Source organism: Bacteroides sp. 1_1_14 (genome assembly GCF_000162515.1).
Lineage (GTDB): Bacteria > Bacteroidota > Bacteroidia > Bacteroidales > Bacteroidaceae > Bacteroides > Bacteroides thetaiotaomicron.
The window spans coordinates 88,851-138,162 of record NZ_GG774712.1; the positions used below are offsets into that span (position 1 = coordinate 88,851).

Genomic DNA, 49,312 nt, shown 5'->3' on the forward strand with positions numbered 1-49,312 from the left:
GAGATATACTTTATAATCATGAGTGTCGGTATGTGTACGATAGTAATTTGCCATGCCGGCTATAACTCTGTCGAAACCATGCCATGGGTGCATTGTCGCTACGGCAATCAGTTGTAGAGAATGTGCGGTATCATTCTTTGGACCTCTTAAAGGGATTTCGCTGAAATCAATTCCATTTGAGATGCGGATGGTGGGGCGATTCCAAATAATGTCATAGTCCGAAAAAGTGACGATCTTGTCAACATAGCGTGCCAGATGCTGTCGGAAACATTTGTCTATAAATAGGATTCGTTGGTATACGAATGGGAGTCCCTTATATTCTTGGTCGTATGGATATGTCGGGATTTCCATCACTATACGTGCTCCGGTCTTTTTTAGTAGTTTCATCAGCCGTATGCTGAAAGGGCTGGCATTATGGACATAGCGTACATAGATAAAGTCTATGTTTTCTTTCTGTACATAATGTACGATACTGTCAAATTCGATTCTTTTTAGGATTTTTCCTTTGATCCCGAAACCATAGTCGGCAATTATCGATTCATCTACCATACGGCGTTTATGGTTGTCCGTATCGTCTAGCCAACACGTATGCATTTCTAGTCCGCATTCTTTGAGGGCTTTTACTTGATAACGTATCTTTTTACTGATTCCGTTGAATGCTTCGAAACCATGGAATATGAGGAATAATCCTTTCATTGTTTGTTCTTTTGTACTAACTTTCTATTTCTTGCAAGAGTCTTCACTTTGCCTGTGATATCATAGGTGTGTGTTACTTGCATATATGTCCCAAAGATAATAAAACTTACGAAACTTTTTGCAATAAGTGTTACGAAAATATTCATATTTTCCATCATATAATATATAGGCGTGAGGAATGCTGTTATTAGTAGGCTGACAAGGAGTGGAGAAAGAAGTTGTCTGATAAATATCCATGCGTTTCTTTGGAATGTAACTCGATACATCATCCAATAGCATTGTACGAAATTGATAGTAAAAGTTATCACAATACATATTGCTACAGCTGTCAGTGTGCCGAAATAGAATATCCCTGCCAGCATTCCGGTCACATTAAGTATGGACGAAAAGAGTCCGCAGACAAAAAGGCTCCTTGTATCACCTGCTGCCTGAAAAATAGAGCCTGAAGAGGAGAGTATGATCTGAATACCGACCGAAAGTGACAGTATCCGGAATACAGGAACCGAAGGCAGCCATTGATCACCAAAAATAATCAATGTCACTTCTTCTGCCGTAAAGAAAAGCAGTACGCTGAGTGGCAGACCGATGAATGACAGAAAACGGACAATGCGTTCGTAGGATGTTGCCAGCTTTTCCTTGTCATTCTGGAAATCGCTGAAGATGGGGTGCATGACCGGTGTGATGACTTGCGTAATATTTTGCAGAGGGAGCATCATCAAGCGGTAGGACTTTTCATAGTATCCTAAATCAGACATACTCATATATTTACCAATCAGCAGTTTATCCAGATTGCGGCTGAAGTAGTTAATCACGTTAAACAAGAATTGATAGGCCGAATAGGAGAATATCTTTCGGAGTACTTTCAGTCCTAGCGTGAAACGCAGCCGTTGCGGATAGCGTTGATAGGAAATAACGAATATCAGTATGCTGGAAAGTATAGGATTGATGATCAGCGCATATAAGCCGGCTCCGCAAAGCGCGGCAGTTATTGCTCCGGCACCTCCGGCTATCTGGATGATAAAGCTTCGGACAGCAATAAACTTGAACTCTTTGTTGCGGTAGAACAAGGCTCCCGGCACGATGTTGGCAGAGGCGAAGAACAGGTTGACGGACAGGAGCTGGCACAACGTCCGTAAGATCCCACTTTCGTAGTAATCGGCGATCAGCCAGGAAGCGGCAAAAAAGAGTATACTGATTCCGATGCCTGTCCATACGGTGAATGAGAAGATGTCCGATAGTTCTTCTTTAGTCAATGATTTATGTTGTACGATAGCAGGCGATATTCCCATATCCGTAAAGAGATTGAAAAATGCAATAATGACCGTAGCGATTGCCACTACTCCGAAGTCATCCGGAGAGAGCAACCGCGCAAGAATCCCTGCCACGACGAGTGATATAATGATTCCGCTGTATTTGGCTAGTGCCGTGTAGAAAACTCCGGAAAATAACTGATGTTTAATATTGTTTGCCATTGCCTGAATGATTCTTTTCTGGTCTACTTATGAATGATGGATTTTGAATAACAAGACTCCGATGCTTCTTATAGATATGAGTTTTTTGTATCTAAACAGACACCGCCACGCCAGCCGAAGCCGGTACGGGTAAGAGAGCACATGAGCTTGCCAAATGACAGCATTCAGCATTTGCGACAGATATAAATCAATAGTATTCCTGATTTTGTATTCAGAGGTTTGATGCTTGAATTTGACTATCTCTTGAGCAACAGTGAGATATCCTTTTAAATTTTTGAGTGAAAAATCGCATGTCATAATTGAATTTTTACGTATGCGCCGGTGAAAGAACGATCGTTGGATACAGCTTGTTCTTCGGGTTTGCAGATAAAGTAAGGTCGTGAATAGCTGATCTTCGTGTACAATATCCGGATAAAAGAGGAGCTGCCGTTCTTCCAGAAAAGCTGTGCGGATAACGTTCAGGCAGGCGGATGGGGTGTACGTTTTGTGCTGCAATTGTATGTTGATAGCTTCGGGACCTGTATAAACCTTGTCTTCTAACTTATCGGTACGTTGATAATTTAGTACGGGAGCATTGCGAATATTCTCTTCAAAAAAGCTCTGAGCATCAAAGAAAACGAAATCCAGTTCTTTTTCTTCGCATTTGTTATAGCATAACTCCATTGCATCCTTTTCCAACAGATCATCACTATCCATGAAATAGATGTATCTTCCGTGGGCATGCGTGATGCCTGCATTGCGTGCCATTGACAATCCTTGGTTGGTTTGCGAATACACCTGTATCCGACTGTCTGCCGCAGCCAGTTCTTCTACAACTTGCAGACTGTTATCCGTGGAGCCGTCATTGATGATGATGATTTCCAATTCCCGCAGTGTCTGATTCATAATGCTTTCTACTGCCTCCCGAACATATTTTTCGGTGTTATAGACAGGTATGACAACACTGACTTTTATTTTTTTATTTTCCATAAATTCTGTGTATGGCTACTCTATTGTTGTTTGTTTTTGAGATCGTTTAAAGAGAGAGATTGGCTAGGTTTCTGTAAAGCTCCGCATATTCTTTTCCTATTTTTCCGCTGTTCATGTTTTCGATGGCATATGCATAGTTGTCTTCCCCCTTCCTTCGGACGGACAGTTGGCGGGCTGTCTCCAGTGCTCGTATGATATCAAATTTGTTGTCGGGGTGGAAGACGGGGTTGCCCGTATCTTGGAGGATTTCTCCTATATTCCCGATATTGGGGCCTATGACCACTTTGTGAAAAAGGAAGGCGAGAGGTATACTGGCAGAGTTCAGAATATCTTTTCGTTGGATGAATATTACATCCGAAGCGGCCATGTAGTAAGGCAGGTCGCAGTTGTCTATAGGTTCGTCGCTGGCTCCGGCGTGCATTCTGCGCAGGCGGTTGAGCAAGGGTATAAGCAGGTAATATCCTGCCCGGGATGCCCAGCGCTTGAAGAAGTTGCTGCCATACCTGTTGAATCTCGAAAACGGGTACAGCCGTGGAGCAAGCAGGAACTTCTTTGCTTCATCCCATTTTCGGAACGCTCCGGTCACCATCCGCCTCTCTTCACGATTCCGGAACTTTCCGAACGACGTGACGATAAACGCCTCCTGCGGCAGATTAAGATACTGGCGTGCGCGTTCCACACTGATGTTCTCCTTGTACGTGTATTGATAAATATGATGCGGAATGATGACATTCCGGCTGTCCGCGTGTTTGGCTGCAAATTCGTCGAGACTGTAACGTCCCATGTGCACCACCACGTCGCTTTGTCCTTCGATAATGTCATAAGCACGGCCGATCACCTCGTTCGCATCATACGGACGGACATTGTGGCGCGTATACACGAACCGGGCCCCACGGGACCGGAAAAAAGCGATACACTCCTTCAGGCGGCAAATCCTGTCCGGATCGTCACAATTCCCTTCCATCACCTCTTCGGGCCATTGGAAGTGGATGATGTCGTAAGGTGTATCCGAGTTCCAGAACTCATTCGTGGAACATCGTACGTCAATCCCCGTCGTCCTGATAGCATCGCATAAAATGGGGACAAAAAGATTGTCCGTATCTCCATTCTCTCTGAAAACGATTAATGCTTTTATCGGTGGATTTCCTATTTCATTGTCGTTCATGCTTGATTCTTTGTTTTTGGTGGGCTTTTGCCACATACAAAGGTAATAAAAGATATGATACTTTTCATCTTTTTTGCTTTTTTTCGGTGTTGTGCCTTTATTCTTTGTGCGTCCGTTTTATCTCTCTGTTACTCTATTAGTTGTCAAGCGTGTTCATATCTATGAGAAACAGGCTCCTGTCGAAGGGGATATGCCGCTTATGGAGGTACTTCTGATAGTGGTAGCATATCGTTATGAAACTTTGTACGCTGCATTTGGTCACTTCGTTTTCGTACCGGCTCAGGGTGGAAATACTGAGATTGGTCACATCTGCCGCCTCTTCAAGGTTCAGATTACATAGGTGGCGCAAATGGATGATTCGTTCTATTTGTGCATGACAGTTCGCTTCAATACGCAGCCGGTCGTAAATTTCTTCCTTGGTCGCTCTTTCGTATCCTTTCATAATTTTTTCTTTTTACTAATTATGCCGCAAAGTTCATAGAAAAATGTCAAACATCGTTTGCAGTTCTGCAAGTAGTTTTTCAAAAAAGTATTCGGACCTTTGCAGAACGAATTCGGGACATCCTGAATCACAGTCAATTAATTGTAAGATATGAAGAAAGATCAGTATTTTAATTTAGAGGTAAATTTTTTGAGTAATGACAATATTGTCAGAATGATGATGGAACTTGACGCTGCGCAATCGCTCGGAATCTATATGATGCTTCTTACGCATTTGCGTAAAGCGGACAATTATGAAGCATCTTGTTGTCCGCTTTGTATGGGGGCTTTCGCGCGGATGTATGACTTGGATGCCGATGTGTTGCAAAGGGTTCTCCGTGAGTTCGACCTTTTTGTGCTTGATGAAGAACGGCAAATGTTCCGTTCGCCTTATCTGGACAGGGTGATGGCAAAGCTCGAAGAAAGGCGGATGATTAATGTGGCAAACGGCAAAAAAGGAGGTCGTCCGAAACGCATGGGAAGCACACCGGAAACACCGATGGATAAAGGCGAAAAACCGAATCAAAACCAGAAGAGTAGAGAAGAGGAGAGAAGAGTTACTACTGTTGTCAAAGACAACAACAGTAGTAACGAAGAAAAGACAGAGAAAGAGCACTCTGCCGCCGCTGCTTCTGACGGACTTCAGATTGTTCCTCCACCGGAGGATAGGGGACAGTTGCCCCTACAGCCGGTTCTTCCGTGGGAGATGCTGGTGGATCAGATGGCCGAATCGGAAAGTTACATGGAGTCGATGGCTATGCACTCCTGTATGGGCAAACTTTTCGTGGAACGGCAGGAGGAGGTGATCGCTGCTTTTAAAGAGCATATCCGACGCTTTGGCAGGGAAGATGGCTTGCTGTTTTTGAGGGATGTGAAACTGTATTTCGGCAATTACCTCTCTCCGGGCGGACGTCCGGCTCAGGAGCTGAAGAAAGGCTGCTCGGCAGTTGCCGGCAAGCAGCTGAGGAAGAACTGTATCGCTTTGAACAACTCATTGGCGGGCAACGGACGTATCTTGGGCATCCGATTCCGAAGGATGCGCCTCCAAGACCGGACAGGTCTGCCGTGTGGGATGAAGTGCATTGGAAGTGGGGAAATTAGCTCCGGATTTCTCCGACATCCGGCTACGTGAGCGTTGCCTTTCAGCTCGGTGCTCGTTCATGCTTGGCTCGGTGCTCGTTTATGCTCGGCTCGGTGCTCGTTCATGCTTAGCTCGCTGCTCATTCATGCTCAGCTCGCTGCTTATCGGTGTTCAGCTCGCTGCCCATCGGTGTTTAGCTCGGTACCCATTGATGCTTAGCTTTCCGCCTGCATTGGGAACTGATAGAAAAATTATTAACTGAAGTTTCGCAAGTTCTTTATAATATTGACAAACAATAGTATCTCAATTGGGGTTGACTAAAAAGTCGGTTCTACCTTTATTCTCCTCCTTCCTGAAGGAGGGGAATTAAGATAGTTTTGATAACGCAAAGGTAACCTGCGAAACTTGAATTATTAATACAACTTAAAATCTCCTTTTCGAAAGGGAGGAATAGAAACAAGAAATATGAGAAATTTTGCTAATTATCATGTCGATGTCCGCAGACATACCAGCGGTGTCGTTAAAACCATTTGCGAGCAATGCCTCCCGACGAGGCACAACAAGCGTGACCGTTCGCTGCGGGTCAATATCGACACGGGGCATTGCCATTGCTACCATTGCGGAGCCGACTTCTACGTCCCCGACGATGCCGAAGAGCGTGAGAAAGCTGAGCGACAGGCTGCCCGTAAACGTCGTGCGGCATCTGCCGTTCCCCAGCATTTCCACCGTCCGGTGTTCGACGCTTCGAAGACGACGCTTTCCGAAGCTACGGAGCGTTGGCTGGTAGAGACGCGTTGCATTCCGCAGTCCGTCATCGCCGGTCTGCGCATCACGGAGCAGGAAGAGTTCATGTCGCAATCCGGCACGAAAGAGCGGTGCGTCTGTTTCAACTATTTTGAGGACGGGAAACTCGTCAACACCAAGTTCCGCAGCGGTGCCAAAAATTTCAAAATGGTGCAGGGAGCCGAACTGATTCCCTACAATATCGATTCCGTGCTGGGACAGGACACCTGCATCATCCACGAAGGCGAACTGGATGCCGCGTCCTCCCTTGCCACCGGATTCAAAAGCGTGATCTCCGTACCTGCCGGAGCTAACGCGAACCTTTCGTGGCTCGACCGCTTCATGGAGTCGCACTTCGAGAATCTGAAAGACATCATCATAGCCGTTGACACCGACTCTGCCGGGCTTAAACTGCGTGACGAACTGGTCAACCGTCTGGGTGCCGAACGTTGCCGTGTGGCCGTCTACGGACCGGGCTGCAAGGATGCCAATGAACATCTTGTCAAATATGGGATCGACAGCCTTCGTATCGCCATCGAGCAGGCGGAAGAAATCCCTCTTGAAGGCATCTTCACCGCCGCCGATCTGCACGAAGATCTGCGGGCATTGTTCGACAACGGCTTCGGTCCCGGAGCGGAGACGGGCTGGGAGGAGATGGATAAGATTTGTACGTACGAACGTAGGCGGCTGGTCATCGTTACGGGCATACCGGGGGCCGGAAAATCGGAATGGCTGGACGAACTGGTGTTGCGCCTCTGTATGCGCCATCAGTGGAAGATAGCGTTTTTCAGTCCGGAGAATAATCCTATCGTCTACCATCTCCGCAAGTTGATCGAGAAACTGACCGGACGCCGTTTTCAAAACGGTTGCGGCATGACGGAAGGACTTCTGCTCCGTTCGGAAGAGTTTCTTGCCGAAAACGTCTGTCACATCGCCCTCAAAGGCAGCGCCACTCCGGAACGGGTGCTTGCCAAAGCCCGTGAACTTGTCCTGCGTCGGGGATGCCGCATCTTCGTCTTCGACCCGGTCAACCGTTTCGAGCATACCCCCGCGCCGGGGCAATCGGAAACGCAGTATCTTTCCAATTTTCTGAATCTGTTTACGGAGTTTGCCACGCAATATAACTGTCTGGTGATTCTTGTGGCGCACCCCCGAAAGATGAACCGCAATCCGGTGACAAACCATACTCCGCGTCCGGATATGTACGACGTAAACGGGTCTGCCGATTTCTTCAACAAGGCGGATTACGGCTTGGTAGTGGAGCGTGACAAGGAGGTCGGAGTGACACGTGTCTATGTCGAAAAAGTGAAGTTCAAACATCTCGGAACGGGTGGTGTGGCTACTTTTGTCTACGATCCCGTCAGCGGACGTTACCTCCCCTGCGAAGAGTCCCAAGACCCGTCCGTCCCACCGGAACAACGGGTCAGAAACACTGTCAATGATAGCTCGTGCTGGTTGCCGGAGAAGGAGCTGTTTGAATAGGTAATAGGTAATAAGTAATAAGTAATAATCGTAGCTGGTGAGGAGGGTGGTGGGTAACAGGTCACGGGGGATGAGTAACGGTGCGGATCACTGGTTGAATGGTGATTCATTTTGATACCAGTTTACTTTATTTTCGCACAGTTTTGAGGTAAATACGGATTCATGAAACGTCATCCGATAGAATGATTATATTTGCATTTCGATTCTAAGAAACAAATAATAAACCATTAATCTGTAAACAATGAGATTTAGTAACGTAAGATTATTAGTAAAGGACTTCGCCGGATGCTTCAAATTCTACACCGAACAACTCGGATTAGAGCCGGCCTGGGGAGATGAGAATAGCGGATACGCCAGTTTTAAAGTAGCCGACGGAATAGAAGGTCTCGCCCTTTTTGTATCCGACTGGATGGCGCCTTCGGCAGGTAATGCAGATAAGCAGCAGCCTGTTGGGATGCGTGAAAAATTAATGATCTCATTCAGTGTGGATAACGTGGACGAAACCTTTGTCGCACTGAAAGCAAAAGGCGTGACATTTATCAGTGAGCCTACGGATATGCCCGATTGGGGGATGCGTACCCTGTACCTGCGCGATCCCGAAGAAAATCTTATAGAACTCTTTACCCCTTTGGCACCGGAGAAATTTAGCCAGGAACTTATCGAAGAAGATCAGAAATTTCATTAAGAGACACGGCTGAAAAGCAACGTGTTCATCCGAGTGAACCGGAAAATGATATTGAATGGAGTTGTCCGAAAAGAGAACGTCTGCTATCGTTTTGCTCTGTCATCCTAAGTCTGCCGAAGAATCAGCTCTTTATATTAGTCAAAGAAGAGATTCTTCTCCGTGTGCTGAATGATAGATTGATAGTATTTATCTTCTTTTCGGACAGCTTTATACATTAATCGGGTATCTTGTCCGGAACTATTCTTATTTTGTTTTAACTGCTGATTGGCAGCAATACTTGTTGCCTGTTTTCAAGGCTCCTGCAGCACTTCTACGATCAGTCGTACTTGTGCGGGTGTGTAGTGTCTGCTTCGGGGATTCATGCCGGTGGATAGCAGGCGTTCTTTTAGTCCGGGTGCGGCTTCGATCCATTCGTTGAAGCGGTCTACTGCGCTTTGTTGCTGGATGTTGGGGATATATAGCATGGCGAGTTCTCCTTTTCCGTAGCTGCGGTATTGGAAGGCTTTTTCTTCTTCCTGTTTTTGCAGGGTATCTGTATTTGCTTTCATTCTTGATTTAATTATAGGGTGTTGTAATGGGTATAAAGTTACTGTTTTTTACTGTATTTAGCAAATTTGTTGCTCATGAAAGTGTTGCTTTTATGCTTGTATTATTTAGTTGTTATTCACGTTGTCTGCTTATCTTTTGGGGGGATGTTTATTCGGGGTTGGTTAGGATCTTTTTCAGTTTTATCTGCTTTATGGTTACTTTGTATTTGCTTTTAGTATGCTTTCAATCTGTTTCTGATTCACTTTATTTTTTTTATTCTGCTTTATGCTGTTTTAATCCGTCTTAATCCGTTTTATCCCGTCATAGTCCGGCGCAGTCCGTCGTAATCCGGGAAGTCGCCGGTGCACTGCCGTATCTTTGTTTCACCAACAGAAAGGGAGAATGTCCTTCTTTTCTTTAATACAAATTCAGTATGGCAACAGTGTCTGTGGTGCGCTATCAGCGCAAAAAAAAGATTGGTGATGACAAATCGCCGATGGTGTATGTGCTCAAACCCAAGCCGGGGGAATCGAAACTTTATTCTATCGAGTCGCTGGCGCGTGAGATCGAGTCGATCGGTTCGCTTTCGGTGGAGGATGTGGAGCACGTGATGCAATCCTTTGTCCGTTCGATGAAGAAGGTGCTCGTAGCGGGGAATAAGGTAAAAGTTGATGGCTTGGGGATTTTCTATACCACGCTTACTTGTCCCGGTGTGGAACTGGAAAAGGACTGTACGGTGAGGAATATCACTCGTGTCAACCTTCGTTTCAAGGTCGATAATGCTCTGCGGCTTGCCAACGACAGTACGGCAACCACACGTGGCGGGGACAATAACATGGTCTTCGAACTTGTCTCCAAGAATGCGCCGGCTTCGGGAGGCAACGGTGATGGCGGAGGCTCCGGTAGTGGCGGTGGCAGCGGTTCCGGTTCCGGTGGCGATGGAGGGGAGGAGGAAGCTCCCGATCCTACCGTTTAGTCCGGTAAGTACATCAGCATCATTAATGTGTGATACCTGTAAATGAATAACCTGTAAAAATGAAAAGTTATGATTGACAAGATTTTGGAGATTGCATTGGAAATCCTGTTTTTCTTCCGTAGGAAGAGAAAAGGAAAACGAACGAAAGGGCAGGTCGATGAGGAAGATTGACCTGATTGTGATCCACTGTTCCGCCTCTAGGGCGGACAGGGATTTCACGGAAACAGACCTTGAAGTGTGCCACCGCCGGCGGGGATTTAACGGGATTGGTTACCACTTTTATATCCGGAAAAATGGCGACATCAAGACTACCCGCCCCATTGAACGGATAGGAGCTCATGCGAAAGGATTCAACCGGACAAGTATCGGCATTTGCTATGAGGGCGGACTTGACTGTCACGGGCGGCCTGCCGATACCCGTACCGAATGGCAGGTACACTCGATGCATGTGCTTGTGCTTACGTTGCTGCGTGATTATCCCGGTTGCCGGGTGTGCGGGCATCGTGATCTGAGCCCTGATCTGAACGGGAACGGGGAGATCGAGCCGGAGGAATGGGTGAAGGCTTGTCCGTGCTTTGATGCGGAGGAGGAGTGGGCTTGACGAAGGCCTTATTCTTCTCCGTGCTCAGTATGAATAAACTTTTTGTTTGCTCCTTTCAGTCGGAACATATTGGCTATCATTGCCAGTGCCAGTGCCGGAATTTGCAGGATTGCTTTTCCTAATTTCCGGTTCAGCAACTTTCCCGGCACAGGTATGATCATGGCGGCAACTTGGGCGGCTGATAGTATCCACCATTTGATGGCCGTATACCACTCGTTTTCTCCGCTTTGCAGACTCATTAGTAAGCCGATTGCGGTAAAGAGTAAAGTGAAACCGAAAACTCCCACCAGTTGTATCAGACGGGGAGGCAGCATCCATTGAAGAATCTTGTCGCAGTAGTCGATATTTCCCTGAATCAGTGCTTTCGGGAAATCGGGCAAGGAAGCCCGCAATGCACCGTATTGTGCTGCAATCCATCGTTTACGCTGATTTTTGATACCTTCTTTTTTCTGTGTCTTTTCATCGTATACGGACAGTTGTTCCAGATACTCGATATGAATGCGTTGTTTTAGCAACAGGGCTTCCAGCTCCTTGTCTTCGCCCGATGTTTGCAGATGTCCTACATTTCGGCGGAACCAATGAACGTCGAATGCCATTCCGGAACCGGCTAATCCGGCTGACAATCCTATCGCGTTGTGCCCGCTGCGGAAGAATCCGTTGTTTATTTCTTCGCTGATCGCATCCAGAACAGCGATGTCTGTATTCATGTTTTTTCCTGTGCGGTGGGCTTGTACAGCATGCAGGCCGGAGTCAAAAGCACGGTTGATTTCTGCGAGGAAATTGGGTGTCGTTACATTGTCGGCATCCATGATCACTACTACGTCATAAGATTCGTTGGCAGTGACGTTCATTGCCAGCGTAAGGGCTTTGGCTTTGGAACTATTGGTATAGTCGGCTACTTGCAAACAGATGGGGAGTGTTTGTAGGGCAGCATTCGTGTCCGGCTGCATCTGATCGGAGATGACAAGAACGTCGTACATTTCTTTGGGGTATTCCTGTTCGAGGAAACTACGGATAGTGGAGACGATCACCCTGTCTTCCTTGTATGCAGGGAAGAGTACAAGAAAACGACGCTGGATATGTGCTTCGGAAAGTTTTTGCGGACGATAGAATTTGGAAGCAATGGCGTAGAACAGCAGATAACCGACACAAAGTGCCAGGAGAATAAAGAGAATCCAATCAATAAAGGTATACATGGTCTTTCATTTTTAAGGGTTATCGGATAGGAGAGGTGATAGAAAAGCTTCTGACAACACCTTTCCATACTGTGGCAAATAAATCGAAACGACCTTTCAGGGCAAACTGAAGGCTGTTTTTTCCGGCAGCTATGGTAGATTGATAAAGAATGGAGAGCAGCCGCTGAGCACCTTTCCGGTTGCGGCGGGTGTAGAGCAAACGGTTGCGCGTCATGTAGAAAGTACGTAGCTTGCTGAACTGTCCGGTGCTCTGGCTTTCTTTGTGGAAGATGGTGCAACGAGGCTCATACCATAGTTCGTAACCGGCATTTGTCATCTGTGTACACCAGTCCATTTCTTCATAATACAGGAAGAATATTTCCGGCATTTCTCCTACTTTCTCAATGACTTCACGTTTTACCATGAGTGCCGCCCCATGCAGGTAGGGGGTCGTGTGCGGGGTGTCGAACGTGCCGTCGTCCGGACAGCCGAAACCTGTCATTTCGTTGCGTATAGTGATTGCCGACAGGGAGGTGAATCCGGCAAACTGTATGTTTTGCGGAGGAAAGGCAAAGCGTATCTTCGGAGAGACGGCTCCGATGTTTTTCTGACTTTCCAGTCGCTCTGTCAGGTAGTGGAATCCGTCTGATTCAACATAAGTGTCATTGTTTATCAGAAAGATATAGGCTCCTTTGGCTACTCTGATCCCCAGATTATTTCCACCGGAGAAGCCTAGGTTAGACTCGCTCCGCAGGGTGACTATATCGGAATATAGCTCCTTGATTTTAGTCGCTTCGTCTTCGCGCGAAGCATTGTCTACGACGATGATTTCATAGCTCACGGAATGTACATGTGTTTGCAGCGATTCTATTAATTCGCAAGTGTCTTTAAAGCCGTTGTAGCAAACTGTGATAAAGGAGACTTGAGGTTCGTTCATCATAATCTATTGTTCGTTTTTCAGTTCTGTTTCTTTACTTTGCTGCATCCGCTTGTCAATGTACGGTCCTGCGAAGCAGAGGGCAAAGGCTGTGTATATGGGGATGGAGTTGGGATATTGCATCACGTCGTTGGCATAGGCTGCCAGATAGAATCCGGCAGCGGTACAGAGCCAGGCAGTAAGTAAGCCTCGCAGGCGTTTGTTCATGATCTTGAACATCAGTATCCATCCGCACCATGCAAAAAGGACTCCGTGAACAGCCAGGTAGAGAACTAGACCGATGATTCCGGTTTCTACCCATACTGAGACTAACCAGGAATCCGGTGGATAGGGCATACGTTCTTTGGGATAGAAACGGTCGCCTTTGGATAACCCTATCCCATATCCAAAAGGCTTGTGAATCATCAATTCTCTCATTCTCTTTCGATTGTCTACACGTAATTGATAGGAAGCGTCTTGGCTAGGACGAAATGCAGAACGCATCTTGCGGATATATTGATTGTCATCTCCTATATTGGTACATACAAAAAACAAGAATAACAAGGCAAGAACTGAAATACCTGTAATACATGCTTTGCGATTGCGTGAAAGAATAATGAAACTCCCTAAAGCACCGATAGGCAGAGCTATCGCAGCCCGTGTTCCAGAAATTCCCATTCCGTAAATGGCGGCAATAATGACAATTATAAAATAGATTTTCAGCCATACACCTTTTATATAAAAAAGTGAAATTCCAAAAAGTGAAACACCCATAGCCATGTGTACGCCGAAGTTCGCTGCATCACTGAAGAATGAGAAATAACGAATACCGGACCAAATAATATGAGTTCTTGCTCCTCCCAAAACGTATAAAAAATACTGCTCACGTTCATTAAAACCACAGTTTTTTTGCCAATATCCTTTGGCTGCTGCCAAGAGGATGAAAAGAGACCATATAATTAGAAGCCACTGAATCCCCTTGATGTTACGGATTGCTAACGGTACGATGACAGCACATACAATAGGATATATGAGATAATGGGTGATGGAGATATTCCATGCTGCCTGAACATTGTTCGGATTAGCTATCTCTAATATGCAATAAACTCCCCATATCAGAAAAAGCATAAGCATACCATTACGACTTTCCGACCAGTCAATTTTTTCATGCATTCCGTACGCAAAGAGCAAAACAACGGCAAACAATGTACACATTAATGTTGCTACTCCCAATGGTATGTCTGTCACTGCATAAGCTGCTGCCAGCAGGAATTGGAGAATGAAAAGTGTATAGAAACTTTGCTTTGAATATTTGATAATTAATAAGAAAATAACTGTCATTAAAGGTAATGAACTAATCGTCAGAAAGAAAGGAAGGGAAGTACGAAAGAACATTTTGTATAATATATACAATCCTCCTGCCAATAGTAAATGTACCCATCCTTTATTGGCAAAATAGTTACCGGCTACTGTTAAGTATTGACTGTATTTTCCTTTATCATTCGTCATCTTCATCTCCTGATGTTGCCGGCTGCTTCTTTCTTTTTGTGAACGTAAATATACTTTCTGTCAATGCTAATTGTGACAGTCGGTATACTATTTTCCTCCAAAGTGTATATGGTGGAAGCATACCAGTGTAGTCTTCAACCACATTGCGGGATGCGTGTGTCAAGTAAACATAAAGTGGAGTTTTACCTACTTGTTGACTTAGCTTTTCTGACAAGAGCTTATCGGTCTCTTTCCAACCACGGTCAGCACGGGCTACGAGTATATTTAGATTAGCTTCTTGTAGTAATTCCAGCGATATGCTAGCTTCCCGCAGATTGGGATATTCAACGATGAGAATATCTTCTTCCTCTGATGTGTATAGATCGGTAATGCTTTTGGCCAGGTTGTATTCTCGTGAATCAATTCTGAAGTCTGACTTCCATGTTATTACTTTTGTTTTAAGTCCGATACTGTTCCAGTATTTTTTAGGGCTTCGATCACATAACTTTTGCCTTCCCCGCCTTCTGTACTAATAAAATTGATAATGTAGGGCAATCCTTCTTTCTTTTGCTGACAGAAACGAAGGATACTATTGCTTAACTGTTTTGTAGCTATACTTTTTGATTCTTCAACATGATTGTGATACTCTAAAATAGAGTCTTTGGGAAAGGCGCCTAACATCGGAAGTCCAATCAAACGACGTGTACGAATAGAATCGCGTAGAGTACGGTCTAATAATTCAAGAATTAAGAAGAATCCCAAAATAAATAAGAAGGTACCGGCACACGCTGCCATTACCATTTTTTTCAAAGGAGTGGGCATGGCACTGATCGGATATGCCGGAGCATTCAACACTTTTAATGCAGCGGAGGTCATTTCCAAATTTTTTCTACGCATGAGGGCATCATTGTAGCTTTTCAATACAGACAAGTAATTTTGCTCTATAAAAGTTATGTTACGCTCTTGACGTTTGATAGTGGAACCTACTGGTGCAAACTGTCTGTATTTCTCGTTGAGGTCTATACGGCTTTGCTGTATAATTTGTAAGTCTGATTTGGCTTTTTCGTATTGCATGGTTACTTCAAGCCACTGTTCTATGATGTTCTCTTTAGCTATTCCTTCTTTGGTATATTTGTTCTCTACATATTTGTTTGAAAGCTCGGAAAGCTCCTTGCGCGTTTGATTTAAGCGATTCTTATATTCCTGTAATGAGGCTTCTTGATTCTGATGATCACTTGAAATCGTTTCCATTTCTGAGATTTTTCCTGTAAGCGAAGCGGCTTCATTTAGTTTATCCAAGAACTGAAGATTGTTGATTACATGTTTGGCATTGCTGCCCATTTGCTTTTCCAGTTCGTTTAACATTGCTTTGGCGCTGTTGTATGCAATCAGTACGTTTTGTTCACGTAACTCAAACTCTTTGTTGATGGCAGCGATTTCTTTGGTCTCATCGTAATAATTAATAACACGTTTTTCTACGTTATATTGCGTTAGTGAGTCTTCTTTAAGCCGAAGTTCCTTTCCGATGCGTTGAAGTTCGCTTTTAAAATATTCGATAACTTTATCTGTTTCACCATAACGGATTGCACTGTATTCGTTTACAAATTCTTTGGTCAGAATGTCAATGGTATTATAGGCGATACCCGGATCACTTGCCGTATAACTTATTTCAATCAGATCGCTGGCACCTTTACGCGCTACTCTGATTGCTCTGAGATCATTATAAGAGTAATAGGGCAAATTATAATAGAATACTCCATAGAGATAGTTTGCTTGAGTCGGTCTCAAGTAATTGAAAAAGTTGGCTACCGTTTTATCTTCGCTGTTTTTATCTATTAATGACAGTATTTCTTTCCCGTTCGGACTATTCTTTAGGTGTTCATATATTCTGTTGTAATTGCTGGCTTTGATGAATTCATTGTCTTCTTTTGGATTACCTTTGATCAGACTTCGGGCATATAATCGCATAGATACCCGTTTGAGTGTACTTTCAGCCTTGATAATGTTCATTAGGTTATCCATAGCGTTCTGAGTTGTCGCCCAATCCACTTTGTTATTTCCACCTTCTAGATTGTAGCCGGAAGCAGCACCAGTGTAGAGGGTTGCCTCTACATTATATGTTTTGCCTATCATGCGTTTTCCAAAATAGTAAACAGCAAATGTTATAATGGCTGTTCCAATTACTAACCACCAACGGATACGATATAGGAATCTGCTGATATAAAGGATGTATTCCATAAATGTATGTTTATTTGTTTCTTAAAATGGGAGTGTGGGTGATTAACTCAAGTATCATTAAACTCTTGCTTAGTTCGAATTTGCTGTTTTCGAATTTCTCTTGTGCGTCAGATTGGCGAGACTTTTCAGATGATAAAGTCCCCGAGTCAATAGCTCCATTCGAGAAATCCTTTTCAGCTATACTATATTGTACATTAGCAAGCATGAGGGCTTCGGCATTAAGTTTAAGAATGTTTAATTGGGAGGTCGCAGTTGCGTATAAGAGGATAATTTCCTTTTTCATTTCCTCAAACTTAACTTCTTTTTCAAGCTGGGCAGTGCGCACATTCAGTTTTTGACGTTTTACCCGTGCTGTCAGGTCAAAGAGCCCGTCTAAAGGAATATTGACTCCTGCACCTACCGTATATCCGTTCTGTGCCTGTGTTGCATAGGTCAGGTAAGGTGCAATCGCTACATCGGTATAAGTAGACTCGTTACCGAACATACCATACTGGTAGCTGCCCCGTAAACTGAAAAAGCCTAAGAAGGCACGCTTCTCTTTTGCCAGAAGTTTCCGTTCAATTTGTTCTTTTACTGAAGCTAATTCGTAAGTTGGAGCGCTTTTTGCGTTCTCGAAAAGAAGATCCAGCGGTGGAAGTGTAATGCTGGAATAATCACTTGGCTGTAGTTTTGAGTAATCGCTTACCTCTTGCGCAGTTACGCTTCCCATGGAGGCAAACAAAAATAATAATCCTCCGAAGAGGTATTTGATTTGTTTCATAAATTAACCCTATTATCTGCTTTTGCTGTGTTATAGCAACGCAAATATAAGGATTAATTTTATTTAATGATGTTCTTATGGAAGCATTTTATCATCTTTCTTGTTAATTATGAGCAAATACTTGTTTAGAATGCCTCCGTCATGTTGAAATAGAATAAATTCTGCTTGTTCACCATGTCTCTGCCGAAGTCAAGACGGACGTTCATACGGGGCTGAACTTCAATGCGTAAACCGAGTCCCAGATTAGGAAGTACACCTTCGATTTTGCCCGGAGTAGGGCCCATGAAGCCGCATCCTCCCCATGCTACGTAGCCTACATGATTCAGCATCTTCTTCACCCAATTGCTTTTGTCCGTATTTATCATCTGACGGTATTCTGCCATCATCACGTGGGATGACTTGTCGCGAAACTGTCCCATATAATAACCACGAAGGTCGAAAGGAGTGCCGCTGAGTGCGTATTTAGTCAATGGAACATTGCCGAATACATTCTTTGTTTGCACTGTCCAAGCCAATACTTTACGTTTGCCTAGGGTCTTGTATTGGCGGTAGTCTATTTCCAAACGGTAGAAATTATTATCGCTTCCGAAGGCTTTGTTGTACATCATCCCACGAAAGTCCAGATACGTTCCCCGATAAGCATTGGCGGGAACGTCACGGGTGTCGTACGTCAGCAGGAAACCGACTCCGGAACTGAGGTTAGAGTAGCCGTGATCCGTACCGCCGGCAGCAATATACGATGGTTGCTCTATCATTCCTGCGGCAGGTTTAGTGATCTTGTCATAATTGAAGTCGATCTGCGGGCCGGCAAAGAAGTTGCTTTTCCCCAGACGGAATAAAAACCACGGATTCACCTGCACACCGCTATAACGGTATTCGCTGGTGTCTTCGCCACGCGGATAGTCCTTGTTGGTGCTGTATCCGATGCCGTAGAAATTTTCCAGTGTATTCTTATATGCAAAGACTCCGAAGATGCGGAATCGGTCGCCTTTGAAGAAAAGCTGCGGTTTGGTGAACAGGTTCAGTCCTCCTTCGAACATCAGGGCGATGGCCATCGGCACCACCGAACGTTGTTGGGTAGTATCACTCGGATTCATCCGAAACGTCATCAATGCACTACCGCCGATCAGTAATCCGAAGTCAGGAGTATAGCTGGGGCCACCTAATATATTATAATGTAGATTACGTTTGGCTACACGCTGGCGTCGCAATTCTTTTTTGGAAAGGGTGGGGGTGGAATCTGCCGGGGCTACCCCGACTTCGTCAACAGAAGTTGTAGTCGTTTGCAGTTCATCGCTTTTTACTGCCGTGTCAGCCGTTTGAGCTAACGAAATATTGATGAATAGAAACATCATCAATATACCTATTGTATATCTTTTCATATTCTTTCTTGAAATCCGCTGCAAAGGAAACTATTTTATTTCGATTAGTTTTCATTCTCATAGATAATAAATCTAAAAAAGAATCGTATTTTTGCCAATTAATAATATGTAAAACGAAATTGCCAACGGATTACTATTAGCATACAGGCAAAGTTAATTTATAAACGATCTATAATGAATAAACGAATTTTATCAGTTTTTGTTTGCTGTGCCCTTTACTATTCTGCACAGGCACAGGACGCGAAAGGCGGCATCAGCGTTGACATGATGCAGCAAATCAAACAGAGTTATCAAGGCACTTCTACCGACAAGGCTATCCGGAACGCCATCAGCAACAACGACATCCGCAAGCTTGCCCTGAACCAGGACAATATGAAGGGGATGGATACGCATTTTTCTGTCAAAGTGAACTCCAAGGGGATCACCGACCAGAAATCGTCCGGACGCTGCTGGCTCTTCACCGGTCTGAACGTAATGCGTGCCAAAGCCATCGACAAATACAATCTGGGTTCTTTCGAATTCTCGCAAACCTATCCTTTCTTTTTCGACCAACTGGAAAAGGCCAACCTTTTCCTTCAAGGCGTCATCGACACCAGCGACAAGCCTATGAACGATAAAATGGTGGAATGGCTGTTCCGCAATCCGTTGAGCGACGGCGGTACATTCACCGGAGTAGCGGACATCGTAAGCAAATACGGTCTCGTCCCCAAAGACGTGATGCCCGAAACGAACAGCAGCGAAAACACCGCCCGCATGGCGAATCTGATCGCTCTGAAACTTCGCGAACAGGGGTTACAACTCCGTGACATGGCTTCGAAAAAAGCTAAACCTGCCGCTATAGAGGACGCTAAAGTGGAAATGTTGAGCACCATTTACCGTATGCTTGTCCTGAACTTGGGCGTACCTCCTACAGAATTTACCTGGACGCAATATAATGTCAAAGGCGAGCCTGTAGAAACCGCCACCTACACCCCGCTTTCTTTTCTGAAGAAATACGGTGACGAAAAGCTGATTGACAACTACGTCATGCTCATGAACGACCCCAGTCGCGAATACTACAAATGTTATGAAATAGACTACGACCGCCACCGCTACGACGGCAAGAACTGGACATACGTCAACCTCCCGATCGAGGACATCAAGGAGATGGCCATCGCCTCTCTGAAAGACAGCACCATGATGTATTACTCCTGCGACGTCGGCAAGTTCCTGAACTCTGACCGTGGTCTGCTCGACGTCAAAAACTATGATTACGACTCATTGATGGGCACCACCTTCGGCATGGACAAGAAGCAGCGTATCCAAAGCTTTGCCAGCAGCTCCAGTCACGCCATGACCCTCATGGCAGTCGATCTGGACAAAAACGGAAAACCGACCAAATGGATGGTTGAAAATAGTTGGGGTGCCGGAGCCGGTTATCAAGGCCACCTCATCATGACAGATGAATGGTTCAACGAATATACCTTCCGTCTCGTTGTGGAAACGAAATACGTGACCCCGAAAGCACTCGAAGTCTTGAAACAAAAACCGATCCGCCTGCCGGCGTGGGATCCAATGTTTGCCGGCGAAGAATAACCAACCGACAATCACGCTGCATAGACTTGTGTGCCGCAAGGTCTTCCAGCCTACTTTATTAAAGAACGTGTGCGAACACAAAAGGAATTACGGATATTTTTCCGTAATTCCTTTCTTTTTTCCTCCCGAATCACATTATTATTTATTACTTTTGCGGCAAATTTTATGAAACCATTATTTTATATAGCATGGCAAATGTAATAAAGTTACGTAAAGGCCTTGACATAAACCTGAAAGGTAAAGCTGCTGAGACGTACACAACAGTGAAAGAGCCGGGATTTTACGCACTCGTACCCGATGATTTTCCTGGAGTGACACCGAAAGTGGTTGTGAAAGAGCAGGAATATGTGATGGCCGGTGGACCCTTGTTTATCGACAAGTATCATCCTGAAGTGAAATTTGTTTCGCCCGTGAGTGGCGTAGTGACGAGCGTTGAACGTGGTGCTCGCCGTAAGGTATTGAACATCGTAGTGGAAGCTGCCGCAGAGCAGGACTACGAAGAATTTGGTAAGAAGAACGTATCCTCTATGGATGCAGATGCTGTGAAGTCCGCGCTTCTTGAAGCAGGTCTGTTTGCGTTTATCAAGCAACGTCCGTATGACATCATTGCAGACCCGACGGTAACACCGAAGGGCATCTTCGTTTCCGCATTCGATACCAATCCGCTGGCTCCCGACTTCGAATTTGCTCTGAAAGGCGAAGAAGCAAACTTCCAGACTGGTCTTGATGCCCTCGCCAAAATGGCAAAAACTTACCTGAGCATCAGCGTGAAACAGAAAGCCGCTGCACTGACACAGGCTAAGAACGTTACAATCACCGCTTTCGACGGACCGAACCCTGCCGGTAACGTAGGTGTTCAGATCAACCACCTCGACCCCGTTTCAAAGGGCGAAACTGTGTGGACAATTGATCCGCAAGCCGTTATCTTCATCGGTCGTCTCTTCAATACAGGCCGTGTGAATTTCACCCGCACAGTAGCCGTAACAGGTTCCGAAGTGTTGAAACCTGCTTACTGCAAACTTCAGGTAGGTGCATTGCTGACTAACGTATTTGCCGGAAACGTAACAACTGACAAAGATTTGCGCTACATCAGTGGTAACGTGCTGAGTGGCAAACAAGTTTCTTCTAACGGATTCCTGGGTGCTTTCCACAGCCAACTGACTGTAATCCCCGAAGGTGATGACGTTCACGAAATGTTCGGATGGATCATGCCGCGCTTCAACCAGTTCAGTGCCAACCACTCATATTTCAGCTGGTTGATGGGCAAAAAGGAATATACGCTGGATGCACGTATCAAAGGCGGCGAACGCCACATGATCATGTCCGGTGAATATGATAAGGTATTCCCCATGGATATCATGCCCGAATATCTGATTAAAGCGATCATCGCCGGTGATATCGACCGTATGGAAGCGCTGGGTATCTACGAAGTGGCTCCCGAAGACTTCGCACTCTGCGAATTCGTCTGCTCTTCGAAGATGGAACTCCAACGCATCGTCCGTGTTGGACTCGACATGCTCCGTGCTGAAATGGCATAATCCGCATGGCAAATTGTAAATTGTAAATCGTAAAATAGTAATATATTAATGAAAGCGTTAAGAAATTATCTCGATAAGATAAAGCCGAACTTTGAAGAGGGCGGTAAATTCCACGCATTCCAGTCGGTGTTCGACGGCTTCGAAACATTCCTGTTCGTGCCCAGCAAGACTGCGAAAACGGGAACGCACATACACGACGCGATCGACAGCAAGCGTATTATGTCGATTGTGGTTATTTCGTTAGTACCGGCGCTGCTGTTCGGTATGTACAACGTAGGTTACCAGCATTTCACCCACACGGGTGCTACTGGCAGCTTCATCGAAATGTTTATCTACGGATTTCTGGCTGTATTGCCTAAAATTATCGTATCATACGTTGTCGGTCTGGGTATTGAGTTCGTCGTAGCTCAATGGAAGAAGGAGGAAATTCAGGAAGGATTCCTTGTTTCCGGTATTCTGATCCCGATGATCGTTCCGGTAGACTGTCCGCTTTGGATTCTTGCCGTAGCAACTGCATTCTCTGTTATCTTTGCAAAAGAAGTATTCGGTGGTACGGGTATGAATGTGTTCAACGTAGCGTTGATCACCCGTGCATTCCTGTTCTTCGCTTATCCGACCAAGATGTCCGGTGACGCCGTTTGGGTATCCGGCGATACCATTTTTGGTATGGGACAGGCTGTAGACGGTCTGACTGTGGCTACCCCGCTGGGACAAGCTGCTACATCGGGCACGGTTCCTGCATTCAACATGGATATGATAACAGGTCTTATTCCCGGTTCTATCGGTGAAACAAGTGTGATCGCCATTCTGATCGGTGCCGTTATCCTGCTGTGGACAGGCGTTGCAAGCTGGAAGACGATGCTTTCCGTATTCGTTGGTGGTGCATTCATGGCCTGGGTATTCAATGCTATCGGCATGGAAAACAACACAATGGCTCAGATGCCTTGGTACGAACACCTTGTATTGGGTGGTTTCTGCTTCGGTGCCGTATTCATGGCTACCGACCCTGTGACATCCGCACGTACGGAAAGAGGTAAATACATCTTCGGATTCCTGATCGGTGTGATGGCTATCGTTATCCGCGTACTGAATCCGGGTTATCCCGAAGGTATGATGCTCGCTATCCTGCTGATGAACATCTTCGCTCCGCTGATCGACTACTGTGTAGTACAGAGTAATATCAGCCGTCGCGAGAAACGCGCTGTTAAGTCTAACCAATAATACCGAATGAAAATGAATACAAATAGTAATAGTTATACTATCATTTATGCTTCGGTAATGGTTGTTATCGTTGCATTCCTGCTGGCATTCGTTAGTTCTTCACTGAAAGCTACACAAGACAAGAATGTGCAGTTGGACACTAAAAAGCAGATTCTTGCTGCATTGAACATTAAAAATGTAGAAGATGCTGATGCCGAATATCAGAAATATGTAAAAGGTGATATGCTGATGAACGTAGACGGCACGCTGACTGAAAACACAGGTGAGTTTGCCACTAACTACGAGAAAGAAGTGAAAGAACACCAACGTCTGCACGTATTTGTATGTGATGTAGATGGTCAGACTAAATATGTGGTTCCTGTATACGGTGCCGGTCTTTGGGGCGGTATCTGGGGATACGTTGCTCTGAACGAGGACAAAGACACAGTTTACGGTGTATACTTCTCACACGCAAGTGAAACTCCGGGTCTGGGTGCTGAAATCGCTACTGACTGGTTCCAACACGAATTCGCAGGCAAGAAGACACTGGAAAACGGTGCCGTTGCTCTGGGTGTTGTTAAGAATGGCAAGGTAGAAAAAGCTGATTACCAAGTGGACGGTATCTCTGGTGGTACGATCACTTCGGTAGGTGTGGATGCTATGCTGAAGGCTTGTCTGAATAATTACATAAGTTTTTTAACTAAATAATAAGGAGGAGGATAAAGAATATGGGACAACTGTTTTCAAAGAAGAATAAAGAAGTATTCTCTGCTCCGTTGGGAATCGATAATCCGGTAACCGTACAGGTGCTTGGTATCTGTTCTGCACTTGCTGTTACTGCCAAGCTGGAACCCGCCATTGTGATGGGACTTTCAGTTACTGTGATTACAGCGTTTGCCAATGTCGTTATTTCACTGTTGCGTAAGACGATTCCAAATCGTATCCGTATCATCGTTCAGTTGGTAGTGGTTGCTGCTTTGGTTACCATCGTTAGTGAAATTCTGAAAGCGTTTGCATACGATGTAAGTGTACAGCTCTCTGTTTATGTAGGTTTGATCATTACCAACTGTATCCTGATGGGACGTCTGGAAGCATTTGCCATGCAGAACGGTCCTTGGGAATCATTCCTTGACGGAGTTGGTAACGGTTTGGGTTATGCCAAGATTCTGGTAATCGTAGCTTTCTTCCGCGAACTGCTCGGTTCGGGAACTTTGCTTGGTTTCAATATCCTGAATTATGAGCCTATCCAGAATATCGGTTATGTAAACAACGGTCTGATGTTGATGCCGCCGATGGCATTGATTATCGTAGCTTGCATCATCTGGTATCAGCGTGCACGTCACAAAGAACTGCAAGAAGAAAGTAATTAATATAAATGAAGGGTGAAGAAGGATGAATGAAGGTAACACTCATAAACTCGAAATTCTTCATTCTTAATTCTTAATTAAAATATATGGAACATTTATTAAGTTTATTCGTCCGCTCCATCTTTGTGGACAACATGATATTCGCGTTCTTCTTGGGTATGTGCTCATATCTGGCTGTATCGAAGAATGTGAAGACTGCCGTAGGACTGGGTATAGCCGTAACATTCGTGTTGCTGGTTACGCTTCCGGTGAACTATTTATTGCAAACCAAGGTGCTGGCTGCCAACGCTATCATTGAAGGTGTTGACCTCAGCTTCCTGAGTTTTATTCTTTTCATTGCCGTTATTGCCGGTATCGTGCAATTGGTGGAGATGGTGGTAGAACGTTTCAGCCCGTCGCTGTATGCTTCACTGGGTATCTTTCTGCCGTTGATCGCCGTTAACTGTGCTATCATGGGTGCTTCTTTGTTTATGCAACAACGCATCAATCTGGGTGCAAGCGATCCGAAATACATCGGTGATGTATGGGATGCGCTGTCTTACGCACTCGGTTCGGGTATCGGCTGGCTGCTGGCTATCGTCGGTCTGGCTGCTATCCGTGAGAAAATGGCTTACTCTGATGTACCTGCTCCGCTGAAAGGTCTGGGTATCACATTTATCACTGTAGGTCTGATGGCAATCGCATTTATGTGTTTCTCTGGTTTGAACATCTAAAAAGAAAGGAATAAGACAATGGATATGAATTTAATATTATCAAGCATTGGGGTATTCCTTGTGGTTATTCTGTTGCTTGTTGTTATCTTGCTGGTTGCCAAGAAATTTCTGGTACCGTCAGGTAACGTGAAACTAACGATCAATGGCGAAACAGGACTGGAAGTAGAGTCCGGTTCCACATTGCTTAATACGCTGGCCGTAAACGGTGTATTCCTGTCATCCGCTTGTGGTGGCAAGGGTTCTTGCGGACAGTGCAAATGTCAGGTACTCGAAGGTGGTGGCGAAATCCTGCCTTCTGAAGTTCCTCACTTCAGCCGTAAACAGCAACAAGACCACTGGCGTCTGGGCTGTCAGGTGAAAGTGAAGAGTGACATGGCTATCAAGATTGACGAGTCTGTACTCGGCGTGAAAGAGTGGGAGTGCGAAGTGATCTCCAACAAGAATGTGGCTACATTTATCAAAGAGTTTATCGTGGCATTGCCTAAAGGCGAACACATGGACTTTATCCCGGGTTCTTACGCACAGATCAAGATACCTAAATTCTCAATGGATTATGATAAGGACATTGATAAGAGCCTGATCGGTGAAGAATATCTGCCTGCATGGGAGAAATTCGGTTTGCTGGGCTTGAAATGTAAGAATGAAGAGGAAACAATCCGTGCTTACTCTATGGCCAACTATCCTGCAGAAGGTGACCGTATCATGCTGACTGTACGTATCGCTACCCCTCCGTTCAAGCCGAAAGAACAAGGTCCCGGATTTATGGATGTAATGCCGGGTATCGCTTCTTCTTATATCTTTACGCTGAAACCGGGTGACAAGGTAATAATGAGTGGTCCTTATGGAGACTTCCATCCGATTTTCGACTCTAACAAGGAAATGATGTGGATCGGTGGTGGTGCCGGTATGGCTCCGTTGCGTGCACAGATCATGCACTTGACGAAAACATTGCATACGACCGACCGCAAGATGTCATACTTCTATGGTGCCCGTGCGCTGAACGAAGTATTCTATCTGGAAGACTTCCTGCAAATTGAAAAGGATTTCCCGAACTTCACATTCCATCTGGCACTCGACCGTCCGGATCCTGCTGCTGATGCTGCCGGTGTGAAATATACTCCGGGCTTCGTACACAACGTAATTTATGAAACTTACTTGAAGAACCACGAAGCTCCTGAAGATATTGAATACTATATGTGTGGTCCTGGTCCGATGTCGAAAGCTGTAGAGAAGATGCTCGACGATCTGGGCGTTCCGGCTCAGAACCTGATGTTCGATAACTTTGGAGGATAATCTTCGGAAGTTGATTTCCGGTCGGAGAGGACCGGAAGAGTAACATAAAGAAACTGGCGGGAAATCTGTAAAAGACAATGGTGCTTTTCAGATTTCCCGCTTTCTTTATGCACTATCTTACCGAATCTTTTCGTCCTTTTTGTATCTTTGTCCCCATGTTAGAGAAAAATGAAATAATACAGTCCGCTCTTCAGAATTTGAAGATTGAATCTTTGAACCCGATGCAGGAAGCTGCGCTCGAACAGGGCACGGGCAGGAAAGATGTTATCCTGTTGTCACCGACAGGATCGGGTAAGACGTTGGCATATCTTTTGCCTCTGTTGCTTATCCTAAAACCGAATGATGACAGCGTGCAGGTGCTGATTTTGGTGCCTTCCCGTGAGTTGGCTTTACAGATAGATACCGTATTCCGGAGCATGGGAACTTCATGGAAAACGTGTTGCTGCTACGGCGGGCATCCCATTGCCGAAGAAAAGAAAAGCATTGCAGGAAATCGTCCTGCCATCATTATCGGTACTCCGGGACGTATCACCGACCATCTGTCCAAAAGGAACTTTGATCCCGAAACAATCGAGACTTTGATTATCGATGAGTTTGATAAATCGCTGGAGTTCGGCTTTCATGATGAGATGGCAGAGATCATTACCCAGCTTCCGGGATTAAAGAAACGTATGCTGCTGTCGGCTACTGATGCCGAAGAAATTCCTCAGTTTACGGGACTGAACCGGACAGTCAAACTGGATTTTCTTCCGGAGGCAACCGAAGAACAGGAAAACCGGTTGAAGCTGATGAAGGTGCTTTCTCCTTCCAAAGATAAGATTGCTACGCTTTACAACTTGCTTTGTACATTGGGAAGCAGTTCCAGCATTGTTTTCTGCAATCATCGGGATGCGGTGGATCGTGTGCATAAGCTGCTCGAAGATAAGAAACTATCAGCCGAACGTTTTCATGGTGGTATGGAACAGCCGGATCGGGAACGGGCATTGTATAAGTTCCGTAACGGAAGCTGTCATGTACTGATCTCCACCGACCTTGCTGCCCGTGGACTTGATATTCCGGAGATAGAGCACATCATTCACTATCATCTGCCTGTGAACGAAGAAGCGTTTACACATCGTAACGGACGTACGGCACGTTGGGATGCAACAGGTACTTCTTATCTGATTCTTCACACAGAAGAGAAACTACCTGAATATATTCCCGAAGATATAGAAACGATGGAACTGCCGGAAAATCCTTCGCGTCCTCCCAAATCAGTCTGGACTACTATATATATAGGTAAAGGAAAGAAGGAGAAACTGAGCCGGATGGACATTGCCGGATTCCTTTATAAGAAAGGTAATCTGACGCGTGAAGATGTAGGTGCGATTGATGTGAAAGAGCATTATGCTTTTGTTGCCGTTCGTCGGGCAAAAGTGAAGCAACTCCTGAATCTTATTCAAGGGGAAAAAATCAAAGGAATGAAGACTATCATTGAGGAAGCTAAATAAAGGGAGCCGAAAAACAACAGGTGTTCTCAAAGCTGAAAGGGGAATTTCAAGAACCAAATAGGTGATTGGGATGCTGCAATGACGAAATGATCGGCTTTGTCATTACAAATAATATCACTTTTCTGAAGTGGGAGATATCTTCCCCGGATGACAGAGTAAAATGATAGTAGAAAAATATTTCTGTGACAGTCTCCATTTCTTTTCTTTTAGGAAGGTATTGGAGACTCCTTTCTTTCTGACTTATTTTTATAATTTTAGTCTCGTCGCTTGTTAGGGTGAGAAATCCTCGTTTTTCTCTGTCTTTCTTAATAAATATTCATTTTATAACCGTTTTCCTTTCACTCTATAACCGATTATTTCCCACGGGTTATATTTTCGCCTTTTATCCCTTGCTTGATATGTATGGATAACAATATGGTGTATATATCTTGTATAAACCAATAAAAAGAAAGAGAAATCTGCTTTAGAACAGTATTTTTATAAGGAAAGATTTGTGCACCGGAAATAAATTCGTAAATTCGCAAGGTCAAAAGACATAAACTAACGAAATGTTAAACCAAAAACAAACTTCAAATGAAAAAGCATAATTTCAATGCAGGACCTTCCATTCTTCCGCGTGAGGTGATAGAGGATACAGCGAAGGCTATTTTAGATTTCAACGGCTCTGGTCTCTCCCTGATGGAAATCAGTCACCGTGCCAAAGACTTCCAACCTGTGGTTGACGAAGCAGAGGCATTATTCAAGGAATTACTCAATATCCCCGAAGGTTATTCGGTACTGTTCCTTGGTGGTGGTGCTAGTATGGAGTTCTGCATGGTACCTTTCAACTTCCTTGAAAAAAAGGCTGCTTATCTGAATACAGGTGTGTGGGCAAAGAAAGCAATGAAAGAAGCTAAGGGGTTTGGTGAAGTCGTAGAAGTTGCTTCTTCCGCTGAAGCTACATATACTTACATCCCGAAAGATTACACAATTCCTGCTGACGCAGATTATTTCCACATAACTACCAATAACACGATTTACGGTACAGAATTAAAAGAAGATCTCAATTCTCCGGTTCCGATGGTTGCCGATATGTCTTCTGATATTTTCTCTCGTCCGATCGACGTATCCAAATATATCTGTATCTATGGTGGTGCGCAGAAAAATCTGGCTCCTGCCGGTGTTACATTCGTTATCGTGAAGAATGATGCGGTAGGCAAAGTTTCTCGTTACATCCCGTCAATGCTGAACTATCAGACTCACATCGATAACGGTTCTATGTTCAACACTCCTCCGGTAGTGCCTATCTATGCTGCACTGTTGAACCTGCGTTGGATTAAGGCACAGGGTGGCGTGAAAGAAATGGAACGTCGTGCTATCGAAAAGGCTGATATGCTGTACGCTGAAATCGACCGTAACAAACTGTTTGTAGGTACTGCTGCCAAAGAAGACCGTTCACGCATGAACATCTGTTTCGTGATGGCTCCCGAATACAAGGATCTGGAAGCTGACTTCATGAAGTTCGCTACAGAAAAAGGTATGGTAGGTATCAAAGGACATCGTTCAGTGGGTGGTTTCCGTGCATCTTGCTACAATGCTCTGCCGAAAGAAAGTGTACAAGCTTTGATCGACTGCATGCAGGAATTTGAAAAACTTCATTAATAATATAAATAGAGTCACCACAGATTGCACGGATTTACACTGAAATCTTATTGAATATAGTGTGTAGGCCGGTGAAGTCTGTGGTGAATCTTTTTTAAAAGATACAGATAAATTATGAAAGTACTTGTAGCTACTGAAAAACCGTTTGCCAAAGTTGCTGTAGACGGTATCCGTAAAGAAATCGAAGCAGCCGGATATGAGCTTGCTTTGCTGGAGAAATATACCGATAAAGCACAGTTGCTGGATGCAGTGAAAGATGCTAATGCTATCATTATCCGTAGTGATATTATTGATGCAGAGGTGCTGGATGCTGCTAAAGAACTGAAGATTGTAGTTCGTGCTGGTGCCGGATACGATAATGTAGACCTGGCTGCCGCTACCGCTCACAATGTTTGCGTGATGAATACTCCGGGACAGAACTCCAATGCTGTTGCCGAACTGGCTTTGGGCATGATGGTATACGCCGTTCGTAACTTCTATAACGGTACTTCCGGTACAGAATTGATGGGCAAGAAACTGGGTATCCATGCATACGGAAACGTTGGTCGCAACGTTGCCCGTGTAGCTAAAGGCTTCGGAATGGAAGTGTACGCCTACGACGCTTTCTGTCCGAAAGAAGTGATCGAGAAAGATGGCGTGAAGGCACTTGACTCTGCAGAAGAACTGTACAAGACTTGTCAGGTAGTGTCTCTTCATATCCCGGCAACTGCTGAAACGAAGAACTCTATCAACTACGCTTTGCTGAAAGAGATGCCAAAAGGCGCTATGCTGGTGAACACTGCCCGTAAGGAAGTGATCAACGAAGCCGAGCTGATCAAATTGATGGAAGACCGTGCCGACTTCAAGTATATGACAGATATCATGCCTGCTGCTAATGCGGAATTTGCTGAGAAGTTTGCAGGACGTTATTTCTCTACTCCGAAGAAGATGGGTGCACAGACTGCCGAAGCAAATATCAATGCCGGTATTGCTGCTGCTCAACAGATTGTCGGTTTCCTGAAAGACGGTTGCGAGAAGTTCAGAGTAAACAAATAATGAGATGAATAGTAAGACTGCTTATCGTTGTTCAGTCACTTATTTGATGATAGGTGCTGGTGTACATTAAGTAGTATATTCAGAAATATGTTATCAGATTTCGCCCTCGGCTTTTGCGAGGGCGTATCTGTTGTACTAATCTTAAAAACATACCATGACTTATGGCTATTATCAAACCTTTTAAGGGCGTTCGCCCTCCACAAGACCTGGTTGAACAGGTTGCTTCCCGTCCTTACGATGTATTAAACTCAGAAGAAGCGCGTACAGAAGCAGCTGGAAATGAAAAATCCCTTTATCATATCATTAAGCCCGAGATTGACTTTCCTGTTGGTACGGATGAACACGATGAACGTGTTTATGAGAAAGCTGCCGAAAACTTCCGGCTGTTTCAGGATAAAGGCTGGTTAGTGCAGGATGCAAAGGAAAACTATTACATCTATGCCCAGACCATGAACGGGAAAACTCAGTATGGACTGGTAGTAGGCGCTTATGTTCCTGACTATATGAACGGTATCATCAAGAAGCATGAGCTTACCCGTCGTGATAAGGAAGAAGACCGTATGAAGCACGTTCGTGTGAACAATGCGAATATCGAACCTGTATTCTTTGCCTATCCCGATAATGCGAAATTGGATACAATCATTCGGAAATACACAGCCGAAAAGCCTGTTTACGACTTTATCGCTCCGGGTGATGGCTTCGGACATACTTTCTGGATTGTTGACCAGGACGAAGATATCGCTGCAATTACTGCAGAATTTGCTAAAATGCCGGCATTATATATTGCCGACGGGCATCATCGTTCCGCTGCTGCTGCTCTGGTAGGTGCCGAGAAAGCAAAGCAAAACGCGAACCATCGTGGCGATGAAGAGTATAACTATTTCATGGCTGTATGTTTCCCTGCCAATCAATTGACTATCATCGACTATAACCGTGTAGTAAAAGACCTCAACGGGCTGACTCCCGAACAATTTCTTGCTGCATTGGATAAGAATTTTGTTGTAGAAGAAAAGGGTACAGATATCTATAAACCGTCCGGTTTGCACAATTTCTCCCTCTATCTTGGCGACAAGTGGTATAGTCTGACGGCAAAGGCAGGTACATACAATGACAATGATCCTATCGGCGTGCTTGACGTTACTATTTCTTCCAATCTGATTTTAGATGAGATTTTAGGAATCAAAGACCTCCGTTCGGATAAGCGTATTGACTTTGTAGGCGGTATCCGCGGTTTGGGAGAATTGAAGAAGCGTGTTGACAGTGGAGAAATGAAAGTAGCTCTGGCTCTTTATCCCGTATCCATGAAGCAATTGATGGATATTGCCGATACTGGCAACATTATGCCTCCCAAAACGACTTGGTTTGAACCGAAACTTCGTTCAGGACTGGTTATCCATAAGTTGGATTAAGACATATTCTATATAGAAAATAGAGCGGTCAATCTCTCACAATCAACAGGACATTTGTGAGAGATTGACCGCTTGTTTTTGTATAAATGACCGCCCGATTCCGTTAAAACGACCACCCGACTACCTCCAATTGACTGCTTGATTGCACCCCATTGACCGTTTGACTGCATGAAATGAAGCGCTCGTTTTAATGAGAAGCTCTAATATTTTCGAACAGCAGATGGAATTTCGTCAAGAAAGCCGTATCTTTGCGGCATGACTGCTGAAGATACTTATAAAACTATCGTCGAACCTTCCGAAGGTATTTATACAGAAAAGCGAAGCAAGTTTATTGCCATCGCCTTGCCTGTGCGTACCCTTGATGAGATAAAAGCGCATCTTGAAACGTATCAGAAGAAGTATTATGATGCACGGCACGTGTGCTATGCTTATATGTTAGGTGCAGCGCGAAAGGATTTTCGAGCCAATGATAACGGTGAACCTTCGGGAACGGCGGGAAAGCCCATTCTCGGGCAAATTAACTCTAATGAACTGACTGATATTCTGATTATTGTAGTCCGTTATTTCGGTGGAATCAAGTTAGGAACGAGCGGACTGATTGTAGCTTATAAAGCAGCTGCTGCCGAAGCAATATCTGCCGCTACCATTATAGAAAAAACGGTAGATGAAGAAGTGACCGTAATGTTTGAATATCCTTTTATGAACGATATCATGCGTATTGTAAAGGAGGAAGAACCGGAAATTCTCAGCCAATCGTACGATATGGATTGCAGCATGACGTTGCGTATCCGTCGTTCCATGATGCCCAAACTGCGTGCACGATTGGAGAAAGTGGAGACCGCAAGGATTCTTGATGAAGAGTAAAATAAAGAAAAATAAGAATATATGGCATTTGAAGCAACAAAAAGAGAATGGTGTGAACTGTATACTTTCTTCCGTCTGCTGACAGAAGGAAAAGTAACGTTGGGAACGGCTAAAGCGAAGAAAGGAGAGATCAACTGGCCTATCGCAATGATTCAACGGGAGGAACATGACGGAACGCGCTGCTACTATATAGAAAAAGAGATGGTCCGCATCAAAGGAGAAAATAGTGAGAAATCCGTTCCCCGGGAAGATTTCGGGATTGTGGCAGATTTGATTTTGCAGGCTGTCAAGTCCTCTTCGGAGGATGAAGTCGCTTCTCCGGATGGGGTGGAAGAGTTTTTGGATGAAGTCGCAATTTTCGATCTGGAAGCGAAGACGGAAGATCGTACTGATTTTTATATTGCCTTCTGGCATCCGGAGGCACCGTTGAGCGGGTTCAGCGTTCGTTCGCGATTGGGTGCTATGAATCCGCTGTTGGACGGAGGCCGTGCGGCCAACTTGAAACTGGAACAGAGCGGAGTTAAATTTGCAACTCCTACCGTGAATAAGATTAACGCCTTGCCGGAAGCCCCTAATGAAGTAGCAGAGCGAATGCTACTGATTGAACGGTTGGGTGGAGTACTTAAATATTCAGACGTGGCAGATCGGGTATTCCGTAGCAATCTTTTAATGATTGACTTACACTTTCCTCGTGTGCTGACAGAAATGGTGCGCATCATGCACTTGGACGACATCACCCGTATCAGTGAACTGACGGAAGTAATCAAACAGATGAACCCGTTGAAAATAAAAGATGAATTGGTAAACAAACATGGTTTCTATGAGTTTAAAGTGAAGCAATTCCTGATGGCATTAGCCTTGGGTATGCGTCCGGCAAAGATATATACTGGACAGGATTCGGCTGTTGAAGGTATCCTGTTGATGGATGGGAGTGGGGAAGTTCTTTGCTATCACAAGTCAGAGAAACCGGTTATGGAGGACTTCCTGTTCTTGAATACCCGTTTGGAGAAAGGTTCTCTGGATAAAGACAAATACGGCTTTTTGGAAAGAGAGAACGGTACGTATTACTTCAAACTGAATGCAAAGATCGGATTGGTAAAACGATAAATGCAAGTGGTGAACGAGTTGTAAGTATAGTAAATATAGTATATGAAAACGAATGAAGTTTTAGAAAATATCAAAGCACGTCGTAGTGTACGGGCTTATACTGACCGGCAAGTTTCGGAAGAAGACTTACAGGCTATTCTGGAAGCTGCCACTTTTGCACCCAGTGGGATGCATTTGGAGACATGGCATTTTACCGCTATTCAAAATGCAGATAAACTGGCAGAATTGAATGAACGGATTAAAGGCGCTTTTGCTAAAAGCGATGAACCGAAATTACAGGAGCGTGGTCATAGCAAGGCGTATTGCTGTTATTATCATGCCCCGACTTTGGTGATCGTGTCCAACGAACCCACTCAATGGTGGGCCGGCATGGATTGTGCCTGCGCGATTGAGAATATGTTTTTGGCTGCCCATTCTCTGGGAATCGGATCTTGCTGGATCAATCAGTTGGGTACGACTTGCGATGATCCCGAAGTTCGTGAATTTATAAGCTCTTTGGGTGTACCGGAGAATCATAAAGTATATGGCTGTGTAGCTTTAGGATATGCTGATCCTAAAATCTCACTAAGGGAGAAAATGCTAAAAGCCGGAACAGTGACTGTTGTCAGATAGAACCAGACTATGTTTTCGATAAACATGGAATGGAATGAAGAGCAGCATGATAACCGTAAGGTTTCGGAGTCGCTTCTTATGTTCATTTAGCTCGGTGCTTATTGGAATACGCTCGGTGCTTAACAAAGGTAAGCCCGGAGCTCAGCAGATGTGAGCTCCGGGCTTATTTTTTCATGTACGGATTTCCTTTGAAAGTTTCTTCTTATTCGAACGTTCCGTAGCGGGTCGGCAATAATTTCCGGTCTCCCAACGTATTGTCTACGCGAGCCACATTCACCCAGAACTTATTCTCACGCACGCTTTCTATCGGATATGCTGCTTTCTCACGTGTGTAGGAATGTTCCCAGTTGTCATTCACAATTTCATATTCCGGATGCGGGGCGTTGACTAATACATTATCATTCTTATCCGCTTCTTCGTTTTTCACTTCCTGAATTTCTTTCCATATATTCAGCATGACGTCTACAAAGTTGTTCAACTCCGCCAGGCTTTCGCTTTCAGTAGGTTCAATCATCAATGTGCCGTGAACAGGGAAGGAGAGAGTCGGGGCATGATAGCCGTAGTCCATCAGACGCTTTGCGATGTCATTTTCTGAGATACCCGTTTCTTCATGTACCTTGCGGCATTCCAGAATCATTTCATGTCCGACGAAACCGGTAGCTCCCCGATAAACAATACCGTAAGTATCTTTTAGACAGGCAGCCAGATAGTTGGCATTGAGAATGGCTATTTTAGTAGCCTGAGTCAAGCCTTCGGTACCCATCATCCGGATGTAGCCGTATGTGATAGGCAAGATACCCGCACTGCCGAACGGAGCTGCGGAAACCTGATTTTGCGTACTGCCGAAGATCGAATGTCCCGGCAAGAATGGAACCAGATGCTCAGCTACACAGATAGGGCCTACACCCGGACCGCCGCCGCCATGTGGTGAAGCAAACGTCTTGTGCAAATTCAAGTGACAAACGTCTGCACCTATAAATCCCGGATTGGTCAATCCTACCTGTGCATTCATGTTGGCACCATCCATATATACTTGTGCGCCACAAGCGTGGATGATTTCACAGATTTCCTTTATTTCCGTCTCGAAGATACCATGCGTTGACGGATAGGTGATCATCAGTGCAGCCAGTGCTTCCTTGTTCTCTTCGGCTTTGGCACGCAGGTCGCCCATATCCACGTTTCCTTGCTCGTCGCAAGCGCAGGTGACGGTTTCAAATCCGGCCTGTATGGCAGATGCAGGATTCGTACCGTGTGCCGAAGCCGGAATCAATATTTTGTTGCGATGTCCTTGACCAATACTTTCAAGATACGCACGGATAACTCGCAGACCGGCATATTCTCCCGCAGCACCCGAGTTCGGCTGCAGGCTGACACCTGCAAATCCGGTAATAACCTTCAAGTCCTCGCTCAAATTGCTGATCAATTCACGATATCCTTCCGCCTGATCTTCCGGCACCAACGGATGCATGCTCATAAACTCCGGACGGCTTAAAGGAAGCATTTCAGCGGCTGCGTTGAGCTTCATCGTGCACGATCCGAGGGAAATCATGGACTGGGCCAATGAAATATCCTTCCGATCCAGACGTTTGATGTAGCGCATCATTTCCGTTTCCGTATGATAGTTGGAGAATACCTCGTGCGTGAGGAAAGGCGTGGTGCGTTTCAGTGCTTTGTCAATATTGCTCTTTTCCGGCACGTCCTCTACCTTCTGATAATCTTTCCCGGCGGCAATGGCAAAGATGGAAAGCAACACGTTCGTAGCTGCTACGTCTGTCGTTTCATCGATGCTGAAACCTACGTCTCCATTCTCGTAATAGCGCAGGTTCACTTCCTTGCTTAGTGCGATCGTGCGAATCTGCTGCGCCGAAACGTGTTCCGGCAACTCGAAACGTAGCGTATCGAAATATTGTGCATTGACTTGCGTATATCCGAATTTCTTCAATTGCTTGTCGAGGAAGACAGTGATGCTATGAATACGCGAAGCAATCGTTCTGATTCCTTCCTGTCCGTGATATACAGCGTAGAAACCTGCCATCGTAGCGAGTAATGCCTGAGCCGTGCAAATATTGGAAGTGGCTTTTTCGCGTTTGATATGCTGTTCGCGTGTCTGCAAAGCCATTCGGTAGCAGAGTTTGCCGTATTTGTCTTTGGACCATCCGATGATGCGTCCCGGCATGTTCCGCTTGTACTCGTCACGTGTGGCGAAGTAGGCTGCCGAAGGGCCACCGTAAAACATTGGTGTACCCAGACGTTGTGTTGTACCGAATACGATATCCGCTCCCCATTCTCCCGGAGGAGTCAGCAGGGCAAGACTCAGAATGTCAGCGGCAACGGCAACTTTGCAGTCTGCTTCATGTGCCTTTTTTGTGAAGTCGGCATAGTCTTCCACATTACCGCTGGAGTTAGGATATTGCAGGATGCAGGCGAAGATTTCCGGTGAGGGTTCAAACTCTTTATATTTGCCTGTGCGCAATTCGATGCCTTGTGGAATGGCACGTGTGGTCATTACTGCCAAGGTCTGCGGGAAGATGTTTTCGTCCACAAAGACTATGTTGGCACCTGCTTTCTGTTGGGCACGCGAACGCAGAGCATACATCATGGTTACGGCTTCGGCAGCGGCAGTCGCTTCATCCAGCAGTGAGCAGTTGGCGAGCGGCATAGCGGTGAGGTCACAGACGGCAGTCTGGAAATTCATCAACGCTTCCAGTCTTCCTTGCGACACTTCTGTCTGATAAGGCGTGTAAGAAGTATACCATACGGGATTTTCGAATACATTCCGTTGGATAACGGCAGGAGTAATCGTATTATACCACCCCAATCCGATGTATGTCGTATACAGTTTGTTTTTACTTGCCAGGTCGGCAATGTGTTTTCCAAATTCGTATTCCGTCAACGGCTTGGCCAGTGCCAGCGGTTCCTTCAGTCGGATGTTGGCAGGGATGGTTTTGTTGATCAGTTCATCCAGTGAGTCTACGCCTATTTTGCGGAGCATCACAGCTGTGTCTTCTTCATTGATGCCGATGTGACGGCTAGCTAACAAATCTGTTTTCATAATTTATGGGGGATGTTTTTAAGTAATAGATAATAAGTAATAAGTAATATCCATGCGGATAAATATACTGGCAGCTACGATTATTACCTGTTACTTATTACCTATTACTTGTATTCTTTTTTTTATCTGAAAAATGGATTCTCTGCCTTCTCCATTCCGATGGTCGTTGGCGCACCGTGTCCGGGGTATACGACTGTCTCGTTGGGAAGTACGAATAAACGGCTGCAAATATGATCGATCAGTTCGTCGAAGTTGCCACCCGACAGATCGGCACGACCGATGCTGCCTTGAAACAATACGTCGCCGGAGAACATGCAGTTTTCTTCCTTGCAATAATACACCAGGCTACCGGGCGAATGTCCGGGGACATGGATTGCTTCCAGTTTGGTGTGTCCGAAAGTGATGATATCTCCGTCATGCAGATATTTCCCCAACGGAACCGGTTCTTCCTGCAATTGGAAGCCGAACATACGGCTCTGTTTCGGAGCTTCATCGATCCAGAACTCATCCGCCTTATTGGCTTCTGCCGACAGACCGAACTCTTTCAGCATAAACGGATTGCCGAAGATGTGATCCAGATGTAAGTGAGTATTCAGCAGATGTTTCACTGTTAACTCATTGGTGAGGATGAACTTCTTTAGTGCTTGTTTTTCCTCTTCGTAGAAGCAGCCCGGATCGATGACAACCGCCTCTTTTGTGTCATCCCATAAAACGTAGCAATTTACGGGAAACATATTAAACTCAAATCTCTTTATTTTCATGGTTTTGATAACTCCTGATTCCTATATTTGTGAATATACTACCTTCTTTGTTTCAAAGAACTCTTCCTCGAAGTTTTCGCTCAGGCTGTGGATGACTGTTTTATGCTTGAACGGCATCGTTTCATGCTCCAGTTCGCCTCCTTTGAGACAGATTAGTCCGTTGGGCAAAGCATTCTGCTGTTTGGGGGAAATGTTCTTTTTGATGATCTTGATCAGATCCGCCAAAGGCATTACGGCACGGCTCACGACGAAATCGAACTGTTGTTTTTCCTCTTCGGCACGGGCATGACGGAAAGTGACGTTTTTTCAGTCCGATGGCATTGGCCACTTCTGTCGCCACACGTACTTTCTTGCCGATGCTGTCTACCAGATGAAACTTGGTTTCGGGGAACAGGATGGCGAGCGGAATGCCGGGAAATCCTCCTCCTGTACCCAGATCCATGACCTTGGTTCCAGGACGGAATTGAATCACTTTGGCGATGCCTAATGAATGGAGAACATGATGCTCGTACAGATTTTCGATGTCTTTGCGGGAGATAACGTTGATTTTCGCATTCCAGTCGATGTAGAGGTCGTATAGAGCGGCAAACTGTTTACGCTGCTCTTCCGTCAGATCCGGAAAATATTTCAGTATGATTTCCACTTTAAGTATTTTGAATGGTGAATTTTGATTTATAAGTGAAATGAATATCCTTCTGCATCACACGGGGCAATAACAACAGGATATTCATTGGTGTTCAATCTTTTAATAGCTGTTTAATCTTTCAGGTCTCCAAGAATTGGGTTGCTGCCCAGCAGATGTTCCATCATAGAGTATGGAATGGTAACTTTGACAGGTCCCATCGAGTACGGTGTGATGTCGTATATATTATAGTAGAAGGTGATACCTTCTTTACTCAGATAGAAGTTCTCTGTCGGGGCGATGTCTCCGGTCGAAGCATATCCCATGTCTTCCAGCGCTTCGTGAGTAGTTACTTTGTTGTCAGCCATCAGCTGGTTCCAGATCAGATCCGTCAGGGCTTCCTGGAAGTCGCCTACAAAAATATCATCGAGGCGGAGCGGACGCATCAGAGTGAGATCCATGTTCAGGAAAGTCGACATATACATACCGTGTGCGCCTCCGGTATATTCGTTGTAGTCAACGCGATATACTAGCAGGTCTTTCTCATAAAGTTGCACGTGGCTTTCGATGCTCTTGTAATAGGAGTACCATGCGCCTACCACTGCATCGCTTTCTTTATTCTTTTCGTCTTCGGCGTACATCGGCTCTTGGTCGTGGCGATACTCGTCAATGTAATTCTTGGCGTATTGCTTCACTACCGCTTCTGGCTTTTCGCCGATATATTTGTCTCCGAAGCAGACGGAGATGAAGTAAGCGTTCAGACTGTCTTTCAGCATCTCGTCCGACGACTTGACGGGATAGGCGAAGTTGATGATAATATTGCACGCGGGTTTGGCGGTGTCATTAAAGAGGTGTGCCGTCTCGTTAACCTGTATACTATCGAATTGTAATGCTCCCGTGTTTTTGTTCATCTTGTCATGACAAGAAAACAAAAAGCCGCTTACCGAAAGTATAACCGCAAGCAGACTGACATATTGTTTTTTCATACTCGTTTTTTCTATAAATTCAACATTGATCATATCTATCACTATCGACAAATATAAATGAAATTACCGAATACTGCGAATAAAAAAGGAAAAATATTCAGCTACTTTCTCCGGCAATGTATATAGGGGATGCCATTGTTAATGATTCTTTTTTTCTTGCTTCTGTATCATATGTTACAGTTTTAATCTGTACGCCGTACTTATCTTTGCAGAAAAAATAGATTATGGAACAGTTACATGCACACGAAGTCCTTCACATGATGGAGGGAAATAGTTATACTGAGGCATCTCTGAGGGCTGCAATTGTAGAGAAGTTTGGCGAACATCAGCGTTTTTATACTTGTTCGGCAGATAATATGGAAGTGGATGAACTGATCGGATTTCTTAAACGAAAAGGGAAGTTCATGCCTGCCGGTGAGGAATTTACGGTCGATATCAGTAAGGTATGCAGTCATTGATTCTCTGTGGCGGATGGTATGATAGATAAGCCAATAGGATAGTTGAGAGAAGAAATGTTAGTAGTCATAGGTTATACCTGTCGTTTTTCATAGATAGGGAAATTCCTATTTGCAAGTAGGAAGAAGTCTTTGCGAAGGGAATTTTCTCATACTACATTTGGGGTATTCAAAAAAACTACTAAACTATACCTATTATGAAAAAGAGTCAGATCCTTATGTCTTTGCTGCTGGTGATATTGCTCAGCAGTTGTTATGCAAGCAGAATTACTTATGAGAATTTGAGTATTATCCAACGTGGGATGTCTTCAAAAGAAGTAATAGCCATTATGGGTAAACCGAGCTATCGAAGTTTTGACGAAGAGAGTGAGATGCTGGAATTTCGTACTTCCGAGTCAAGTATTGCAGGAGTCGTTAATATCTGGTTCGTTGATGACCGGGTGACTAAGATGAAAAGTTATCATACCAATGGCTGTATGGACCGGAACAGAGCCATAGAGGATAAGGAAGAGGAGGAATCTGCAAAGAAGGAAAAGAAAGAAAAAGAAGAAACAAGCGCCCGCATACGTGTGACGACGGACGGAAAGCATATCATACAGACTGGTTCCATCATAGTCACTCCGGATGGAAAGCACGAGACGGTGGTCAGTGATTGTGGTGGAGTAATCATAACAGCTTCGGGGGAGCATATACTTGCTCCTTAACGCCTTCCGTCAATTCACCATACCCTTGTCAATACCAAATTTCTCGTCTGTCTGACATTCGCCGGCAGGTTCCACGTGTACTAAGATATCATAGACATTGTCTATAGAGCTTTTTATGCTTTTCTCCACAGCGTCGGCTATCTGATGGGCCTGTGTGATGGTTATCTGCGGATTTACCTCGATATCGAGGGTAATCATATAAAGATTCCCGATCATTCTTGATCTTACCCGGTGTGGGTTGCTCGCACCGGGAACTGTTTCTACTGCTTCGAATATCTTATTGTACACATTGACATCTTTGACGCCATCCATCAATTCCACATTCGAATCGATGAAAATGCCAATCGAAGATTTTATGATAAAGAGGCTGATGATTAGTCCTGTGATGGAGTCGAGTATAGGCAGTTTGAATATGAACGTGAATATCAGTCCCAGCAGCACACCGGAGGAAATGATAACATCATTGCGCATATTGATGGCATTGGCCGTCAGCATGGAGCTATCTATCTTTTTCCCTTGTTTGTACTGATATAAAGCCAATAGAAGTTTGCCGATAATCGAAAAGATCGTGACGTATATGGCAATGGCTGACGGAATTTCTTTTGCTTCTTCGGAAAAGATACTTCCGATAGATGATATCAACATTTGCACCCCTGCATAGAATATCACAAGCGAAAGAATTTTAGTCGCAATCCCTTCGGCTTTCTCATAGCCGAATACGTACTTCTTGGAAGGCGGCTGGCTGATAATGCGTGCTGTGAAAATCATGACAATGGAGATGATCACATCCGTTGCCGAATCAATACCGTCGCCTAGCACGGCAAGACTGCCGGCCCATAAACCTACGATGATTTTTGATGTGGAAAGTATGGCATTACCAATAGTACTAATCCAGGAAGTTCTGATTAATATCTGCTCTCTTTTAGCTTTCATGTGATTAAGCCTTTGACATACCGGTTAATATGTAACTACCTTTTAAATTGTTTTCTTTCATGTAATGGACGACTTCTGCCCGGCAAGCTGATACTAAAGCGTATCCTGTTAAACTTCCATTTATAGCTTTAATGAACGAATACTCTGTATCGTTGTGGATGAAAGATATACGATGATATTCCATGACATGATGTATTTAAAAGAACTAATATGCGGTCAAATATACGGATAATATCAGTAGTACGAATAAAAATGGAGAATTATTTAATTTGATATTGTTGCCGGAATACCTTATCTTTGTCTCCCGAAATGAAGAGACTAGCCTACATAACAGCAGTGATCCTTTCTCTCCTGATTATCTATTCAGGGGCAGGAGTATCTATTGTTCATTATTGCTGTTCCCGTTGCGAGGCTGTGCAGGGCTGTTGTGCCGATGGCTGTCCCAAATGTAAGAAGTCTCATACTTGCGACTCAAAGAAAGATTGCAGAGAAAAGGGCTGTACGGCAACTATCTATAAGCCCGACTTGATGAAGCATATTTCCGAACTGACAGTTTCCGTTCCGGTGATAACACTTTTCTGCGAACAGTATTGCCAGCTATTTACTTTCACTTCCATAGACCAGACGGTGGACTTTTCCAGTCTCCCTTCTCCGCCACCTCCCTGTCCGAGGCAGAAGCTGGCGTTGCATTCCGTTTTTCTGATTTAGCCGCTATTTCATCTTTTTTGTCCGATTGAACTTTGTTTTCAGCCTTTGCAGGATATGAAAGCAAGGGGAATGAATGCAACTCAGTTGCAAGAGAAATGAATTAATTTTGTATCGCAAAACTAAGTCCAAGAAAGAATGAAATATATAATAATGGGACTGTTCTCATTACTTGCAGTTACGACACAAGCGCAAGTGCGGGGAATAGTCAAAGATAATACCGGAGAGCCTGTTCCGGGCGCTAATGTATTCTGGGTGAATACGGGTCAGGGTGTAACTACCAAGGAAGATGGCAGCTTTTCTATCTCCAAACCTTCGAAGAGTCACATGCTGGTAATCAGTTTTATCGGTTTTCAAAATGACACGATTCATGTCAGCAAGAAGAATCAGGAACTGGACATTACCCTTCGGGAAGGTGTAGAACTGAACGAAGTGAATGTAGTCAGCCGCAGAATGGGAACGATGAAGTTGCGCAGCAGCGTGATGAACGAAGAGATGATAAGCAGTGCCGAATTGAGCAGGGCTGCCTGCTGTAATCTGGGAGAAAGTTTCGTGACCAACCCTTCGGTGGACGTGAGCTATTCGGATGCGGCAACGGGAGCCAAGCAGATCAAACTGCTCGGATTGTCCGGAACTTATGTACAGATGCTCACGGAGAATATCCCGAACTATCGCGGTGCGGCATCTCCTTATGGTCTGGGATATGTCCCCGGTCCGTGGATGCAAAGCATACAGGTTTCCAAAGGAATCTCATCAGTGAAGAATGGTTACGAAGCCATCACGGGACAGATTAATGTAGAGTTCAAAAAGCCGCAGTTGCTGGAGGCCGATTGGGTATCTGCCAATCTTTTCGCAAGCAGTACCAACCGATATGAGGCGAATGCGGACGCCACCTTAAAGTTGTCAAAACGTTGGAGTACCTCTTTACTGGCGCATTATGAAAACGAAACCAAAGCGCACGACGGCAATGATGACAGCTTCGTGGATATCCCCCAAGTAGAGCAGTATAACGTGTGGAACCGATGGGCCTATATGGGAGATCATTATGTCTTTCAGGCAGGCTTCAAGGCCCTTTCTGAAAGTCGCACTAGTGGGCAGGCACATCATACGGATATGCAGACGGGTGATCTTTATAAAGTAGGAATCGATACCGAACGTTACGAACTTTTCACCAAGAATGCTTATATATTTAATAAGGAGAAGAATACGAATCTGGCACTGATTCTTTCTGCCAGTTGGCACAATCAGGATGCCATGTACGGACGAAAACTATACAATGTAGACCAGACAAATGTGTATGCCTCTTTGATGTTTGAAACAGAGTTTAATAAGCAGAACAGTTTCTCGGCGGGGCTGAGTTTCAACTATGACGCTTATGACCAGCATTATCGGTTGGAGAATCAAACGGAATTGCCGCTCATCAAGGCTTTTGCCAAAGAAGCGGTTCCCGGAGCCTATGCGCAATACACGCTGAATCTGAATGATCAGTGGATGCTGATGGCAGGTCTGCGTGGTGACTATAGCAATGAGCACGGTTTCTTTGTGACTCCCCGTGCACATCTTAAATACAATCCGAATGAGTACGTACACTTCCGCCTCTCTGCCGGAAAAGGTTACCGTACGAATCATGTACTGGCAGAAAATAACTACCTGCTTTCCAGTAGCCGAAAGGTCGAAATAGCGAAAGGATTGGACATGGAAGAAGCATGGAACTATGGTGCCAGTGTATCTACCTACGTACCTGTATTTGGCAAAACGCTGAATATCAATGCCGAATATTATTACACAGACTTCCTGAAGCAAGTCGTAGTGGATATGGACAGTAATCCTCACGAAGTAGCCTTTTACAATCTGGACGGGCGTTCCTATTCGCATGTATTCCAAGTAGAGGCAAGCTATCCTTTCTTTAAAGGATTTACCTTGACGGGAGCTTACCGTCTGACGGATGCTCAGACCACCTACAAAGGCCAGCGGATGGAGAAACCGTTGACCAGCAAATACAAAGGACTGCTGACCGCTTCGTACCAGACTCCACTCGGAATATGGCAGTTTGATGCTACGCTTCAGCTCAATGGCGGAGGAAGAATGCCTTCCCCTTACAAGTTGGCAGACGGTCAGCTATCTTGGGAGCGCCGCTATGGCAGCTTCGAGCAACTGAGTGCCCAGATTACCCGCTATTTTCGCCGCTGGTCTGTCTACATAGGAGGGGAGAACCTGACAAACTTCAAACAGAAGAATCCGATCATTGACGCAGCAAACCCGTGGGGAGGAAACTTCGACTCAACGATGATATGGGGACCTGTGCACGGGGCAAAAGCCTATATCGGAATACGTTTCAATCTGGCAAGAAATGAATAATAACCATTAAACGAATAAGAAAAATGAGAACAAAAAGATGGATGGCCACTTGCGTGGTGGCTCTTTTGAGCGTAGCAGCCGTGTTGGCAAAGGATATCCGTGTAGTAGTATTCAAAGTCTCTCAGATGCACTGCGAGAACTGCGAGAAGAAAGTGAAAAATAACATGCGCTTCGAGAAAGGCGTGAAGGAACTTTCCACCGAACTGAAGAACAAAACCGTGTCCATCACCTACGATGCCGAAAAGACAGATGTGAAGAAGTTGCAGGCAGGATTCAAGAAGTTCAATTATGAGGCCAAGTTTGTGAAGGAAACCAAGCAGGACGGCAAGAAAGATGGCAAACAAGAATCTAAGAAAGAGGATAAGAAGGCCGATAAGAAGTAATCGAACAAATACCCGTATTTGCTTGTTTTATAAATACTAATTAATTAAAGAGTAAAGGATTATATGGGTAATATAGCAAAAAAAGCGTTTCCCGTGCTTAATATGCATTGTGCGGGATGCGCTAACAATGTAGAAAAGACAGTGAAAAAGTTGCCGGGAGTCGTTGATGCTTCCGTCAACTTTGCTTCAAATACATTGACGATTTCTTATGAGGACGACAAGCTCACCCCCGGAGAAATCCGTGCAGCGGTACTTGCTGCCGGTTATGATCTGATAGTAGAAGAAGCGAATAAAGAAGAACGTCGGGAAGAAGAACAGCATAAGCGCTACCTTCGTCTGAAACGGAAAGTGATCGGCGCGTGGATATTTGTAGTGCCGTTGCTTATCTTTTCGATGTTATTAATGCATATGCCATACTCTAACGAGATACAAATGTTGCTTGCTATTCCGGTAATGGTGCTCTTCGGAGGAAGTTTCTTCACGGGGGCATGGAAACAGGCGAAGATCGGTCGTAGCAATATGGATACGCTGGTTGCGTTGAGTACCTCGATAGCCTTCCTTTTCAGTTTGTTCAACACTTTCTTTCCGCAGTTCTGGACAGATCGCGGACTGGAACCGCACGTCTATTACGAAGCTTCCGCAGTGATCATTGCCTTCGTTCTGACCGGAAAGATGATGGAGGAACGCGCCAAAGGAAATACCTCGGATGCCATTCGCAAACTGATGGGAAGGCAGCCTAAAGTGGCACGTGTATTGCGTGGCGGGGTAGAGGAAGAGATACAAATAGACCTGTTGCAGGTAGGCGATATGGTGGTAGTCCGTCCCGGCGAACAGATTCCCGTGGATGGTCAGCTTTCGGAGGGCGATTCGTATGTGGATGAAAGTATGATTAGCGGTGAGCCGATTCCGGTAGAGAAGAAAAAGGGCGATAAGGTCCTTGCCGGAACAATCAATCAGCGCGGTTCCTTCATCATTCGTGCTTCTCAGGTGGGAAGTGATACTGTGCTGGCACGCATCATTCACATGGTGCAGGAAGCACAAGGCAGCAAAGCTCCTGTGCAGCGTATCGTAGACCGTATTACAGGCATCTTCGTTCCTGTCGTGTTGGGAATTGCCATTCTGACGTTTGTGCTGTGGGTGGCTATCGGTGGCAGTGAATATATTTCTTATGGTATTCTTTCTGCCGTATCCGTTCTGGTCATAGCCTGTCCCTGTGCTTTGGGACTTGCTACACCTACTGCGCTGATGGTAGGAATCGGTAAAGCTGCCGGACAGCATATTCTGATAAAAGACGCCGTCGCTCTGGAGCAGATGCGTAAAGTAGATGTGGTGGTACTGGATAAAACCGGTACTTTGACCGAAGGACATCCTACTGCTACCGGATGGTTGTGGGCACAGCCGCAGGAAGAACACTTCAAAGATGTACTTCTGGCTGCCGAGCTGAAATCGGAACACCCGTTGGCAGGCGCGATTGTCGCCGTACTTCAAGACGAGGAAAAGATAACTCCTGCTCCTTTGAGCAGTTTTGAGAGCATCACAGGCAAAGGTATAAAGGTGACTTATCAAGGCAAGACTTACTGGGTGGGCAGCCATAAACTTCTGAAAGATTTCAGCGCTACAGTGAGCGATGTCATGGCGGATATGCTGGTACACTACGAATCAGACGGTAACGGAATCATATACTTCGGACGTGAGAATGAACTTTTGGCTATCATTGCCGTTTCCGATCCGATCAAGGCTACTTCTGCCGAGGCAGTGAAAGAACTGAAACGTCAGGGCATCGATATCTGTATGCTTACCGGTGACGGTCAGCGGACGGCTCTGGCAGTCTCTTCCCGTCTGGGTATCGAGCGATTTGTGGCAGATGCCTTGCCGGACGACAAAGCAGAATTTGTGCGTGAGCTGCAAATGCAGGGAAAGAAAGTGGCAATGGTGGGCGATGGTATCAATGACTCACAGGCACTGGCGTTGGCTGACGTCAGCATTGCTATGGGAAAGGGTACGGATATTGCTATGGATGTCGCTATGGTAACGCTGATGACATCCGACTTGCTGTTACTTCCCAAAGCCTTCGAACTATCCAGGCAGACTGTACGACTGATTCATCAGAACCTTTTCTGGGCATTCATCTACAATCTGATCGGTATTCCTATCGCTGCCGGAGTATTGTTCCCTATAAACGGATTGTTGCTGAATCCGATGCTGGCAAGTGCCGCCATGGCATTCTCCAGTGTGAGTGTAGTGCTCAATTCGTTGAGTTTGGGAAGAAGGAAGATTTAAACATCGAAAGGGAGCGTGGTAAAGTTCCTTTATAACTTTAAATTAGGCATGGATTACGCGGATTAACACGGATTTTAAACCTTTAGAACTGTGTAATTCGCGTAATTCGTGCCTAAATAATATCATAATGAAGATTGGTCATATGTAGCCTCCATCCATGATATAGCCTTTGATTACAAACCTCAACTATTTCTAAATTCCAGCGGTGACATCCCTACGTGCCGTCTGAAGAACTTGCAAAAGAAAGAGGGATTCGGGAAATTCAACGAATAAGCTATCTCCTGAATAGTCATATCCGTACCCTTTAGCTGCGCTTTGGCATCGATAATGACAATATAAGCAATAGTATCCAATACACTTTTCCCCGTCACTTGTTTTACGGTAGTGCTCAGATGTTGCAGAGAGATTCCCAGCTGATCGGCATAGAACTGTGCACAACGCTGGTCTTTGTAGTGCTCAGTGATCAGTTGAATCAGCTTCCGGCAAATCTCCTTCTTGCGGTTCGAATGATTGTTTCCCGAATAATTCCGGTACATCAGCTGGACACTTGTCAGAATAGTTTGGAGTGATAAGTCCGCCAGTTTGGAGTTCATCTTGAAAGACTCGTCACAACTGGCATGAGACAATAAGGCAAAATACTCCTTCAGATACTCGGAAATATTCTCGGAAAGAGGAATGATCGGCTGTTCTATCAGCTTGGGATAGGCGCTTCCGATGGTGGCCAGCAGATTGATATGTCCGATACATTTCGCGGAGAATCCGGCAAAACAAAGACTTACCTTTTCCGCTTTTTCACGGAACTGTATGATTGTTCCGGGAAGTAATGTAATCAGATCATTCGGGTGAACCTCATATTCCAGCAGATTGATGGAGACTTTCATTGTGCCTTCCGTACAGATGGCGAAAATACACGCCTGTAGCCGGCACGATTGCTTGTAGATGTTCAGAATATCTTCAGTTACTTTGGTCCATGCTAACACCTCCAGGGGCAAATCGACTTGTGGAACTTCCATTTTCATAAGAGTGTTTGTTATCTTTGGTTTAGAGTGCTTGTTATATTCGATCTACAAATGTACGATTTTTCTTTTTATTTCTTACTTTTGTCCTCATGAAAACTGTATTAGTAGACTGGAATTTGATTCCGTACGCCGAGGCATGGCAGCGGCAGACGGAATGGTTTGATACCCTTGTCCGCGCAAAAGCGCAGGGAGAAGCGTATGAAAACCGTATTATTATGTGCGAACATCCACACGTCTATACTTTGGGACGTAGCGGAAAAGAAAATAATATGCTGTTGAATGACGATCAGCTGAAAGCCATTCAGGCTACCCTTTTCCATATAGATCGGGGAG

The 49,312-nt window shown here is 45.0% G+C and carries 40 protein-coding genes and 5 pseudogenes; 26 read left to right on the plus strand and 19 right to left on the minus strand.

Annotated elements, in window-relative coordinates:
• From HMPREF9007_RS0125460 to HMPREF9007_RS02740, 5 genes and pseudogenes are all read right to left on the minus strand, one after another.
• Positions 1–696 (minus strand): annotated as a pseudogene (locus tag HMPREF9007_RS0125460) (glycosyltransferase family 1 protein); the annotation flags it as partial.
• Positions 693–2,168 carry a lipopolysaccharide biosynthesis protein gene (locus HMPREF9007_RS02755; protein ID WP_008763462.1) on the minus strand — a complete coding sequence of 492 codons (1,476 nt, stop codon included), beginning with the start codon at positions 2,166–2,168 and terminating at the stop codon, positions 693–695. The pseudogene HMPREF9007_RS0125460 and the gene HMPREF9007_RS02755, both read right to left, overlap by 4 nt.
• Positions 2,169–2,195: 27 nt before the next feature.
• On the minus strand, positions 2,196–3,137 hold the full coding sequence (locus HMPREF9007_RS02750) for a glycosyltransferase (RefSeq protein ID WP_008763463.1): 942 nt from the start codon (positions 3,135–3,137) through the stop codon (positions 2,196–2,198).
• Between the two features lie 46 nt (positions 3,138–3,183).
• Positions 3,184–4,302 (minus strand): hypothetical protein, encoded by a 1,119-nt coding sequence (locus HMPREF9007_RS02745; protein WP_032850757.1) that lies wholly within the window; start codon positions 4,300–4,302, stop codon positions 3,184–3,186.
• Positions 4,303–4,438: 136 nt separating this feature from the next.
• The gene (locus tag HMPREF9007_RS02740; RefSeq protein WP_016267747.1) at positions 4,439–4,744 is read right to left on the minus strand and encodes a helix-turn-helix transcriptional regulator; all 306 of its coding nucleotides are present in this window, start codon (positions 4,742–4,744) and stop codon (positions 4,439–4,441) included.
• Between the two features lie 150 nt (positions 4,745–4,894).
• Between HMPREF9007_RS02740 and HMPREF9007_RS02735 the strand changes: the two are divergent.
• The 3 genes and pseudogenes from HMPREF9007_RS02735 (at position 4,895) to HMPREF9007_RS02725 (ending at position 8,813) form a co-directional block, all read left to right on the plus strand.
• Positions 4,895–5,883 (plus strand): annotated as a pseudogene (locus HMPREF9007_RS02735) (DUF4373 domain-containing protein).
• A gap of 445 nt (positions 5,884–6,328) precedes the next feature.
• Positions 6,329–8,128 (plus strand): bifunctional DNA primase/helicase, encoded by a 1,800-nt coding sequence (locus tag HMPREF9007_RS02730; RefSeq protein ID WP_008763466.1) that lies wholly within the window; start codon positions 6,329–6,331, stop codon positions 8,126–8,128.
• 241 nt (positions 8,129–8,369) lie between these two features.
• Positions 8,370–8,813 carry a VOC family protein gene (locus HMPREF9007_RS02725; protein ID WP_008763467.1) on the plus strand — a complete coding sequence of 148 codons (444 nt, stop codon included), beginning with the start codon at positions 8,370–8,372 and terminating at the stop codon, positions 8,811–8,813.
• A gap of 290 nt (positions 8,814–9,103) precedes the next feature.
• On the opposite strand, the gene HMPREF9007_RS02720 is transcribed toward HMPREF9007_RS02725, so the two are convergent.
• Entirely contained in the window at positions 9,104–9,361 is a 258-nt protein-coding gene (locus HMPREF9007_RS02720; protein WP_008763468.1) for a DUF4248 domain-containing protein, read from the minus strand.
• Positions 9,362–9,774: 413 nt separating this feature from the next.
• On the opposite strand from HMPREF9007_RS02720, the gene HMPREF9007_RS26905 reads away from it, so the two are divergent.
• Both HMPREF9007_RS26905 and HMPREF9007_RS02710 read left to right on the plus strand, forming a co-directional pair.
• The gene (locus HMPREF9007_RS26905; protein ID WP_008763469.1) at positions 9,775–10,317 is read left to right on the plus strand and encodes an HU family DNA-binding protein; all 543 of its coding nucleotides are present in this window, start codon (positions 9,775–9,777) and stop codon (positions 10,315–10,317) included.
• A 157-nt stretch (positions 10,318–10,474) separates the two neighbouring features.
• Complete coding sequence (locus HMPREF9007_RS02710) at positions 10,475–10,918, plus strand: N-acetylmuramoyl-L-alanine amidase (RefSeq protein ID WP_008763470.1); 444 nt, start codon at positions 10,475–10,477, stop codon at positions 10,916–10,918.
• Between the two features lie 8 nt (positions 10,919–10,926).
• Here the strand turns inward: HMPREF9007_RS02710 and HMPREF9007_RS02705 are convergent, their stop codons facing one another.
• The 6 genes and pseudogenes from HMPREF9007_RS02705 to HMPREF9007_RS02680 all read right to left on the minus strand — a co-directional run bounded on the left by HMPREF9007_RS02705 (position 10,927) and on the right by HMPREF9007_RS02680 (position 18,850).
• Positions 10,927–12,114 carry a glycosyltransferase family 2 protein gene (locus tag HMPREF9007_RS02705; RefSeq protein WP_008763471.1) on the minus strand — a complete coding sequence of 396 codons (1,188 nt, stop codon included), beginning with the start codon at positions 12,112–12,114 and terminating at the stop codon, positions 10,927–10,929.
• Positions 12,115–12,133: 19 nt separating this feature from the next.
• A complete protein-coding gene (locus HMPREF9007_RS02700) occupies positions 12,134–13,033 on the minus strand; it encodes a glycosyltransferase family 2 protein (RefSeq protein WP_032850742.1) in 900 nt (299 codons plus the stop codon).
• Between the two features lie 3 nt (positions 13,034–13,036).
• Complete coding sequence (locus tag HMPREF9007_RS02695; protein WP_161800175.1) at positions 13,037–14,524, minus strand: O-antigen ligase family protein; 1,488 nt, start codon at positions 14,522–14,524, stop codon at positions 13,037–13,039.
• Positions 14,508–16,735 (minus strand): annotated as a pseudogene (locus HMPREF9007_RS02690) (hypothetical protein). The gene HMPREF9007_RS02695 and the pseudogene HMPREF9007_RS02690 overlap by 17 nt, the downstream one beginning before the upstream one ends.
• A 10-nt stretch (positions 16,736–16,745) precedes the next feature.
• Positions 16,746–17,495 (minus strand): TolC family protein, encoded by a 750-nt coding sequence (locus HMPREF9007_RS02685; protein ID WP_008763473.1) that lies wholly within the window; start codon positions 17,493–17,495, stop codon positions 16,746–16,748.
• A gap of 125 nt (positions 17,496–17,620) precedes the next feature.
• Positions 17,621–18,850, minus strand: coding sequence for a BamA/TamA family outer membrane protein (locus HMPREF9007_RS02680; protein WP_081109811.1), 1,230 nt, complete (start codon positions 18,848–18,850; stop codon positions 17,621–17,623).
• A gap of 201 nt (positions 18,851–19,051) precedes the next feature.
• Here HMPREF9007_RS02680 and HMPREF9007_RS02675 point away from each other — a divergent pair, with 201 nt between their 5' ends.
• The 14 genes from HMPREF9007_RS02675 (at position 19,052) to HMPREF9007_RS02610 (ending at position 34,721) form a co-directional block, all read left to right on the plus strand.
• On the plus strand, positions 19,052–20,452 hold the full coding sequence (locus tag HMPREF9007_RS02675) for a C1 family peptidase (protein ID WP_008763475.1): 1,401 nt from the start codon (positions 19,052–19,054) through the stop codon (positions 20,450–20,452).
• Between the two features lie 188 nt (positions 20,453–20,640).
• Positions 20,641–21,990 carry a Na(+)-translocating NADH-quinone reductase subunit A gene (locus HMPREF9007_RS02670; protein ID WP_008763476.1) on the plus strand — a complete coding sequence of 450 codons (1,350 nt, stop codon included), beginning with the start codon at positions 20,641–20,643 and terminating at the stop codon, positions 21,988–21,990.
• Between the two features lie 48 nt (positions 21,991–22,038).
• Entirely contained in the window at positions 22,039–23,211 is a 1,173-nt protein-coding gene (locus tag HMPREF9007_RS02665) for an NADH:ubiquinone reductase (Na(+)-transporting) subunit B (protein WP_008763477.1), read from the plus strand.
• 12 nt (positions 23,212–23,223) lie between these two features.
• Positions 23,224–23,898: a Na(+)-translocating NADH-quinone reductase subunit C gene (locus HMPREF9007_RS02660; protein WP_008765873.1), complete on the plus strand. Its 675-nt coding sequence runs from the start codon at positions 23,224–23,226 to the stop codon at positions 23,896–23,898.
• Between the two features lie 20 nt (positions 23,899–23,918).
• Positions 23,919–24,560, plus strand: coding sequence for an NADH:ubiquinone reductase (Na(+)-transporting) subunit D (locus HMPREF9007_RS02655; RefSeq protein WP_008763479.1), 642 nt, complete (start codon positions 23,919–23,921; stop codon positions 24,558–24,560).
• A gap of 83 nt (positions 24,561–24,643) precedes the next feature.
• Entirely contained in the window at positions 24,644–25,270 is a 627-nt protein-coding gene (gene nqrE / locus HMPREF9007_RS02650; RefSeq protein ID WP_008763480.1) for an NADH:ubiquinone reductase (Na(+)-transporting) subunit E, read from the plus strand.
• Between the two features lie 18 nt (positions 25,271–25,288).
• Positions 25,289–26,563, plus strand: a complete 1,275-nt coding sequence (gene nqrF / locus HMPREF9007_RS02645) for an NADH:ubiquinone reductase (Na(+)-transporting) subunit F (protein WP_008763481.1) — start codon at positions 25,289–25,291, stop codon at positions 26,561–26,563.
• Positions 26,564–26,718: 155 nt separating this feature from the next.
• Positions 26,719–28,053 (plus strand): DEAD/DEAH box helicase, encoded by a 1,335-nt coding sequence (locus HMPREF9007_RS02640; protein ID WP_008763482.1) that lies wholly within the window; start codon positions 26,719–26,721, stop codon positions 28,051–28,053.
• Positions 28,054–28,626: 573 nt separating this feature from the next.
• Positions 28,627–29,694, plus strand: a complete 1,068-nt coding sequence (gene serC / locus HMPREF9007_RS02635) for a 3-phosphoserine/phosphohydroxythreonine transaminase (protein ID WP_008763483.1) — start codon at positions 28,627–28,629, stop codon at positions 29,692–29,694.
• A 114-nt stretch (positions 29,695–29,808) separates the two neighbouring features.
• Positions 29,809–30,729 carry an NAD(P)-dependent oxidoreductase gene (locus HMPREF9007_RS02630; protein ID WP_008763484.1) on the plus strand — a complete coding sequence of 307 codons (921 nt, stop codon included), beginning with the start codon at positions 29,809–29,811 and terminating at the stop codon, positions 30,727–30,729.
• Between the two features lie 161 nt (positions 30,730–30,890).
• Positions 30,891–32,138: a DUF1015 domain-containing protein gene (locus tag HMPREF9007_RS02625; RefSeq protein ID WP_008763485.1), complete on the plus strand. Its 1,248-nt coding sequence runs from the start codon at positions 30,891–30,893 to the stop codon at positions 32,136–32,138.
• 255 nt (positions 32,139–32,393) lie between these two features.
• Entirely contained in the window at positions 32,394–33,002 is a 609-nt protein-coding gene (locus HMPREF9007_RS02620; RefSeq protein WP_008763486.1) for a YigZ family protein, read from the plus strand.
• A gap of 21 nt (positions 33,003–33,023) precedes the next feature.
• On the plus strand, positions 33,024–34,109 hold the full coding sequence (locus tag HMPREF9007_RS02615; protein ID WP_008763487.1) for an HpaII family restriction endonuclease: 1,086 nt from the start codon (positions 33,024–33,026) through the stop codon (positions 34,107–34,109).
• Between the two features lie 42 nt (positions 34,110–34,151).
• On the plus strand, positions 34,152–34,721 hold the full coding sequence (locus HMPREF9007_RS02610) for a nitroreductase (protein WP_008763488.1): 570 nt from the start codon (positions 34,152–34,154) through the stop codon (positions 34,719–34,721).
• A gap of 202 nt (positions 34,722–34,923) precedes the next feature.
• Here HMPREF9007_RS02610 and gcvP read toward each other — a convergent pair whose 3' ends face one another.
• From gcvP to HMPREF9007_RS02590, 4 genes and pseudogenes are all read right to left on the minus strand, one after another.
• Positions 34,924–37,773 carry an aminomethyl-transferring glycine dehydrogenase gene (gene gcvP / locus HMPREF9007_RS02605; protein WP_008763489.1) on the minus strand — a complete coding sequence of 950 codons (2,850 nt, stop codon included), beginning with the start codon at positions 37,771–37,773 and terminating at the stop codon, positions 34,924–34,926.
• 122 nt (positions 37,774–37,895) lie between these two features.
• On the minus strand, positions 37,896–38,534 hold the full coding sequence (locus HMPREF9007_RS02600) for an MBL fold metallo-hydrolase (RefSeq protein WP_008763490.1): 639 nt from the start codon (positions 38,532–38,534) through the stop codon (positions 37,896–37,898).
• 21 nt (positions 38,535–38,555) lie between these two features.
• Positions 38,556–39,177: pseudogene (gene rsmG, locus HMPREF9007_RS02595) on the minus strand (16S rRNA (guanine(527)-N(7))-methyltransferase RsmG).
• A 113-nt stretch (positions 39,178–39,290) separates the two neighbouring features.
• On the minus strand, positions 39,291–40,142 hold the full coding sequence (locus tag HMPREF9007_RS02590; RefSeq protein WP_016267722.1) for a DUF3298 and DUF4163 domain-containing protein: 852 nt from the start codon (positions 40,140–40,142) through the stop codon (positions 39,291–39,293).
• A gap of 224 nt (positions 40,143–40,366) precedes the next feature.
• Here HMPREF9007_RS02590 and HMPREF9007_RS02585 point away from each other — a divergent pair, with 224 nt between their 5' ends.
• Together HMPREF9007_RS02585 and HMPREF9007_RS02580 are read left to right on the plus strand one after the other, a co-directional pair.
• On the plus strand, positions 40,367–40,600 hold the full coding sequence (locus HMPREF9007_RS02585; RefSeq protein WP_008763492.1) for a YecH family metal-binding protein: 234 nt from the start codon (positions 40,367–40,369) through the stop codon (positions 40,598–40,600).
• 194 nt (positions 40,601–40,794) lie between these two features.
• Positions 40,795–41,301 (plus strand): hypothetical protein, encoded by a 507-nt coding sequence (locus tag HMPREF9007_RS02580; RefSeq protein WP_022471110.1) that lies wholly within the window; start codon positions 40,795–40,797, stop codon positions 41,299–41,301.
• A gap of 9 nt (positions 41,302–41,310) precedes the next feature.
• Here the strand turns inward: HMPREF9007_RS02580 and HMPREF9007_RS02575 are convergent, their stop codons facing one another.
• The gene (locus HMPREF9007_RS02575) at positions 41,311–42,234 is read right to left on the minus strand and encodes a cation diffusion facilitator family transporter (RefSeq protein ID WP_008763494.1); all 924 of its coding nucleotides are present in this window, start codon (positions 42,232–42,234) and stop codon (positions 41,311–41,313) included.
• A gap of 4 nt (positions 42,235–42,238) precedes the next feature.
• A complete protein-coding gene (locus HMPREF9007_RS26580) occupies positions 42,239–42,418 on the minus strand; it encodes a hypothetical protein (RefSeq protein WP_008763495.1) in 180 nt (59 codons plus the stop codon).
• 125 nt (positions 42,419–42,543) lie between these two features.
• Between HMPREF9007_RS26580 and HMPREF9007_RS02570 the strand changes: the two genes are divergently transcribed.
• The 4 genes from HMPREF9007_RS02570 (at position 42,544) to HMPREF9007_RS02555 (ending at position 47,960) form a co-directional block, all read left to right on the plus strand.
• Positions 42,544–42,942 (plus strand): hypothetical protein, encoded by a 399-nt coding sequence (locus HMPREF9007_RS02570; protein WP_008763496.1) that lies wholly within the window; start codon positions 42,544–42,546, stop codon positions 42,940–42,942.
• Positions 42,943–43,077: 135 nt separating this feature from the next.
• A complete protein-coding gene (locus tag HMPREF9007_RS02565; protein WP_008763497.1) occupies positions 43,078–45,297 on the plus strand; it encodes a TonB-dependent receptor in 2,220 nt (739 codons plus the stop codon).
• Positions 45,298–45,320: 23 nt separating this feature from the next.
• Entirely contained in the window at positions 45,321–45,680 is a 360-nt protein-coding gene (locus HMPREF9007_RS02560; protein ID WP_008763498.1) for a heavy-metal-associated domain-containing protein, read from the plus strand.
• Between the two features lie 63 nt (positions 45,681–45,743).
• Positions 45,744–47,960: a heavy metal translocating P-type ATPase gene (locus HMPREF9007_RS02555; RefSeq protein ID WP_008763499.1), complete on the plus strand. Its 2,217-nt coding sequence runs from the start codon at positions 45,744–45,746 to the stop codon at positions 47,958–47,960.
• A gap of 182 nt (positions 47,961–48,142) precedes the next feature.
• Here HMPREF9007_RS02555 and HMPREF9007_RS02550 read toward each other — a convergent pair whose 3' ends face one another.
• A complete protein-coding gene (locus HMPREF9007_RS02550; RefSeq protein ID WP_008763500.1) occupies positions 48,143–48,979 on the minus strand; it encodes an AraC family transcriptional regulator in 837 nt (278 codons plus the stop codon).
• Positions 48,980–49,068: 89 nt separating this feature from the next.
• On the opposite strand from HMPREF9007_RS02550, the pseudogene HMPREF9007_RS02545 reads away from it, so the two are divergent.
• Positions 49,069–49,312: pseudogene (locus HMPREF9007_RS02545) on the plus strand (lipoate--protein ligase); the annotation flags it as partial.

Excerpts from the sequence above, each read along its gene's own strand:
- HMPREF9007_RS02580 (WP_022471110.1), top strand. The coding sequence starts at position 40,795 with ATGAAAAAGAGTCAGATCCTTATGTCTTTGCTGCTGGTGATATTGCTC.
- HMPREF9007_RS02555 (WP_008763499.1), top strand. The coding sequence starts at position 45,744 with ATGGGTAATATAGCAAAAAAAGCGTTTCCCGTGCTTAATATGCATTGT.
- HMPREF9007_RS02665 (WP_008763477.1), top strand. The coding sequence starts at position 22,039 with ATGAAAGCGTTAAGAAATTATCTCGATAAGATAAAGCCGAACTTTGAA.
- nqrE (WP_008763480.1), top strand. The coding sequence starts at position 24,644 with ATGGAACATTTATTAAGTTTATTCGTCCGCTCCATCTTTGTGGACAAC.
- HMPREF9007_RS02675 (WP_008763475.1), top strand. The coding sequence starts at position 19,052 with ATGAATAAACGAATTTTATCAGTTTTTGTTTGCTGTGCCCTTTACTAT.
- HMPREF9007_RS02695 (WP_161800175.1), bottom strand. The coding sequence starts at position 14,524 with ATGAAGATGACGAATGATAAAGGAAAATACAGTCAATACTTAACAGTA.
- HMPREF9007_RS26905 (WP_008763469.1), top strand. The coding sequence starts at position 9,775 with ATGGCAACAGTGTCTGTGGTGCGCTATCAGCGCAAAAAAAAGATTGGT.
- HMPREF9007_RS02550 (WP_008763500.1), bottom strand. The coding sequence starts at position 48,979 with ATGAAAATGGAAGTTCCACAAGTCGATTTGCCCCTGGAGGTGTTAGCA.
- HMPREF9007_RS02720 (WP_008763468.1), bottom strand. The coding sequence starts at position 9,361 with ATGAAAGCAAATACAGATACCCTGCAAAAACAGGAAGAAGAAAAAGCC.
- HMPREF9007_RS02570 (WP_008763496.1), top strand. The coding sequence starts at position 42,544 with ATGAAGAGACTAGCCTACATAACAGCAGTGATCCTTTCTCTCCTGATT.
- HMPREF9007_RS02730 (WP_008763466.1), top strand. The coding sequence starts at position 6,329 with ATGAGAAATTTTGCTAATTATCATGTCGATGTCCGCAGACATACCAGC.
- HMPREF9007_RS26580 (WP_008763495.1), bottom strand. The coding sequence starts at position 42,418 with ATGGAATATCATCGTATATCTTTCATCCACAACGATACAGAGTATTCG.
- HMPREF9007_RS02680 (WP_081109811.1), bottom strand. The coding sequence starts at position 18,850 with ATGATGTTTCTATTCATCAATATTTCGTTAGCTCAAACGGCTGACACG.
- HMPREF9007_RS02745 (WP_032850757.1), bottom strand. The coding sequence starts at position 4,302 with ATGAACGACAATGAAATAGGAAATCCACCGATAAAAGCATTAATCGTT.
- gcvP (WP_008763489.1), bottom strand. The coding sequence starts at position 37,773 with ATGAAAACAGATTTGTTAGCTAGCCGTCACATCGGCATCAATGAAGAA.
- HMPREF9007_RS02560 (WP_008763498.1), top strand. The coding sequence starts at position 45,321 with ATGAGAACAAAAAGATGGATGGCCACTTGCGTGGTGGCTCTTTTGAGC.
- HMPREF9007_RS02565 (WP_008763497.1), top strand. The coding sequence starts at position 43,078 with ATGAAATATATAATAATGGGACTGTTCTCATTACTTGCAGTTACGACA.
- HMPREF9007_RS02685 (WP_008763473.1), bottom strand. The coding sequence starts at position 17,495 with ATGAAACAAATCAAATACCTCTTCGGAGGATTATTATTTTTGTTTGCC.
- HMPREF9007_RS02625 (WP_008763485.1), top strand. The coding sequence starts at position 30,891 with ATGGCTATTATCAAACCTTTTAAGGGCGTTCGCCCTCCACAAGACCTG.
- HMPREF9007_RS02725 (WP_008763467.1), top strand. The coding sequence starts at position 8,370 with ATGAGATTTAGTAACGTAAGATTATTAGTAAAGGACTTCGCCGGATGC.
- HMPREF9007_RS02630 (WP_008763484.1), top strand. The coding sequence starts at position 29,809 with ATGAAAGTACTTGTAGCTACTGAAAAACCGTTTGCCAAAGTTGCTGTA.
- HMPREF9007_RS02655 (WP_008763479.1), top strand. The coding sequence starts at position 23,919 with ATGGGACAACTGTTTTCAAAGAAGAATAAAGAAGTATTCTCTGCTCCG.
- HMPREF9007_RS02740 (WP_016267747.1), bottom strand. The coding sequence starts at position 4,744 with ATGAAAGGATACGAAAGAGCGACCAAGGAAGAAATTTACGACCGGCTG.
- HMPREF9007_RS02585 (WP_008763492.1), top strand. The coding sequence starts at position 40,367 with ATGGAACAGTTACATGCACACGAAGTCCTTCACATGATGGAGGGAAAT.
- HMPREF9007_RS02640 (WP_008763482.1), top strand. The coding sequence starts at position 26,719 with ATGTTAGAGAAAAATGAAATAATACAGTCCGCTCTTCAGAATTTGAAG.
- nqrF (WP_008763481.1), top strand. The coding sequence starts at position 25,289 with ATGGATATGAATTTAATATTATCAAGCATTGGGGTATTCCTTGTGGTT.
- HMPREF9007_RS02705 (WP_008763471.1), bottom strand. The coding sequence starts at position 12,114 with ATGTATACCTTTATTGATTGGATTCTCTTTATTCTCCTGGCACTTTGT.
- HMPREF9007_RS02620 (WP_008763486.1), top strand. The coding sequence starts at position 32,394 with ATGACTGCTGAAGATACTTATAAAACTATCGTCGAACCTTCCGAAGGT.
- serC (WP_008763483.1), top strand. The coding sequence starts at position 28,627 with ATGAAAAAGCATAATTTCAATGCAGGACCTTCCATTCTTCCGCGTGAG.
- HMPREF9007_RS02610 (WP_008763488.1), top strand. The coding sequence starts at position 34,152 with ATGAAAACGAATGAAGTTTTAGAAAATATCAAAGCACGTCGTAGTGTA.
- HMPREF9007_RS02710 (WP_008763470.1), top strand. The coding sequence starts at position 10,475 with ATGAGGAAGATTGACCTGATTGTGATCCACTGTTCCGCCTCTAGGGCG.
- HMPREF9007_RS02700 (WP_032850742.1), bottom strand. The coding sequence starts at position 13,033 with ATGATGAACGAACCTCAAGTCTCCTTTATCACAGTTTGCTACAACGGC.
- HMPREF9007_RS02755 (WP_008763462.1), bottom strand. The coding sequence starts at position 2,168 with ATGGCAAACAATATTAAACATCAGTTATTTTCCGGAGTTTTCTACACG.
- HMPREF9007_RS02600 (WP_008763490.1), bottom strand. The coding sequence starts at position 38,534 with ATGAAAATAAAGAGATTTGAGTTTAATATGTTTCCCGTAAATTGCTAC.
- HMPREF9007_RS02615 (WP_008763487.1), top strand. The coding sequence starts at position 33,024 with ATGGCATTTGAAGCAACAAAAAGAGAATGGTGTGAACTGTATACTTTC.
- HMPREF9007_RS02575 (WP_008763494.1), bottom strand. The coding sequence starts at position 42,234 with ATGAAAGCTAAAAGAGAGCAGATATTAATCAGAACTTCCTGGATTAGT.
- HMPREF9007_RS02590 (WP_016267722.1), bottom strand. The coding sequence starts at position 40,142 with ATGAAAAAACAATATGTCAGTCTGCTTGCGGTTATACTTTCGGTAAGC.
- HMPREF9007_RS02660 (WP_008765873.1), top strand. The coding sequence starts at position 23,224 with ATGAATACAAATAGTAATAGTTATACTATCATTTATGCTTCGGTAATG.
- HMPREF9007_RS02670 (WP_008763476.1), top strand. The coding sequence starts at position 20,641 with ATGGCAAATGTAATAAAGTTACGTAAAGGCCTTGACATAAACCTGAAA.
- HMPREF9007_RS02750 (WP_008763463.1), bottom strand. The coding sequence starts at position 3,137 with ATGGAAAATAAAAAAATAAAAGTCAGTGTTGTCATACCTGTCTATAAC.